This is a genomic window from Deefgea salmonis, assembly GCF_020531905.1.
GTDB lineage: Bacteria > Pseudomonadota > Gammaproteobacteria > Burkholderiales > Chitinibacteraceae > Deefgea > Deefgea salmonis.
Genome location: NZ_JAJAWG010000005.1, coordinates 113140 through 170810, shown reverse-complemented (window position 1 = coordinate 170810; position 57671 = coordinate 113140). Strand labels below are relative to the sequence as shown.

Sequence of the window (57671 nt, the reverse complement as noted above, 5' to 3'; positions counted from 1 at the left end):
TACCTAGCTCTTTGGCTACGTCTCGAACCACGCGTGGAAAACGCTGAAATACTTCACCCACTTGCGCCATTCGCATCGACAACACGCCGGCGCGAATTTGTTCGATCAAATTGCTCATGCTCAGGCTCCACTCTTGCAAAGCCATCGCGCCATTTTGACTGGCCAGCAAATTACCTGCCGCGCCAGAAATCACTAATTCACCGACCAAATTAATCAAGCTATCGAGTTTTTCAGCTTCCACCCGCAAAAAAGTGGCTTCACCGGCTTTCTCCGTTTTAACTTTTTTTGCACCACCGACCAAGGTGCTGGTTTCCAGTGCTAAATGAGCCACGACGGGTGAAACGACGGCCGCTATTTTTTCGCTCTCCAGCGGTGCTAGGCCCAATTCAACCCAAGCTGCATTAATTTTTTCCCAAATTTCACGGGAGATTTGTTCAGTTTGCTGCTGTAAAAAGTCGCGCGCCTCGGCCAACGGGGTAATCAAAATCAAGCTGTCTTCACGCACAAACTCAAACACATCATGTAAAGCCGCCGTAGTGCTATCACCTTCGAAACGCACGGCAAATTGCAGATAATTTTGCTCAGGGTCAAAATCAGAAACGTTTAACAGCGTATCGATTAATGGCAATACCCGTTCAATACGCCCTTGTCGCGCCAAAAAACGAAAAAAGCTCGCTAAATCCAAGCCATGCCTCAGTAAATCAGGGCTAAAACCCAAGTAAATCAACCAGCTCGTATTCGTCTTAACTTGCAACACTAGCGCGGCTTCGAGCTCCGGAACTTGAGTCATCGGTGTTGCTGGTGTTTTTTTAACTTGATACAGCTGCAAATCTGCCAACAAGGTGGCGCGATCGTCATCAGAAGGTATTATTTTTTCATTACTCATCGCATCGACCATGCTTTGCACATAGTCACGACAGCGCAGCATGACACTCACTAAGGCTTCATCGAGCTGGATGCTGCCATTGCGCAATAAATCGAGAACGTTTTCAACTTCGTGGGTAAATTTAACGATACCGTCCAACGCAAATAAACCTGCCGAACCTTTAATCGTATGCATCGTCCGAAATAGTGCATTCAGTAGCTCAGTGTTACCTTGGGCATTTTCAGCATCGAGCAAAATATGTTCCATTTGCTGCAACAACTCGTTGGCTTCATCAATAAATGCCTGTAGTCCTTCATCATCCATTAAGCATCTCCTGATTTGGCGCGAAAAGCACATCACTTAAACCCAGTAAGCTCACCAGCTCGACTAACGCTGCCGGCGGTTGCAAGAAGTGCAACGGCTGCTGTTGACGCTCAGCCTCTTGCTTGACCCACAGCAAGAGCTGCACAAAAGCACAATCGCACTCTTGAATCTGCGGTAAAGACAAAGACAAACCTTTGCTTTCATTCATGATCGATTTGAGTTGCAGATAAGTGTCGCGCACTTGGTAGATGGTTTGCTCGCCGTCCAAAATAAGTTCACTCATTGCTGATTCACCGTTTGGTTTTCATCGAAATCCATAGAAGTTGAACGCACGTTTTAAGGCAGGATCAGTTTTTGTACCGCTTCTAACATTTGTGCCGGTTGAAATGGCTTCACCACCCACGCTTTAACGCCAGCAGCACGACCTTCATTTTTAAGTGTTTCACCTGATTCGGTGGTTAACATAATCACCGGCGTAAAGCGATAATTTGCCAGCTGTTTGGCTGCTTTCACAAAGCTAATCCCATCCATATTCGGCATGTTAACGTCCGAAATAATGAGGTTATATTTACGGCCATCAAGCTTAGTGAGCGCATCACGGCCATCACAAGCATCCACCACCTCATAGCCGGCTTTTTTCAATGCCATACCCACGGTTTGTCGCATGCTCGATGAGTCATCAACAATTAAAATGGTCTTCGCCATGCGATACCCTTTGCCTGAACATGCGACTAACTTGGGAATTGATACACAGATATAAAATTAGCTTACTTTTTGCTTATCGCAAGCTGAATTAAAAATCGAAAGAACGCCAAAAATGGTCGACGTGAATAAAACGGAAGGGGTAATCAAAACAGAATGCGGCAGCAAGCCGCAAAGAGGGTAAACAACAAATAGACGCACTAGGGTCTGTTGACGTTGGGTTTTCCATCCTGCAGGCGCGATTTTCGCAGCGAATCAAGGCGTATCAGCGCTTCATCTTATGTCAGCGAACTACAGCGCTCAATCGCCGCCAAAAGCGCCTAGCCGAGGGGTTGGCGAATTTGGCGGGAATCAACTGCACGCATCCCGCCAGCTCGCTTTATGTCAGCCAGTGTTGAATCGGTAAAAAATCACTCAATAAGGCGGCTTCTGGCGAGTTCGCTTGCGGATGATAGTCATAACGCCAAGCGGCCAGCGGTGGCATCGACATTAAAATCGATTCGGTACGACCACCCGATTGCAAGCCAAATAAAGTACCGCGATCCCAAACCAGATTAAATTCAACATAGCGACCGCGGCGATACGCTTGCCAATCGCGTTCACGCTGGCCGTATTCCAAATCACGGCGGCGCGCCACAATTGGCGTATACGCTGGCAAAAAGGCATCCCCCACCGATTGCATCATCGCCAAGCTTTGCGCAAAGCCCAGCTCAGAAAAATCATCAAAGAAAATCCCACCAATACCACGCGCTTCTTGGCGATGTTTTAAATAAAAATACCGGTCACACCAGTCTTTAAAACGTGGATATAAATCGGAGCCAAACGCCGCTAACGCTTGATGACACGTTTGATGAAAATGCGACGCATCTTCGCGGTGGCCATAATACGGCGTTAAATCCATACCGCCGCCAAACCAAAACACTGGCGCAGCATCACTGCCCGCAGCCGGTTGCGCAACAAAAAAGCGCACATTCATATGCACTGTTGGAATATACGGATTGCGCGGATGGAGCACCAATGAAACGCCCATTGCTTCCCAAGCACAGCCGGCGAGTTCCGGCCGATGCGCGCTCGCTGATGGCGGTAAGGTCGCACCCAATACGTGCGAGAAATTCACCCCACCACGCTCAAACACCGCGCCATTTTCGATCACACGGCTAATGCCGCCGCCGCCTTCTGGACGCTGCCAACGATCGGTTTGAAAACAGCAGCCATCGATGTTTTCTAATGTCGCAACGATATTTTGCTGCAAAGTCAGTAGGTATTCTTTTACTGCGGTGATATTCATTGAGTCATTCCTTACTTGGATCGGCGTCATTTTTAGCCAAACGAGGCATAAAAAAATCCCCTTTTGCAACTGCGGCTAAAGGGGATTGGGCCATGAAAGGCAAGGTCGCAGCGATTTAATTCGCTACCACATTGCAATCAAAGCTGCTGCGTTGGAATCGCATTTTTGCTGTGCGTCATTTGATTATTGTTATCAACATAAATCAACGATGGCTTATGTTCGACCAATTCGTTTTCTTCATAATTGGCAAACGTCGCAATAATCAATAAATCACCGACTTGCGCATGGCGTGCTGCTGAGCCATTCACTGAAATAATCCCCGAGCCGCGTTGGCCTTTGATGGCATACGTCGAGAATCGTGCGCCATTATTGATATTCCAAATATCAATCGCTTCGTATTCGCGAATATTGGCGGCATCGAGTAAATTTTCATCGATCGCGCACGAACCTTCGTAATGCAGCTCGGCGTGCGTTGCTGTTACACGGTGCAGTTTGGATTTGAGCATATTGCGTTGCATGGTTTTCTCCCGCGCTGCAGGTCATACCGAAAGGATGGACCAAGTGCCCTAAACAGAGCGTTCACTTAAGCGCATTTCAAATAGGGCTCGATTATAAATTGCATTGGCGCAAATGCCCAATGCACAGCCAGAATAAATTAAACTTTAGCGCGATAGATCAAACAATCATCGAGCAAAAACTCGCCCTCGCCCACTTGCGCGTTCGGTGCGATGCGTTCAAAGTCAAAACGCTGGCCATCGAGTAATAGCCAAGCCGGAATCGCTTTTTCGTTAAAACGCCCTAGCGCTTCTTCTGAACGCACAATATCTCGCGCTTTCACTTGCTGAGCGCTCGCTTGCCGACGCGCGATTTCGGCCGCGTCTTCTATGGCATCGCGCACTTCAGGGCGTGACATCGCACCGCGATTGGGTATCGACTCGGCACTCAATTCGTTTTTTTGCACTGGCAAAGCGCGTAAATACAAATTAAATAGCACCCGTGGTAACACTACCCGTTTCACTTGCTTATCTGGGTTAATCACACAGGCCACGCCAAAGTTTTCGCTGCACTTTGGGCATTGTGCTGTCGCGGCAATCGCAATGTGGTTTTCCACCAAACGCGCAATGCCATTCATTTGTTTCGCGTCGAGCATCGTGCCGCAACGCACACAGGGCTTAGAGAATTGCTTTACTTGATTACCGTTGGCAAATTTCAACGGTAAAAAATCACTGAGCCGGCGGTTAGGCTGCATCATTATTCCTTGTGAGTAGGCGTTTAATTCTTAAACGCGGCCACGAAATTCACGTATTCCAAATCATCAACGCCGTGATCATTAACGGCGCTAAAGTCAATTTAACAGTATTAGTGCAAAAGCTTGATGGCAATAAATAGAAAGCCAAAAAAATATTCTTGTAAATCTGCCAGCGCACACGGTCGATTCAGTATGGCAAAACGATAGAGCGCGCCGAAAACTCGCTCTGTCGCTGGGCTTTACATTCTTGCGACACGCATCTCGACCGTTAAATCAAGATAATCAATATTGAGACGCTGCAAGGCGACGGTAGTTCCAGCCGGCAACTCAGGCAAGCCACCGACGCGCAACACCAAAGGCATGCCGTCAATGCGTACCAGATTTTCTTTAATCACTTGCGCGTTAAAGTCTTTTAGGTTTTCTTGCACCATGAAACGCAAGCACCAGTAGCGCTCCATCTTATCTTGGAATTCAGCATAAGCGGCATAAGCGGCGTCAAATGAGGAAATCGCGGTGAATAATTCCGCGTCATTTTTTTGGTAGCGCGGTTTTTCGCCGCGCAGCATGGCCACTAATTGCTGTTGATTAATGTAATCCACAGCGCGGCGTAGCGGCGAGCTCGACCACATATAGCATTCAACGCCAAGACCCGCATGCGCTGTGGCCTGTGTTGACAAGCGCACGCGGCCACCACCTTGCGAGCGATAAATACCGGCGATTTGCGCGTCGCGCAGCTCTTTGCCCCATTGGCTATTGACCAAAATCATCAGCTCGGCGACGAGTTTATCCATCGGCGCGCCGCGTTTACGTGGCACGATGCGTACTTTTTCGCTCTCAACACCATCCACCACGTCGCGGTCGATATAAAAGTTGTAATCCATCCGCGTTTGCTGCGGCTGATCGGCCTTACCGCGACGCCCTTCCAGCGCACCGGCAAAATGCCACAAGAAATTGAGTTCGTCTTTCCACGGATAATCTGGCCCGTCTTGACCGGCGGTGTCTTCGTTGAAATACGGCTCGATATCATGGTGGCGCAAGTTGGCCACCACCGGCACACGCTCGATCACTGAGCGGTAGCTCAAAATATCAAAGCCGAGCGACACTTCCAAATACATCGATACTGCTGGGCGCGCTGCACCTTCTTCGAGGGTAAACACATTCACCGCGTCATCGGGCAACATGGTGATTTTGTCGCCGGGGAAATACACCGTCGACAGGCGATCCAGTACCACTTGATCCAGCGCCGAGCCCGGCGCAATCCCCAGCACTGGCGCGGCAATATGGATGCCGACTTGCCAGTTACCATTTTTTAATTTCTGCAAACTGAACGCGTCGTCGATTTCGGTCGTCGTTGCGTCATCAATCGAGAACGCTTTTACGTCGGCAATCGGCAGATCCTCCGGCGCAGTCACCGGCTCAAATTCAGCAAAACCACGTCCCTTAGGGAAATGTTCGGCCAAAAAACCATCGAGGAAATATTGCGCGATATTCGGAATCGCACCGACTTTATCCAGTAAACGCAAAGTCGACGTTTGCGCGCTTTCAGCCGCTTGCGCCAAAGCTTTGTATTCCAAACCGTTTTTGTCTGGGCGATGTATTAGCTTGGCGAGCATGGGTTTAAAGGCTTCTGGCAAGATACCCACTAGTAATTCGGCCTGCCATACGGCCATTTGCTCCGCTTCGCGCTGTTTACGCTCGACACCAGCCAGTGCCGCTTTGAGGTTTTCTTCTGGCGCGGCTTTGTAATTGCCACGTCCTTTACGATAAAAATACATCGGCGCAGCGTGCAAGGCGATCGCCGCGGCAGCTTGCTGAATTAAGCTTGGATTTTTACCAAAATATTCAGCGGCAATCGCGGCAAAACTCAACTCGTCACCACCGCAACATTCCCACAATAAAGTCACATCAACGTCGGCAGCTTCGCTTTGCGCGGCTTTAAAAAAGTCATCCAAACCGACTTTATCGAACTTGAGCAAGACATTGGCGGCCTTGATTTTGCTGCGCTTACCGCGCGTATCTTCAACTTGCAAACTCGCCGGCTGCTCGTCTTGGATCGTTGCAACCTTAAAGCTGCCATCTTCTTCGTAAAATACGTTCATTTATATTCCAACTTTAAAATCTGACGCAAAGACGCAGAGGCGCAGAGAAAACCATTTGAATTGTTTTTCCTCTGCGCCTTTGCGTCTCTGCGTTGAAAGGTTTTGGACTAATCACTCAGTTGCGCCAGCAATTCGGCTTGGCGCTCGCTCATCAGGGCTTGCGTTAATTCAGTCAAATCACCGTCCATGATGTAATCGAGCTTGTATAAGGTCAGATTAATGCGGTGATCGGTCATCCGGCCTTGCGGATAATTGTAGGTGCGGATGCGCTCCGACCGGTCGCCCGAGCCGATCAGCGATTTGCGCTCAGCAGCTTCTTTGGCGTTGATTACTTGCATTTGCGCGTCTTTAATTCGCGCCGACAGCACCGCTAACGCCCGCGCTTTGTTTTTGTGCTGCGAGCGATCGTCTTGGCACTCAACAATAATGCCAGTCGGAATATGCACCACGCGCACGGCTGAGTCGGTTTTATTAATATGTTGACCACCGGCCCCACTGGCGCGGTAAGTATCAATGCGCAAATCGGCTGGATTGATGTTGATTTCTTCCATCTCATCGGCTTCGGCCATCACCGCCACGGTACACGCTGAGGTATGAATCCGCCCTTGCGTTTCCGTCGCTGGGACCCGCTGTACGCGGTGCGCGCCGGACTCAAAACGCAGTCGCGAATACGCGCCTTGCCCAACAATGCGCGCGATGACTTCTTTGTAACCACCAAGCTCAGATTCATTCACCGACATGATTTCAACTTGCCAGCGATTGCGCTCGGCGTAGCGGCTATACATGCGGAACAAATCCGCTGCAAACAACGCCGCCTCATCGCCACCCGTGCCAGCACGAATCTCGAGGAAAATATTGCGCTCATCGTTCGGGTCTTTGGGCAGTAGCGCGGTTTGCAAATCGTAGTCGAGCTGCTCAAGACGCACTTTGCCGTCTTTGATTTCCTCAAAGGCCAATTCAGCCATTTCCGGATCAGACAGCATCGCCTCAGCATCGGCCAAATTGGCATTGATGCGATTAAATTCGTGCCACAGCTCAACCACGGGGGTGATTTCGCTGTATTCACGGTTTAATTTGCGATATTGATCCATATCGCGCGTGGCTTCTTCAGACGCCAATAAGGCGCTCACTTCTTCTAAACGGTCGGCCAATTGCGATAATTTGGCTTGAATTGATGGTTTCATGCGGTTTCCATAAGGCGAGTTACCAGCAAGATTAAAATCTCGCAGAACTCAAACCACTGCTAAATATAAAGTTTACTCGGGTCGATTTAGGCAAGTTTTGAATAAACCCATTCGTTTTTTAAACGAAAGCGGCTGGCTCAGCGGTAAAGCGAGGTATCACGCCGACACAATCATCCCCATCCAGAACAGGAATGCGGCGCGTCCTCAAAGGATCAACCGCGAATCCATACCGCGCCTAAATACAATCAACACAAATCAACAGTTTGCTACCAAGGCCATACAAAACGAAGGTATATGAATATAACCCTTAAGCCTTAAAGGCCATATTCATATACTCCCCACTCCCCACTCCCCACTCCCCACTCCCAACTCCCAACTCCCAACTCCCCGCTTTTAATCAATATCTTGCAATCGATATAAACGACGCACTAAATTGACCAAGCTTTCTTGTTCATCAGCCGCAGCGCTATTGAGCGCAGCCAGCGGCGCGTGCAAAAATTTATTATTCATTTGCTGCGCCATTTGCTCAATCACGCTACTTGGGTCAGCACCAGCGGCCAAGCGTTTTTGCGCTTTGGCCACTTCAGTCCGGGTAATGCGCTCAGAATGATCGCGCAAATCACGAATCGTTGGCACCAAAGCGCGGCCAGCCAGCCAAGTCGTAAAGTCGCTCAAACGCTCGCTAATAATCGCTTCGGCACTTTCCACGGCCAAAGAGCGCGACTCGACGCCTTGCCGTACCACCTCGGCTAAATCATCCACGGTAAATAAATACACGTCGTTTAAATCCGCCACTTCGCTTTCTATATCGCGTGGCACGGCCAAATCGACCATAAAAATCGGCCGATGGCGGCGTGATTTTAAAGCGCGCTCCACCATGCCCTTGCCCACAATCGGCAACGACGCAGCAGTGGACGTCACCACCACGTCAAACTCGGCCATTCTGGCCGGCAAATCGGCCAACAACATCGCTTCGCCATTAAATTGCTGCGCTAGCGCTTGACCGCGCTCGAGCGTGCGATTGGCAATGGCGATTTTTTTGGGGTTTTGCGCAACAAAATGCGTGGCACACAGCGTAATCATTTCGCCGGCACCAATAAACAACACTTTGCAATCAGCAATCGAAGGAAAAATTCGCTCGGCCAAACGCACCGCAGCGGCGGCCATCGATACCGATGACGAACCAATTTGTGTCCGCGTGCGAACTTCTTTGGCTACGGAAAAAGCCCGCTGAAACACCCCATTGAGCAAGGTGCCCAAGGTGCCGGCATCACGCGCTGAGCGTTCGGCATCTTTAAACTGCCCAACAATTTGGGTTTCACCCACCACCATCGAGTCCAAACCGGAGACCACGCGATAAGCATGCCGCGCCGCAGCCTCACCTTCATAGATATACATATGGGAGGTAATGCTATCAACGCTTTGATTTCTGTTGTCTGCAAGCCAATACATCACTTGATCGATATCGCGAGCGTGGCAATACAGCTCGGTTCGATTACAGGTGGAGACAATCGCCGCTTCAAAAACGCCCTTGAGCGCAACCAAATCAGCCAGTGCCGATGGCAACTCATCGGGATTAAAGCTAAGCCGCTCCCGTACCGCAAGCGGTGCAGTTTGATAGTTAAGGCCGAGAACAAGCAGGTTCATGAAAAAATAGCGGGTTGCAAAACCCGCCATTTTACCCTGAATTCCCCCCAATCACGCCATACAAAAGGGGTAGAAGGCGATTAAAAATTCAGCAGACGTGCTGATTGGTAAAAAACAAAAGAAATCGTCCACGCCAAACCCAAAGACCACACCAGCGAAAACGCAGTAAATGCCGTCGATTTGGATTCTTTTTTCATCGCGGCAATCACTGAAACGCAAGGAATATACGTCAGCGTAAACAACATAAAGCTATATGCCGACACCGGATCAAGCGTGTGCGCGAGCTGTGTTGCCAGCGCCGTACCCTCATGCCCAGTAATCACCGATAAAGCGCCAAGCACGACTTCTTTGGCAACAAAACCAAAGATCAGCGCAATCGACAAGGTCGAATCAATGCCAATGGGCGACAATACCGGTTGGAAAAAATCCGACACCATCAAGGCATAACTGTGTTGTGGATTAGGGAAATTAGTCAGCAACCACACTAACACCACCCCAATAACGATCATGGTGCTGGCTAAACGCAAAAAGTCGCGCGCCTCACCCCAGCCCCGCCGCCAGATATGACTCATCAACGGCAAACGATAAGGCGGTAATTCCAGCGCAAACGGCTCATTGGATTGAAAGTGCGAGCGAAACAACACCGCAGTGCCCATCGCAATCAAAATACTGATGATATACAGCGACAACAACACCCATGGCGCATTGGCTGGACTAAACAAAGCGCCACTCAAAAACAAGAAAATCTGCAAGCGCGCCGAGCACAATGAAAAAGGAATGGTGAGCATCGTCAGTAAGCGCGCTTTATGGTCGCGAATCACTCGCGTACCCATAATCGCCGGCACATTGCAGCCAAAGCCCATCATTAGCATCACAAAGCCACGACCATCGAGCCCCATCCGACTCATAATGCCATCCATCATAAACGCGGCGCGGGCAAAATAACCTGAATCTTCAATCACTGACATTAAGCAGAAAAACAAGAAAATAATCGGCGCAAAAGTCAGTACCGTGGTGACGCCATCAAACAAGCCATTGACAATCAATCCTTGCCAAAAAGCTGGTAAAGCTTGGGTTGCGGGCAATAAGAACCCTTCTTTGAACCAAATTAATCCCGCTTCCATCGTGTCTTGCAACGGTGTACCGATGGCAAAAGTGAGTTGAAACAAACCGAACATCACGATGATAAACAGCGGCAATCCCAACCAAGGGTGCAACACAAAACGATCCACTTGTGCGGTGGTGTCCAGCGCTAGCGTCGGCGGCTGGTGGACTGCGGCTTGAAACAGACGTTTTTCTTGCGCATGCATGGCGCTGGCTGCAGGTACATTGGCTAAATCAAGCTGCACACTGGTGTGCGACATCAATTGATTTAATTGCTGCTTGGCTTCATTCAGGCCCGTACCCAATTTAGCGCTAATCAATTGCACTGCGCAGCCCAGCGCTTGGGCCAGCACATCGCAATCAATCGAAATACCAGCGCGTTTGGCTTCATCTTGCATATTGAGGCAAATTAGTAACGGCGCACCTAAGGCTTTGAGCTGCAGCGCTAAGGCCAACTGGCGATCGAGTTGCGTGGCATTGAGCACCAGCACAATGGCGTCGAGCTTGGCTTCAGCCAAAAAGCGCTGGGCGACATGCTCGTCCTCTGCGCCGCCGATTAAATCGTAAATCCCCGGCAAATCAAAAATTTGCACCATATTGGCGCCGAGCAAAATTCGGCTGGAAGCCAATTCCACCGTTAAGCCCGGCCAATTGGCCACGCGAGCAGTGCCGCCAGTCAGGCGATTAAATAACGTCGATTTTCCAGTATTGGGCATCCCAACCAGCGCCACCCGCTTCATGCTAAAACCTCAGTTTGATCCAGCACAGCAACACTTGACGCAATCGGCATCACTTGAATCCGCGCGGCATCGGCACGGCGCAGCATAAATTCAGTATTACCCACCCGCAAATGCAAAGGGCCACCGAGCCAGCCTCGGCGTATCACCGTGACTTCACTGTGCTCACGCAAACCCAGCGCCGACAATCGCGGTAGCAAATCAACATCAGTGCCAATCGTTTGTACCAAAGCACGTTGGTTTAAATCAAGCTGAGCTAAAGAACGCATAATCGCCAGTCCGCAATGAGAATGATTCATAATACCACACAGTATTGCTGATTCCTCGTTGATGCCGATCAACAAAGCTCGATTCAAAACCCGCTGGCAACAAAAAATAAAGCGCGATTAACCCTCGCTTTATCGCCAGAATCAATCACACCTTACGCAGCCATCGACGCGAATAAAACCGATTTATTTGAGTAACAAGCAACAATTTTATAGCGTAAAAAAAAGCGGCCAAGGCCGCTTTTTACTTTGTAGTGATCGCAATGCTTTATTTACGATTAATCGCTCGCCAAGCAATATCATTACGATATTGCGCGCCATCAAAATGAATCTCGGCCAAAATTTCATACGCGCGTTTTTGCGCCATTTTGTAGTTTTCACCAAATGCGGTAACACACAATACACGGCCGCCACTGGTGATTGGCTCACCCGCGGCATTGAGCGTAGTACCGGCATGGAACACATGACCGTCTTCTAAATCACTCGGCAAACCGGTAATCACGTCGCCTTTGCGCGGTGTTTCTGGGTAATTGGCCGCAGCCATTACCACGCCCAAAGCCACCCGACGATCCCATTCGCATTCAACTTGATCGAGCGTGCCGTTCACGCCATGCTCGCACAAAGTCACAAAGTCCGACTTCAGGCGCAGCATAATCGGCTGAGTTTCTGGGTCACCAAAGCGGCAGTTAAATTCCAGCGTTTTGAGCGAACCATCCGGGCTCACCATTAAACCGGCGTACAAAAACCCGGTGTATTCGATGCCGTCTTTGGCCATGCCTTGCACCGTTGGCAAAATCACCTCACGCATTGCGCGTGCGTTGATTTCTGGCGTGACCACTGGCGCGGGGCTATACGCACCCATGCCGCCGGTGTTCGGGCCTAAATCGCCGTCGAGTAAACGCTTGTGGTCTTGGCTGGAGGCCATCGCCAATACGTTTTTACCATCGACCATCACGATAAAGCTGGCTTCTTCGCCGGTGAGGAATTCTTCAATCACCACGCGGGCACCCGCGTCGCCAAATTGATTGTCAGACAACATCGCATCCACTGCCGCATGGGCTTCGAGCAAGTCCATCGCGACCACCACGCCTTTACCCGCCGCTAAGCCATCAGCCTTAATCACAATCGGCGCGCCTTTGGCGTCGATATAGGCATGCGCTGCCGCAGCATCGGCAAACGTTTGGTAATCGGCAGTCGGAATGCCATGGCGCTGCATAAAGGCTTTAGCAAAATCTTTAGATGATTCAAGCTGAGCGCCTGCCTGAGTTGGGCCAAAAATTTTGAGCCCAGCCAAACGAAACGCATCCACAATCCCTTGCGACAACGGCGCTTCGGGACCAACGACGGTCAGCTGGATGTTTTCCGCTTTAGCAAATTCAATCAATTCTGAAATAGCGGTGATTGCGACATTGGTGAGATTTTTTTCGAGTGCAGTCCCTGCATTGCCTGGCGCGACAAATACTTTAGTCGAGCGCTCAGATTGGGCTAATTTCCAAGCTAATGCATGTTCACGGCCACCTGAGCCAATGACGAGGATATTCATTTCTTTCTTACTCCAAGCGCTGATTAGTAATCAAAGCGGGAAAATATAAACAACACATTGCCATTATTGCTACTACCCGGAATATAAGTCGCATACAGATTAACTTTGTCATATTTCAGCGCAACTAAAGGCAAGGCAAAAGGCAGCGGGACATAACTGCCGATATCACTGCGCGAGAACAAACCCGCAGTCAAACCCGCCCCCGCTTTGAGTGGACCTAAGACATTCCAATACCACATATAGGCATAGCCGATATGGGTCTCAGGCTTGCTATGCGAATCAGAAAACATCATCGCATAAATCATTTCTTCATTATTATTGGGTAAGCTGCGATACAAGCTAAGACCGCCGCCATACGCCAATTCGTTATAGTTATCGATTTTATCTCGATCATAGGTGCTGCGATTATGCCAAGCGTAGCCAGACACCAACAAACCCGTTTCGCCCTCATCCCAGATGCTGCTGATATTGGCGCAAGCCTTATCAAACAGCCACCAGTTAGCACAATCGGCTGCCGATACATTGGCAGCGAACAATAGCCCGATACACATTGCCCATATTTTTTTAAATGTCATTATTTTGAATCATTCGAAGAGTTAAAAATGTTTTTCATCTTCCCGTGAGATGCGAGCTGAGTTCAACATGGATGCAAAACCAACTGGCAAGGCGTAATAACCGAAAATACGGCTCAACATCCAGATGCCAGCAAGCTTTGATCAATCGACTGATTCGCTTGTTATTATTTATATTTTTTATGGGTATTCTGGTCGCCCATTTAATGGCGACCAATTAACGACACCGCTACAGTGCATCAACAGCGCAGCGGCTTTGCTGATTAATGACGGAAATGACGAATGCCAGTCATCACCATTGCGATACCGTGTTCGTCGGCCGCCGCAATCACTTCTTCATCGCGCAAGCTACCGCCTGGTTGAATAATGGCTGACACACCGTTTTCGGCAATCACATCCACGCCATCACGGAACGGGAAGAAAGCATCTGACGCTGCGACTGAACCGCGTAATTCCAACCCAGCGTTGCGCGCTTTAATCGCGGCAATTTTAGTTGAATCCACACGGCTCATTTGGCCAGCGCCAACGCCCAGTGTTTGGCCGCCTTTGCAGAACACAATCGCGTTCGATTTAACAAACTTGGCCACATTCCACGCGAACAACAGATCTTTCAACTGTTCAGGCGTCGGTTGCAATTTGGTAACGACTTTCAAATCGCTCAGTAAAAGCGCGTGAACGTCTGGTGTTTGCACCAACAGACCGCCACCAACGCGTTTGATATCAAAACGGTTTTCACCGTTTTCAATCGCGATTTCCAATACACGTACATTTTGTTTTTTGGCGATCAAAGCCAATGCTTCTGCCGTGTAGGCTGGCGCAATCAATACTTCCAAAAATTGCGTCGAAACCGCTTCAATGGTATCGGCATCTACGGTTTTATTAAAAGCAATAATCCCGCCAAAGGCACTGGTGGTATCGGTCGCTAAGGCTAGGCGGTATGCGCTATAGCTGTCTTTACCCACGGCAACGCCGCAAGGATTGGCGTGTTTTACAATCACACAGGCTGGTTCGGCAAATTGCTTCACGCATTCCCACGCGGCATCCGAATCGGCGATATTGTTGTACGACAATTCTTTACCTTGGTACTGCTTGTAATTGGCCAAGCTGCCTGCTGCTGGATCCAAATCACGGTAAAACGCTGCTGATTGATGTGGATTTTCGCCGTAACGCATGTCTTGCACTTTTTCGAACTGCAAGTTTAAGCGCGTTGGGTAAATCGCTTTTTCACCGTCGGTAGTCAATGCCGTCAGGTAATTTGAAATCGCGCCGTCATACGCGGCAGTATGGCTAAAGGCTTTTTTCGCCAAGTTTTTGCGCGTTGCCAAAGCCAATGCGCCGCCGTTAGCTTGCATTTCTTCGATCAATAAATCGTAGTCCGCCGCATCAGTGACAATCGCCACGTGCGCGTGGTTTTTGGCGGCTGAGCGCACCATGGCTGGGCCACCGATGTCGATGTTTTCAATCGCGTCTTCATAGCTGCAATCGGGTTTGGCAATCGTAGCTTCAAACGGATACAGATTCACGCAGACTAAATCAATATTACCAATGCCATGCTCGCCCATCGTGGCCACATGCGCGTCTAAATCACGACGGCCTAAAATGCCACCGTGGATTTTTGGATGCAAAGTCTTCACGCGGCCATCGAGCATTTCAGGAAAGCCGGTGTAATCGGCAACTTCAATCACGGGTAGACCGTGATCGGCGAATAATTTAGCTGTGCCACCCGTCGAAAGAATCTCGACACCTTGCTGATGCAAGGCTTGGGCAAATGCTAAAACACCAGTTTTATCCGATACGCTGATCAAGGCACGGGTAATTTTGCTCATCATGCTTTCCTCTGTTTGAATTGAAACTAGACCCCACAGGGGTCGATTTATAACAAATCGTAGGCTTGTAATTTTTTACGCAGGGTATTGCGATTAATGCCAAGCATTTCTGAAGCGCGCGATTGATTACCCTCAACGCGCTGCAGCACATTCACCAAGAGCGGCTTTTCCATGCGAGCCAAAACCATTTCATACAATGCACTCGGCGGCTCACCATCAAGGTCATTAAAATACTGCGCGAGCGATTCATTAATTGCCGTTGCAATCAAGTCGGTGGGGGTAGTCATTCAATCTCCCGATTTTTCGGTGTTCGTTATTGTCTTCATCACACAGCTGTTACGCTATTCTGACTCGTTCGCTGTGTTGCGGTATTGCAATCGCTCGCCAAAATTGAGCAAGCTTTTTAAGTAGGTATCGACCGCTAGCGCTTGTCCAGCGGTGCTTTCCTCGGCATACATCGTTTGCCTAAATTCATTACTGCCATGTAAACCCTTGGTATACCAAGCAATATGCTTACGGGCGATGCGGCAACCGGAATACTCACCATAAAACGCATATAAATCGTCCAAATGCCCCAGCAATACGCCGTGAATTTCTAGCACTTCGGGCGGCGGTAAGGTTTCTCCCGTCGCCAAAAAATGCGCAATTTCACGGAATAACCAAGGTCGGCCTTGTGCCGCACGGCCAATCATAATCGCATCAGCCCCGGTTTCTTTGAGCACCAAAGCCGCTTTGGCTGGACTATCGATATCGCCATTGGCAATCACCGGAATCGAAATCGATTCTTTGACTGCGCGAATCAAGTCATACCTTGCCTGCCCGTGATACATGTCTTCCCGCGTGCGGCCATGAATCGCCAACGCAGCAATCCCAGCGTTCTCGGCCAGCTCGGCAACGCGCAAAATATTCTCCGCGCCATTGGCAAAACCCAAGCGGGTTTTTAACGTGACTGGCACGTCAACGGCATTAACCACCGCAGCCAAAATATCGCCAACCAATTGCTCGTTTTGCAATAAAGCCGAACCCGCCAGCTTATTGCAGACCTTTTTGACTGGGCAGCCCATATTGATATCGACAATTTGCGCGCCATTGGCGACTTGAAACCGCGCCGCTTCGGCCAACATTTTGGGATCTGAGCCGGCAATCTGCGCCGAAATTGGCGCCAGTTCACCGTCAAAATTAGCGCGCAGCAAAGATTTTTGACTTGAACGTAAAGCCACATCGCTAGTCATCATTTCGGAGACCGCATGCCCAGCGCCAAACTGCTTACACAATTGACGAAAAGGACGATCAGTCACTCCCGCCATGGGCGCAACGATCAGATTATTTTTTAACTGATACGGGCCAATCTGCATGGCATTCAAATCATCCAAGGGGAAGGCGCGGATTCTACATCGTGCCTAAAAAATAGGCAACAAAAAGCGGCGAAAAGCCGCTGTTTTTGGCGCTGATTGCCGATCTAATCCAGCTATACAGCAAGACTTAACGCTGCTCGCGCCTCAACCCGCCATTCTTGCATTGATGGCAAGGCTAGCACTGCATTCATGTATAAATCTAATGGCGCAGGAACAGAAATACCGTAAGTTACAAAGCGCGTCACCACCGGCGCAAAAAAAGCATCCACCCAAGAAAAATGCCCAAACAAAAATTCGCCATGCCCAGCAAACCGCGCGCGGCAATCATGCCAAATCGCCAATACCCGATCAATATCCGCCTGCAGCGCATCGTTCATCACCACCGAATGTCTCTGAGTCACATCCATAGGACACATCGTGCGTAAAGCCGAAAATCCAGCGTGCATTTCAGCGCAAACCGAGCGTGCATAAGCGCGCGCTACGATCTCTTGTGGCCATAATTTGGCCGCTGGATAACGTTCCGCCAAATATTCTGCAATCGCTAAGCTATCCCAAATATGCAGATCACCATCGATTAAAACCGGCACTTTGCCGCTAGGCGAGAACTGCAAGCGCGCCGCCAAGGCATTGGGCGCGTACAAATCATGTGCCACTTCGTCAAATTTAATTCCCGCAACTTTCATCCCCAGCCACGGCCGCAAAGACCATGAAGAGTAATTTTTATTCCCAATCACCAATTGCATACCTAACTCCATCCGCCATAAATAAAGCCCAAATGAAGTCAATCATTCAGGCTCTGCCCTCAATCACGCCAACACGTTCGCTTGTCACAAGCGACGCTCACTAAAGTCCTTAATCCCCGTCTTTCTAGTCGCGTTTTGTCCTACTGTACTCAATGCACGGTCTGCGGCGAGGATGCCTGGTCTAACGTCTTCTCATAACACTTTGCTACCCATACTTAAGTAAGATCGACCGATTTGCCCTCAACTGGAATTTTTATTTGAAAACACGTGCCCTGCCCAACCACCGAAGTACAACGAATCGAGCCACCTAATTTTTGCGTTACCAAATTAAAAACAATCGGCAAGCCTAAACCAATGCCGCCTTGATTGCGCTTGGTGGTATAAAACGGATCAAAAATTTTAAGCTGCTCAAGCTCTTGCATTCCCTTGCCATTATCTTGCACGCTAATTTGATAGTAATGCTCTATTTTCGCCACCACCACATCGATTTGGCCATTGGCGCCAGCATCAAAAGCATGAATCAACGCGTTTTTAAGTAACTGCCTTAACACTTTAATTAAAACGCCGGGATAGCACAGGCAAATCCATTGTTCATCGCAATGTACATAAATTGTAATTTGATTTTGATTATACTGATTACTCAACATCACCTCATCAACCATGTATTGAATATCTTCCTTTAAATCAATTGAAGAAAAAACATCCACATCCTGATCGACCGCTACTTCTTTAAAGTTATTAATAATACTCGCAATTCGATGTAGATTTTTGAGTGACAATTTAATACTTTGATCAAATTTTTCCAAGTAGTTTTCTAATGATTTCTTCTTCAATGACTGATCAGAAACCATTTTACTTAATTCATTATTTTCTTCTTCCATATAACTCGTCGCTGTAATGCAAATTCCAACCGGCGTATTAATTTCATGCGCCACGCCAACGACTAAAGCGCCTAAGGAAGCCATTTTTTCTGTTTCAATCAGATTTTTCTGCGCCTTGGCCATTAAATCAAAAGCATGCGTTAATTCTTGATTCTTTTCGATGATAATATTTGTTTGCTCGGTGACTTCATTTTGTAGGTCGCCAATAAATTGATCCGCAAATTGCGCTCTTACTCTAAAATTAAATAGAGAGCTAATCACCAAGCCAATAAAACTCAAAATAGCAAAGCTAATCATCAGGTTGTTTTTATTGACAGCATGAGCAACACTGGCGGCATTTCTAGCCTCTTGCAAATGATAAAACTCATTAACCCGCGACATAATCTGGCTTTTCGCCTGCAAATAAGCTTCGCCATAGAGCTGACTCACTGCCGCTGGCGTAACATAATTGCCATCCGTTTTGGGTTTATTTTGCGCCACCAATTTAAACACATTTTTTTCTAAATCAGCCAATTGATCCGAACTGGCTTGCGCGGCGTGCAACTGAAGTAATTCTTGCTCAGTAAAACCATTTTGATCAAATAATTGCCGCAAACTCACTGTTTGACCATCAGGAAAAGGCGGAACGCCTTGATGGGGCATTAATAAATCCCAATACACCCGATGATAATTTTCTGGTCTAGGACGAATGCCGTTTCGAATATCAAGAATTTGATTATAAAATTGCAAAAACTTGGTATTTCCGGTCGCCGCATAAGCACGGGCCATTAACGTTAATTGATCAGAGCTTAAACGCATTTGCTCAGCCAATAAATACGATTGATAGCGACGCTCTGTTGCCGCTTGCCGTTCAGCCAAAGTGACATAGCTAAGATAAACAAAAATAGCCGCCAAAACCGCACACAGCAGCGCCAATATCGCCGACCATTCTAGCTTTTTAAACTGTTGCTTTGTCTCTTGCCTCATCCTTTGACTCCAGCCAAACCATTATTTTGCCTGCATTGCGATGCTCAATATCCACTCGACCCAAAATCGCACCGTCGACAAACGCTGCGTAGCATCCGAGCCATCCCCATCAGTATCATGTATTTGCCAGCACTTTGCTGACTCATTTAAAAAGCAAATGTATATACATACAAAAGGAAACAGAAAGAAATAAAGCGCCGTTTCTGCACCTCACTGCGCCATACAATAAGCCTGTGCCCTCCCATCATCCATCTGGGTATTCATATCCAATACTGATTGCACATGCTTTGGCGGCATATACCCATTGATCGGCGAATGAAAATACAGGCGTAAAAAAACCGCCGATAATTTGGCGGTTGTTTTGCGATTTAGTCTGGCATCAATTCAGTTGCACGGTATAGCCGGCTTGATTGCTGGGATGATCTTTGTTTACAAACACGGCGCGGTCGTTTTTCACCATTAACACTTGGAAAAACGGTTTAAAACGCTCATCGCTAATGCCAAATGCCGCTTGAATCTTGGCAAACAAAGCTTGTTCTTCTGGCTCGGCTTCGCCGTCCGAGAATGCTGAATCGAGCAGATTCATCAAAATGCACATTTTTTGCGCGTCGGTTAATACCGGCGTCGCTTCGGCCAAGAAGGTATCAATCGAATTTTTTTGACGATACGCCAAAGCCCGATCGAGCAATTGACGATTTTGCGCGCCAACACCAATTGCACCACTGCTTGATTTTTCGCCGCCCAATACCGATAGCAAATGGCCGACTTCTTCATTATCCATCTCGCCATCGGCCGACATCATATACAGCAAGCCCGTCGCAAAAGCGAAATGTGGACTCATCGTCGTGCTAGTGTCGCTCTTGAACATATCAAACAAACCCATCTCAATTCCCCTTTTTATGAATCAATAAAATAGTACGGCTGATCTCAGCTCATTCAGACCTCACGCTCAGCAATGAGTTCCACACCGACAGCGATCTATTGAACAAAATTTATAGGGTATTTCAATGCAGCTTTTGAATTCTGTACGCTAGAAGCCAATACATCGATAAGCACAACAAGTGGCTTGCAGCCGCACATCAAAAAACCGCTCGAATTCAGTCGAGCGGTTGGAGCGTGGTCGGATGAAATCAGCGCAGCGCTAATCCATCTCATTGGCAGCATTAAGCTTCTGGCGGCTCTTGAATATGCACGGTGCGCGTTGGGAACGCAATTTGGGCGTGGTGCTGCTCAATAATGGCGGCAATTTGCAATAACACATCTTGTTTCACCGCATGAAAACGCACCCAATCGGTGGTTTTGGTGAAGGCATACAACATAATATCCAGCGATGAGGCGGCAAATTGATTGAAATTGACGATGGTAGTTTGCGTCGAATCAATCTCGGGATGCGCATCTAACATCAGCTTAATCTGGTTCACGATGCTATGCACTTGGGCAATATCGTCATAACGCAGACCGATGGTTTCGCGAATCCGGCGATGCGTCATACGCGAAGGATTTTCGACCACGATGGTGGTAAAGATCGCATTGGGCACATAAATCGGGTTTTTATTAAACCCGCGAATCCGCGTATGCCGCCAAGAAATTTTTTCTACCGTGCCTTCAATCTGCTTATCCGGCGAACGAATCCATTCACCGACGCTAAACGGTCGATCCAAATAAATCGTCAAGCCACCAAAAAAATTGGCCAGTAAATCTTTGGCGGCAAAACCCACTGCCAAACCGCCAATCCCACCCGCCGCGAGCACGCCTGAGACACTAAAACCGAGTGTCTGCAAAATGCTCAGCGCGGTGGCAATCACGACGATTAAGCGACCCAGTTTAGATAAAGCATCGACCGTCGTGGAGTCGACACTTTCGCCGCGCTCATAGCGATCACTCAAAAAGCTTTTGCTGGTCAACGCGATGAGGCGAAATAAGAACCAAGCCAAGCACAGCGTCACCCCGACACTGCGTAATGGCGACGTTAAGCCGACGAGATTGACATGCAAATACTGTGGAATCAGCGTCAAAATATAGCTAATCCCCAGCACCCAAACCAAGCTGCGCAAAGCCGGACGAGCAGCATGCACCAGCACATCATCCCAGCGGGTATTGGATTTGTGCGCCAGCCGCGTCACCAGACGCAGCAAATAAGCCAGCAAGGCATTCACCGCAACAATCACCAAAATGGCCAACAGCACACTATGGATTTCAGGCGTTTCAAACAACAGCGTATCAAGTTGCGTAAACCAAGAGTCCACCGGCAGATTTCCTTATTCAATCAAAATTAAATCGCGCCAAGCTGGCATGCTCAGCGGCAAAAGTGCGTACTGTGGCATCGCACACCCGCAATGTCTGCGCCAAATTACCGCGCTCTCGCCTCGTCAATATAAATGATGATTGCCCAACGCCCACGGATTCCCACCCAAAACCACGGCCAACACCACCAGAATCAATCGGGCGGTTTTTGTATAGCTGCGTAGGGCGTCAATGAGCAAAGCGAATTGCGCCGAGCACCCGTCGAGCAACCACAACACACCATTCAATTCACCCATTGCTCGATTGGCATGCAGATCGGTCAATTTACGCAAAAGCCGGTGCAATTCGCTAACGCTCATTGCCCCCTACGATTACATCGATTCGGATCGATTGCGGCTTACGAGTGACTCGATTGCGTCACCAAGACGTGAAAGGTCGAATATGGCCAGTCTTGCACATTAGCAACCAAGCCATGTTTAACCGGATTGAAATGAATGTAATCCATGTGATTCTGAAAATCCCGCTCATCTCGGATCAAATGCTCCCAAAAGCGCCGCTGCCAAATACCACGCTCACCACGACGCACGCGAGCGGGATTTCGCCATTCATCAGTGGGTAGGTTGCGAGAAAAATAGGCTTTAATTAATCGCCAGCGCAATGAAAAATCTGTATCGCCGGCGGGTAATTCAAGAATGCAGTGCAGATGATCAGGCAACACCACCCACGCATGAATTCGAAATGGATGTCTCTGCCGCTTATAGGCCACCGCCTCACGCAGTAAATCGATGTGTTGCACCAATAAAAAATTGTTGTGGCGTTCCAGCAAGGTCACAGTAAAAAACCATGTCCCACCCGGTAGCCATGCGCGGTGATAATTAGGCATGCACGCAGTATCGCCACCCAATTCGTAAAAGCAATCCCAAACGTAGGGCGTCAATGAGCAAAGCGAATTGCGCCGAGCCAACGTGGAGCAGTCGCCTTGCACGGTTCAATTCACCCATTGTGCAATTTGCATACAGATCCGTGCAATTGACGCAAAAGCCGGTGCAATTCGCTAACACTCATTGCCCCCTACAATTGCATCGATTCGGATCGATTGTGGCTTACGAGTTAAAGATCATTGCGACTTACAAACCATCCGTAAAAGTAACGCCAAACCGTAGGGCGTCAATGAGCAAAGCGAATTGCGCCGAGCACCCATCGAGCAACCACAACACACCATTCAATTCACCCATTGCGCGATTGGCATGCAGATCCGTGCAATTGACGCAAAAGCCGGTGCAATTCGCTAACGCTCATTGCCCCCTACGATTGCATCGATTCGGATCGATTGCGGCTTACGAGTTAAAGATCATTGCGACTTACAAACCATCAGTAAAAGTAACGCCAAACAGTAGGGCGACAATGAGCAAAGCGAATTGCGCCGAACAACCGTGGAGCAGCCACAACACACGATTCAATTCACCCGTTGTGCAATTTGCATACAGATCCGTGCAATTGACGCAAAAGCCGGTGCAATTCGCTAATGCTCATTGCCCCCTACAATTGCATCGATTCGGATCGATTGTGGCTTACGAGTTAAAGATCATTGCGACTTATAAACCATCAGTAAAAGTAACGCCAAACCGTAGGGCGTCAATGAGCAAAGCGAATTGCGCCGAGCCAACGTGGAGCAGTCGCCTTGCACGGTTCAATTCACCCGTTGTGCAATTTGCATACAGATCCGTGCAATTGACGCAAAAGCCGGTGCAATTCGCTAATGCTCATTGCCCCCTACAATTGCATCGATTCGGATCGATTGCGGCTTACGAGTTACAGGGCTACGATTGTATCGGATTCGGAATAATTATCGCTTACAAATTACAATTAAATTAGACTTAGCTAGATAAGAAATTACTTACAAATTAATCATAGATTAACTTAACGGCATTGCAGCCTACAAGACTGATGTGTGACAATCCAGCAGAGTATTTACGCACCAGAATACGGCTCAAATCACCAGCTGTATTAGATATGAATTAATGTGCCACTTACGCGTGCAAAGCGGCTCTCACCCAAGGCCAAATAAATGACTTCTAAAACAAAACGCCATCGAATACATGCCACAACAATTAGCTCATTAATCATCTGCATCACCATATTGACACTTTCTGGATGCGCAGCACGTGCATATACAAAAAGTTCAGGTGATCTCCAGGCTTCAAGTCAGCACAATGAACCCGTCTGTTTTTTAATAGCTCCAATACCAAGCAGTATCCCTCACACAATTATTGGCGAAATAAAAGGAAGCAAGCGATGGTACGGAAGCTTCTCAGAAGTGCTAAAGGTTATGGCAAATGAAGCACGTCGAGTCGGTGCAGATGCTGTTATGGATTTAGAAACAAAAACTGATATGAATGCGATTGCTTGGGCCCGCCCTACAGGCAAAGGCATTGCTATCAAAATAACTGACCGATCAACTTTCGATTGTGGCAAATTAAACGGGACACTACGATAACCCGTACACTGCAACAAGTAAATTAAACTAGCGAAGCGTTATCCGACAAAATTAAATGAATAAGTCGGATAACGCCTTCAACTCATCCGACCTACAAATTACGATACCTACCCCACCTTCTTCTTCAACATCTCCAACGCCATCGCTGGATTGGCCTTGCCGCCGGAGCCTTTCATGACTTGCCCGACCAGTGCATTGAGCGCCTTCTCTTTACCGCTGCGATATTCTTCAATCGCTTTCGGATTGGCCGCCAACACGGTATCGACAATCGCTTCAATCGCACCGGTGTCGGATTCTTGTTTCAGGCCGTCGCGCTCGATGATGATGTCGGCGGTGTCGCCCGATTCCCACATCTTCTTCAACACGTCTTTGGCGGTTTTATTGTTGATGGTGTTGTCCGAAATACGAGCAATCAACGCGCCCAAAGCGGCTGCGGAAATTGGGCATTCAGCAATGGTTTTCTCTTCGCGGTTCAGCGTGGCCGAGATGTCGCCCATGATCCAGTTGGCAGCGAGCTTGGCATCCGCACCGGCAGCCACGGTCGCTTCAAAGTAAGACGCCAGTATCTTGCTGGAGGTCAACATCCGCGCGTCGTAGGCGGATATACCGTACTTCTCGATAAAGCGCGCTTGCATTGCTACTGGTAATTCTGGCAATTCACTTTGCACCCGAGCGATCCATTCCTCACTAATCACCAGTGGTGGCAAATCTGGATCAGGGAAGTAGCGGTAATCGTGCGCGTCTTCTTTGCTGCGCATCATGCGCGTTTCGCCCTTATCGGGATCGAACAGCACCGTGCCTTGCACCACGCGGCCACCGTCTTCGATGGTTTCGATTTGCCAGCGGATTTCGTAATCAATCGCTTGCTGCAAGAATTTGAACGAGTTCAGATTCTTAATTTCGCGGCGCGTGCCAAGCTCAACTTGGCCAGCTGGGCGCACCGACACGTTAGCGTCCACACGGAATGAGCCTTCCGACATATTGCCGTCGCAAATGCCGATCCACGTCACCAACTCGTACAATGCTTTGGCGTAAGCCACAGCTTCGGCACTGGAGCGCATTTCTGGTTCAGAGACGATTTCGAGCAAGGGTGTACCAGCGCGATTTAAGTCGATGCCGGTCATGCCTTGGTAGTCTTCGTGCAGCGATTTGCCGGCATCTTCTTCTAAATGGGCACGAGTGAGGTTGATTTTGCGCTCTTCGTCACCGACTTGAATGGTGATCACGCCGCCTTCAACAATCGGCAAGTCCATTTGGCTAATTTGATAGCCTTTTGGCAAATCAGGGTAAAAGTAGTTTTTACGATCAAACACGGAACGGCGCTTCACGTTCGCGCCGATGGCGAGACCAAACTGAATCGCGCGCTCAACGGCGGCGCGGTTCATCACTGGCAAAGCGCCCGGCAAGGCGATATCGACCACCGCCGTTTGCGTATTCGGCGCAGCGCCAAACGCCGTGCTGGCCGGTGAGAAAATTTTCGATTTTGTGGTGAGCTGAGTGTGAACCTCTAGCCCGATGACGACTTCCCATTTCATGGTTTATTCCTCAATGCCCGTGTCGTCGTACAAATCAGTCAACGACACAGAAAAATCAATACTGGCTAGCTGAATTATTTCACTGCCGCTATAGCCGTGAAAAACCCAATCTCCATTGTCAGCACGGTGAAATACATGCACATTCCGCGATTCAGAATCGACGAGTACATATTCTTGCAAATCGGCGAGCTGGCGATAAATATCAAATTTTCGCCCTTGGTCATAAGCCGCCGTTGACGGAGACAATACTTCAACCACAATCCGCGCCGACGGCAAAGAAAGCATTGCCGCCTCTACTTGTCCGCAATGCACCGATACATCGGGGTAAAAACAACAATTAGCCACATCAACGCGTAAACGCATATCACTATTAGAGGCGCGGCATCCAGAGCCTTTTAAATGTGACTTGAGTAGAAATTGAAAGTTACTCGCCAACGTGCTGTGAGCATAGCTACCGCCACTCATCGCATAAACTAGTCCGTCATAATATTCATGTCGTTCCTGCCGTAATTGTTCTTCCGCCAAATATTGCTCAGGCGAAACAAAATCACTTTGCGTCAATGCCATTGCGACCTCCGTTTAAAGTTGCGGTGCCTTGGTATGCCAGTCAGTCACTTGCTGGTATTGATGCGCCATGCCGAGCATGCGGCTTTCACCGGCGTAGTTGCCGATGATTTGCATGCCAACCGGACGGCCGTTGCTGCCAAAGCCAACGGGGACGCTCATGGCAGGCAAACCGGCCAAGTTAACGCCCAGCGTGTAAATGTCTTCGAGGTACATCGCCACTGGATCGGCGGTTTTTTCGCCTAAGTTCCACGCGGTGCTTGGCGAAACAGGGCTAAACAACACGTCGCATTCTTTAAATACCGCTTGGAAATCGTTGGCGATCATGCGGCGGATTTTTTGCGCTTGCAGGTAGTAAGCGTCGTAATAACCGTGGCTCAAAACATACGCGCCGGTCAGAATGCGGCGTTTGACTTCATCGCCAAAACCCTCGGCGCGAGTTTTTTCGTACATTTCGTTCAAGCCCGAGTACTCGCTAGCGCGGTGACCATAACGCACGCCGTCAAAACGGCTTAGATTGGTCGAGGCTTCGGCTGGCGCGATGACGTAATACGCTGGAATCGCCATTTTGGTGTTCGGCAAGCTCACGTCAACAATGATGGCACCGAGTTTTTTGAATTCGGCCACTGCAGTGTCAATCGCGGCACGCACGTCGTCAGCCAAACCATCTGCGAAGTATTCGCGTGGCAGGCCGATTTTAAGCCCAGCTAACGATTGGTTTAAATCGCGAGTGTAGTCCTCGCTCGCTTGTTGCAAGCTGGTTGAATCACGCTCGTCAAAGCCAGTCATTACATTGAGCAAAATCGCGCAATCTTCAGCTGTTTGCGCCATTGCGCCGCCTTGATCGAGCGAGCTGGCGTAAGCGATCATGCCAAAACGACTCACCGTACCGTAGGTCGGTTTAATCCCCGTGATGCCGCAAAATGCCGCAGGCTGTCTGATCGAGCCCCCGGTATCGGTGCCCGTGGCCATTGGCACTAAACGTGCTGCCACTGCCGCTGCCGAACCGCCTGACGAGCCGCCAGGTACTGCGGTTAAATCCCAAGGATTTTTAACTGCGCCATAAAAGCTGTTTTCATTGGACGAGCCCATCGCAAACTCATCCATATTGGTGCGACCGAGCGTCACCAAACCGGCGGCATCGCAGCGCTCAACCACATTGCTCGAATACGGCGCAATAAAGTTGTCGAGCATTTTGCTACCACACGATGTTTTCCAACCTTCAGCGCAGAAAATATCTTTGTGTGCAAAAGGAACCCCAAGCAAGGGGCGCGTGTCGCCCGCAGCACGCGCCGCATCAGCAGCAGCGGCTTGCGCCAGCGTTTTTTCACGGTCAACGGTAATAAAGGCATTGAGGTGCTGATGCGCCGCGATGCGATCTAAATACTGCGTTGCCAACGCGACAGCGGTGGTTTCACCGCTAGCGAGTTGGTCAATGATTTGTTTGATGGTTAGCATATTTGTGCGTAGGGCATAGGGCGTAGGGCGTCAAAGCAGCAGGTTTTACTCCCCACTCCCAACTCCCTACTCCCCGACCCTAATTCCTTATTCAATGACTTTCGGAACCAGATAAAGGCCGTTTTCAACCGCAGGGGCAATCGCCTGAAACGCTTCGCGGCGATTAGTCGCTGTCGCCACATCGTCACGCAAGCGCAGTAGCATGTCTTGTGGGTGTGGCATGGGCTCAATGCCGGTGGTGTCGATGCTGCGCATTTCTTCAATCAAACTAAATAGTTGATTGAGTTGTTTATGACTCTCAATCACTTCATTTTCGGTCACGGCAATCCGTGCCAGACGCGCAATGCGCTGTACATCGTCTATAGATAGCGACATATTGGTATTTCCCTGTAGATACGTCCTAAATAGCGGCGCAGTCGTGTTGATCAACACAACAACTTTAATCGTAACGTGGCTCATATTTACCGCGTTTTTTCATCCTGAAACCACGGTATCACTTTGCTGACCAAGTACTGCGTACTTTAATCGTGACGTGGTCGTATTTACCGCGTTAAAGCTACTTAAACAACAACGCAATAGGGTATCATATCGGGTTTGTTTCTCCCACCTACGGCGAAGGCTCGCGGTAGCATTTACAGTGGACGCGAAATTAAAAATAAATGCGGAGCTTGATTCCTTGCAATACAGCATAATACGAGCATTCGCCCAATTTACAGTGGGCTGAACTGAAGTTTGGCTTGCCATCACACAACATCATTGCGGGATTATTAATGTTTGGACTTCTCTCTGGCTACTTTGCCAACGACATCGCCATCGACTTGGGTACAGCTAACACCTTGATTTATATGCAAGGTAAAGGGATTGTATTGGACGAACCGTCGGTCGTCGCCATTCAACAAGAAGGCGGCCCTTCAGGCAAGAAAACCATTTTATCGGTCGGTACAGAAGCCAAAAAAATGCTTGGCCGCACACCCGGCAATATCAATGCTGTGCGCCCAATGAAAGACGGCGTAATTGCTGACTTCACCATCACCGAACAAATGCTCAAGCAGTTCATTAAAAAAGTGAACCCAAGCCGCATGTTTAGCTCGCCACCGCGCATCGTGATTTGCGTTCCTTGCGGCTCGACGCAAGTTGAGCGCCGTGCGATTCGTGAATCGGCTTTAGGCGCTGGTGCGCGCAAAGTCGAATTGATCGAAGAACCAATGGCCGCAGCGATTGGCGCAGGCTTGCCGGTTGAAGAAGCCACTGGCTCAATGGTGGTCGATATCGGCGGTGGTACAACCGAAGTCGGCGTGATTTCACTGGGCGGTATCGTTTACGCTTCTAGCGTGCGTGTGGGCGGCGATAAATTTGATGAGTCAATCATCAACTACATCCGTCGTAACTACGGCATGTTGATCGGTGAAACCACCGCCGAAGAAATCAAAAAACGCATCGGTTCGGCCTTCCCGGGCGCCGAAGTGCGTGAGATGGAAGTGAAAGGTCGCAATTTGGCCGAAGGCATTCCACGCTCGTTCACGATTTCGAGCAATGAAATTCTCGAAGCGTTGACTGACCCACTCAATCAAATCGTTTCGGCAGTCAAACAAGCGCTCGAACAAACGCCACCAGAACTCGGTGCTGATATTGCCGAAAAAGGCATGGTACTGACTGGCGGTGGCGCATTATTGCGTGATTTGGATCGCTTACTGATGGAAGAAACCGGCCTACCGGTGATTGTGGCCGAAGACCCACTCACTTGCGTGGTACGCGGTTCAGGTAAAGCGCTTGAAAAGCTCGATAAAGGCGGCATCGGCATTTTTGCTAATGACTGATTAGATTGGCGGTAAGGTAAAGCAAATAGGGCTTGGCGTATGCCAAGCCTTTGCTGGTTTAGGCATTCGTATCGGCTTTTACACCTTCGCCATCCTCACACCTTCACTACTTCGCAGATCCAATGCAAGCTAATCAACCCGCCTTTTTTAAACAAGGCCCGAAACCGCTGACGCGTGTTTTGATTTTTTCTGCACTCTCGCTGGCGCTGATTTTCGGCGACGCCAACTATCAATGGTTGGGTCACGCTCGCGATAAGCTGTCTTTGGCGCTTTACCCCTTGCAATGGCTGGCCACCACGCCAATCAATGCGGTGATTGAAGGTGGTGATTTTCTGCAGCAACAAGCCCAATTGGTCAGCGAAAACAAAGCGCTCAATAACGATAAGCTCGCCGCCAAAGGCATGGCGATGCGCTTACAAGCTTTAGAAATTGAAAACGCCAATTTACGCTCACTGAGTATTGCCAGCGAAAGCACCCCGCGCCGCTCGCAGCTCACCAAAATTCTCTACAATAGCCGCGATCCTTTTGCGGCGAAATTAGTCCTTGATAAAGGCCAGCAAAATCAAATTAGTGCCGGGCAAATCGTGCTCGACGCCAGCGGCGTCGTTGGGCAAATTGTTCGCGTGCAACCCCTCACCAGTGAAGTGCGGCTGTTATCGGATCGCAATCATATGGTGCCGGTGATCGTGGCGCGCAATCAATTGCGCACAGTGGTGTATGGCACCGGTCGCCATGCGCCGCTTGAAGTCCGCAATATGGCGCAAAATGTTGACGTGCAAGTGGGCGACCAATTGCTCACTTCAGGCATTGATAGTATTTACCCTGCCGGCTTACCAGTCGCGCGAGTGACCCGAGTTGAGCGCACCACCGGCAATGCCTTTGCGCGCATTTATAGCGAACCTTTGGCCAAGATTGACCAACATCGTTATTTCTTAATTTTGGATGCGCCCGCTGCGCCACCGCCTTACCCAACAGAAGCTTCTGCGCCGAAGGCCAAGACTAAATAATGTGTATTTTTATTCCTTTAGCGCGATCAGCGCGCACGGCCGGAGCTTGAGCCATGCCAATTAGCCGCCAATTACTACGCCCTGCTGGCGTGGGCTTTATTTTCTTTTCTTTTGTCGTGGCGATTTTAATTAATTTACTGCCGTGGCAAGCCACAGCGATGAATTTTTCACCTGATTTTGTTGCCTTATTAATTATTTATTGGGCCCTCAATCAACCGCGCCGAGTCGGTGTGGCCTGCGCTTTCTTTTTGGGCGTGCTAATGGATGTCGCCAACGGCAATATTCTGGGGCAACACGCACTGGCGTATTCCATCATTGCTTATTTGGCCTTGGTGCGGCAGCGGCAATTGGCGATTTTTCCCTTTTGGCAGCAGGCTTTAATCGCCTGTGCACTGTTGCTACTTTCGCAGGCCATTATGGTGTGTATTCGCAGCATCATGGGCGAGCCTTTTGTCGGTTGGGGCTATTTTGCTGGCAGTTTATTTGCCGCCTTTTTATGGCCACCTTTTTCAAATTTGATGCTGATATACCAACGCAAAGACGCGCCCAACGAATTATGAGTTTGCATGATTGCTCTCATTTTTGGCCGGCACAGTCTGTCTGTTATTTTTTCGCTATTTCGCCAATAATCGGTCGTGGTTGTTTGGCAAGCCGCAATGGTATTTGCCATGAGTAAGAATGTTGTTTTAAATCCCAAAGGCGAGCGTTTTGCTTTTCAAATCCGCTTGATTGTCGCCGTGCTGTTTATTTTTGCCATGTTCGGCATCTTGTTTGCGCGATTTTTTTGGTTGCAAGTGGTTGAGCACGACCGCTACCTGACGTTAGCCGAACAAAATCGCATTTCTTTAGTCCCCATACCGCCCTCACGCGGCATTATTCGTGATCGCAATGGCGTGATTCTGGCGCATAATTTTTCGGCGTATACGCTAGAAATCACTCCGTCCAAAGTCGCCAATTTAGATGAAACCATTGCCAGCTTAAAAGGCATTGTCGACATTACGCCACGCGATCGTCGGCGCTTTAAAAAGCTGCAAGACGAAACCAAAGATTTTGAAACCTTGCCGATTCGCACGCGCTTAAGCGACGAAGAGGTGGCGCGCTTTGCCGCGCAAAGCTATTTATTTCCCGGCGTTGAGCTCAAAGCACGTTTATTTCGCCAATATCCCTTGGGTGAGGTGGGCAGCCATTTAATCGGCTATATCGGCCGCATTAATGACCGCGACATTAAAGACCTCAAAGAAGATGAGGTGTATGCCAATTATCGCGGCACCGATTACATCGGTAAGCTCGGCGTAGAAAGCAGCTATGAAAAACAATTGCATGGCCAAACCGGTTTTGAACAAGTTGAAATCGACTCTGGTGGCCGTGCCGTGCGCACCCTCAAACGTACCGCACCGCAGTCGGGCAAAGACTTAACTTTGTCGATTGATATTAAGCTGCAAGAAATGATCGAAAAACAATTTGGTGATCGCCGTGGTTCATTAGTGGCGATTGATCCGCAAACCGGCGGCATTTTGGCGCTGGTGTCCAAACCAGGCTTTGACCCCAATTTATTTGTCGATGGCATTGATCCGGTGAGCTGGAATGAACTCAATACGTCGATTGATAAGCCCTTACTCAATCGCGCCATTCGCGGCGAATATCCGCCCGGATCAACCTACAAGCCATTTATGGCCATGGCGGCGCTTGAACAAAACCTGCCATTAGTGCATCAAACGATTTCTGACCCCGGTTATTTTGTTTACGGCGGACATCGTTTTAACGACTCGAAAAAAGGCGGTTATGGCTCGATGAGTTTTGATCGCTCGATTGCGCTATCGAGTGATACTTACTTTTACCAACTGGCCGTACAAATGGGCATCGACAATATCGCCAAATTTATGTCGACCTTAGATTTTGGCCGCCCAACTGGGGTTGATTTACCCGGCGAGCGTCCGGGTATTTTGCCGAGCCCTGAGTGGAAAAAATCCCGTTTTAAGAATCCAGCACAGCAAAAATGGTACTCCGGCGAAACCGTCTCCATCGGCATTGGCCAAGGTTATAACGCCTTTACCCCCATGCAAATGGCGCATGCCACCGCCACATTGGCCAATCGCGGCTTAGCGTTTCGTCCGCACGTTGTTGCCACATTAACCGATCCACGCAGCGGCGAAAAAACCTTGGTTGAACCCAAGCCACTCAAAGCCATGGACTGGAAACCCGAAAATATCGAACGCGTCATCCGTGGTATGGAAGGCGTGATGACCATTGGTACTGGGGCCAATGTGTTTCGCGGCGCGCAATATGTTTCGGCCGGCAAAACCGGTACGGCACAGGTGTATAGCTTAAAAGGCGCTAAATATAACGCGCATTCAGTCAAAGAACGTTTACGCGATCACTCGTGGTTTATTGCTTTTGCCCCATCCAACAAACCGACGATTGCGCTCGCCGTGATTGTTGAAAATGGGGGTTTTGGCGCACAAGCCGCCGCGCCGATTGCGCGCAAAGTGCTCGATTATTACCTCACGGGCAAGATGCCTGAAGATCCACCGAGCAAGCCGGCATCGGCTGCAACCGCCATCGTCGAGGAAATTACCGGTGATTAGCTATATCTGGGATCGTATCAAGCGCCCAATTGATCCTGCGCTATTTATTTTAATTTTGTTGGTGTTTGCCGTTTCGGCGGGGGTGCTGTATTCCGCCTCTAATCGCGACTTAGAGCGCGTCACCGATAAAGTTGTTTTTATGGGTATCTCGCTCGGTATCTTGTGGTTTGTTGCCAATATTCAGCAAAGAACCTTAATGCAGCTGGCATTACCCGCCTATGTTGGCGGCGTGATTTTGCTGATTTTGGTCGAGTTTTTTGGGATTACCAGCCATGGTGCAACCCGCTGGCTCAATATTGGGGTTACCCGGATTCAGCCATCAGAAATCATGCGGATTGCCTTGCCGCTGATGGTAGCGTGGTATTTCAATCATTTTCAGGCCAGTTTGGGCAAGCGACACTTTGTCGCTGGCGCATTCATTATTATCGTTCCGGTACTGTTAATTATGAAGCAGCCTGATTTGGGCACCAGTTTGCTGGTGGCCTCATCGGGCTTTTATATCTTATTTTTTGCCGGTTTACCTTGGGCCGTTTTGGCGGTAATGGGCGCTGGCATTGCCGTTGTCGCCTATACCGTCACGCATTGGGATTTATGCATTAATATTTTGCACGAATACCAATGTCGCCGGATTGCCACCATGCTCAACCCAATGGAAGACCCACTGGGCGCGGGCTACCACATTATTCAAGGCACGATTGCCATTGGCTCGGGCGGCCTATTTGGCAAAGGCTGGCTGGCCGGCACACAAACACATTTAGATTTTATTCCCGAGCGCACCACCGACTTTATTTTCGCCGTTTATGGTGAAGAATTTGGCTTGTTGGGCAATGGTCTGTTATTGCTGCTGTATTTGGCGGTTATTTTCCGCGGCCTGATGATTGCCAATAGTGCGTCAACCTTGTTTGGTCGCCTATTGGCGGGCGCAATTTCAATGAATTTCTTTACTTATGCGCTGGTGAATATGGGCATGGTCACGGGCCTATTACCGGTGGTTGGCGTGCCTTTACCGTTGATTTCCTACGGCGGTACATCGATGGTATCCATTCTGGCCGGTTTTGGTATTTTAATGAGCATCCAGCGCGATCGCCCACTGATGAAGGCTTGATATGAAACTCAGCAATTCGGCCACGCTGGTGTGCGCCAGTGTATTTCTCGCAGCTTGTAGCAGCACGCCCCACAAGCCGCCCCCGGTACAACCCGCGCCGCCAACGACAACAACGATCACCGGCACGCCATCGCCTTATAGCTGCAGCTATAAGGCCAGCTCGGGCAACGGTGCTTTTTATAAAGACGATGGCCCAATGGCGGATTTTCCGGCCAATCTGGATCAAATACTCGAGCCAATCCCACGCTGGGAAACCCCGCATAAATGGGCTAATCGCCCATATACCGTGTTAGGACTGTCGTTCACGCCACACAGCCAAATTGATGGCTACAAAGAGCAAGGCATTGCCAGTTGGTATGGGCGTAAATTTCACGGGCAAAAAACCAGCATCGGCGAAACCTACGATATGTTTCAAATGACCGCCGCGCATCCAACGCTATCAATCCCCAGCTACGCCCGTGTGACCAATGTTAAAAATGGCCGCAGTGTAATTGTTCGGGTGAATGATCGTGGGCCATTTCATAAAGGCCGAGTGATGGATTTGTCTTTCTTGGCCGCTTGCCGTTTGGGCTACGCCAATAATGGCAGCGCCGAAGTCATTGTCGAAAGCCTGATGCCAAGCGACGCGCCGAGCGACATCATTGCCAACGCCAACGTCGCCGTTCACAGCACACCGGCACCGGTTAGTAATCAGCCACGGCCCATCCCCGTCGCCGAAAGCAACGGCAAAGTGTTTGTGCAACTAGGGGCGTTTTCGACGCAAAGCAATGCCGAAAGCTTTAAAGCGCACGTTGCCAGAGAGCTCGATCAAGACAGCGATAAACTCAGTATCCACAGCAGCAGCAACCTTTTCCGCGTTCGACTCGGCCCTTTTGCCAGCCGCAGCGAAGCGATGAATACCATTAGCCGAGTAACCGGTGAGAAAAACATTCAAGCGGTGATTAGCCAATAAACGTTCGAAGAGGATGGATCTGCAACCCATAGTTGCAGATTTTAAGTGCCTGCGGCACGATTGTTTACAGTCGCAGTCCGCGACGGGGACCCTCTTTTCTTTGTCTCGCCAAAGAAAAGAGGGGAAAAGAAAGGCGACCCGAGCGCGCCCAGCTCCGCTGTGCCCTCGATCGATCGTGAGCCAAACGATAAATCTGTTTGTCTCCCTCCTCACTCGGTGCGCTTGGACGGGTTTTTAAGCCCCAGACCAACGAGCGCGGCACGGCATCAATCGGTTTGAACAACTGAAAAATAATACCGGTATATCGCTGCATATATTTATTATCAACGCCTGCAGCGATATACTACTTAAGTCCGGGATGGTTTTTTTGCGGTTGATCTAGCCAATATCCTTGTACCTGATCCACCCCGAACTCGAGCAACATATTAAAAATCGTTTCGCTTTCGACAAATTCAGCAATCGTCGTTTTACCCATATCATGCGCAATGCTCACCATGCCGCGAACAAAAATCTGGCTGTCTCTATCATTGGGCAAATCGCGAATAAACAAGCCGTCAATTTTTAACACGTCGGCTTTGAGCTGCTTCAAATACGCAAACGACGCAAATCCTACGCCAAAGTCATCCAAACACACCACGCAACCGGTCGAGCGCAGCGCGTCGATAAAGCGCTGCGCATCGGATAAATCCGATACCGCTGACGTTTCGGTTAATTCAACCAATAAGCGCTTTGGATCCACCGCGTATTGCGTAAGTAAGCTGGCGATATACAGCGGTAATTCGGGCTCATCAAATGATCTCCCTGACACATTCACCGCAATCGACGGGCAATCTGGGTATTGGGCTAATAATCGAATCACTTCTTTAATCACCCAGCGATCCAAATCGATGATTTTGCCGGTTTTTTCCGCATGGCCAATAAAATTGCCCGGCATAATACAACCGCCTGCTACGTCGGGATCTTTCATGCGTACCAAGGCTTCTAAATGCGCCAGTTGCCGATTGTGGGTGTAATAAATACCTTGGTAATGCAGCTCAAAACCATCGTTTTCTAAGGCATCGACAATGCGCTCTTTCCACGATAATCGGCTTAACTCATTGCGTGAGTGATCGGCGTCTGGGCGATAAATTCGCCACGTATTTTTACCTGCCGCCTTGGCTTGATACATTGCCGTATCGGCGTGCGCCACCAATTGATCGGCAGAGTTAGCGTGCAATGGATAAATCGCGACGCCAACCGACGCCGAAGGGCGCATTAAATGATTGCCAGCGGAAAATTGAATTTGCATCACGGTTTGCACAATCCGATCGGCCAATTTGCTGACTTCAAACTCGTCGCAAGACGGTAGCAAAACAGCAAATTCATCGCCGCCCAAACGCGCAAACACTTCATGCCGGCGCACTTGCTTATTGACTTCGCGCGCAATATTTTTAAGCAACTCATCGCCAACGGTATGGCCAAAGCTATCGTTAACCAGTTTAAATTCGTCTAAATCAAAAAACACCAAGGCCATTTGATGATCGCGTCGATTCGCTTCGCTGACCATGCGTTCTAATTCTTGCTGAAAGCGATGGCGGTTAAATAGACCGGTTAATGCGTCACGCTCGGCCAAGTTCACCATCCGCTCAGCGATTAAGCGCTGTTGAGTGACATCTTCATACACCCACATGCGGCCATTGGTGACGCCTTGTGGATCGGTGACGCGGTAGCAGTTTTGCACAATCACACGGCGATCATTGAGGGTGATTTCACCAAAATCAACCCGATCTTCTAGCGAGGTGTGTTCTTCTAAATAACAAGACAGCACATCACTGAGCGCTGGTCGATTATCCGCCAGCTGCAAAATTTGCCCAATCGGACGGCCGATCATCACTTGTGACGATGACAGCCCCCAAACCTCACAAAAAGCGGGGTTAAAAAACACAATCCGATTGTCATTATCCACAAACAATACGCCAAAGCGCATCGCGGCCAATAAAGCCAACATGCGCGCACGCTCCGATTCGGCGTGCTGCAAATAGCTTTTACCCAAAGATTGAATCTGACGTAATTCAATCACTGATTTGCGCAGCGCCAAACGCTCATCTTTGATTTCGGTATTGTCGCGCAGGCTGATTCTGAGTCCTAAATAGCGTTGCTCTACATCGAACATCGGCTGCCAACTCACTGAAACCCAAAATAAACTGCCATCGCGCCGCATCGCGCGAAACTCATAATCTTGCTCAGTTGATTTATGATTGACCGCCTGCAAAAAAGTGTCTTCAACGCGTAAGCGTTCTTCTGGCGTGGCAATGGTTAACGGAAAACCGGGCAATAACAAACATTCACTGACTGAGTAACCGGTAATGCGAACGACCATCGCATTGGCCCACACCAATTGCCCTGCCGGATTGATCCACAACTCGGCGCTGTTGCTGGCGTCGGCAATCGCTTGATATTGCGCTTCACTGTCTTTTAAAGCGATGACATGCGTTTTAATTGCGCGGGCCATATCATTAAAACGCTGCGAAATTTTGGCCATTTCATCCGAACCATGCGCAGCCAAGACCGGTTCAAAATAGCCTGTTGCCGCCGTTTCTGTTGCTTGGATTAAACGATATAAATGCCGAGAAATCCACAAACCCACCAGCAGCATTAACCCCATAAAACCGATAAAACCGAGCACAACAATCAGGCTATTTTGCCAAATTAAAGCTTGAAAACTCCGATAAATACTGGCATTGCTTAGCCCAAAGCTCAGCGTTCCCAATTGCACCCCGTTCACCAGAAAAGGCGTTCGAGCATGCTGTACGGTTGGGCGATCCCACAATGAATAAGAATTATTCTGACGAGTTGTCGGTAGTTTTTCGGCGATATCCCAACCACGGGCGGCAATCATTTGCTGCTGCTCATCGAGCAACACCAAATAATCGATTTCGTCGGCCAACTGAAGATGATTCAGCACCTCGGCCGCTTTAACCCGATCGCCTTCAATCATCGAGGGTAAAAAAACCGCATTCAATAAACTAGATAGTGCCTGTATATGCGCAGCCTCTTGCTGCTGAGCCATCTCAGACCAGATACGGTGGGTATTACATAATAATGCGAGCAATAATAGCGCTTGCACCACGATGCAGGCCAAAATAAAACGAGAGCGCAAAGAAAGGGAAGATAAAGACATGCTAAAGCTTACTATCCCTCAAAATGCAATATAAGTAAAAACGCATATTAGCGAACAAAACGCGACACAATCCACCCTCTGCCACGTCAATTAACGCTGCAACACCTTAATAAACACCTTCGATCGCCGTTGATAGTTGTACAGTTCTTTTTTCTCCATCGGCAAATCTTCCACCGACGCTTGCTTAAATCCACGCTCGACAAACCAATGGCTGGTGCGGGTGGTTAAAGCAAATAGCTTTTCAATACCCAAGCCGCGGGCTTGTTGCTCAACGTGGCGCAATAAATCCGCACCGCGATCTTCATCACGATAATCCGGATGAATCACGAGGCAAGCCAACTCGGCCATTTTGCTATTCGGGAAAGGGTGAATCGCGACAATACCGATGGTTTTGCCATCATGCTCGAGCACCGAATAGCGATGCACTTCGCGCTCAAGTAATTCACGGCCGCGTTTCACCAGCACCCCTTGATCTTCCAGCGGCTCGATCAGCGCCAGCATTCGACCGATATCGTCAATCGTGGCTTGGCGCAAGGTTTCCAGTGGCTCACGCGAAATCATCGTGCCAATGCCATCGTGGGTAAACAATTCCATCAACAAACTGCCGTCGACATTATTGCTAATCAAATGCGCCCGCTGCACGCCATTGCGCACCGAGCGAATCGCACACGGTAGATACAAAGACACATCATCGTTGGCATCCGGGTGCTCGGCCAAAAAGTGTTCGGCCGCCAAAGCGGTCAATTCAGTTTGTAATTCACCGGCATCATTCATTACCCCATCTTGGCCAAATAAAAACAGCAATTTATCGGCTTTTAAAGCAATCGCCGTCGAGGTCGCCACGTCTTCTAAAGTCAGATTAAAAATCTCGCCAGTTGGCGAATAGCCGATGGTGGAAATCAGCACCAACTCGCCATCGTCCATACGGTAATTAATCGCCGTGGTATCGACTTTACGCACTTCACCGGTGTATTGCAGATCCACGCCATCACGCACACCCATCGGTTGGGCGGTAATAAAATTACCCGCCGAAACCCGAATATCGGCGTTGGCCATCGGCGAATTAGGTAGCCCCATCGAGAGCCAAGATTCGATTTCTACCCGTACATGGCCTGCCGCTTGAATCACGCATTCCAGTGATGGCTGATCGGTCACCCGAATACCGTTTAAATAACGCCCTTCCAAACCGCGCTCGGCCAGTCGCGCCTCAATTTGCGGGCGCGCCCCGTGCACCACAATTAAACGTACCCCAAGGCTAGTGAGCAAATTAATGTCATGCGTGAGCGTGGCAAACTTGCCATCACGAACCACTTCACCCCCTAAGGCAATCACAAAGGTGCGACCACGAAAGGCGTGGATATACGGCGCAGCTTGACGGAACCACTGAACAAAATCTTGCATCAACTCAACCTTTTAAAATCAGGGAGTGGGGAATAGGGAGTAAAGTCAAAAACATCCAACTCACCCGCCCTTAATCCCCATTCCCTACTCCCTATTCCCCGCTTTTAATAAGCACCACGTCCACTGACCACGGTTTTAATCGTTTTGCAGACAATCGCAATGTCGTACCACAAATTCCAATTTTTGACATACCACGCATCGAGCGCCACGCGCTCGGCGTAAGTGGTGTCGTTGCGGCCAGAAACCTGCCACAAGCCAGTTAAACCCGGCCGTGCTTCCAGATAAAAATCGACTTTATCGCCATAGCGCTCAAGTTCAGCGTCGATAATCGGCCGCGGGCCAACCAACGACATCTCGCCACAAATCACATTCCACAATTGCGGAATTTCATCGAGGCTGGTTTTGCGTAAAAAAGCGCCAATTTTAGTAATTCGTGGATCATTTTTAAGCTTGAAATCCGTGTCCCATTCGGCGCGCGCTTGCGGATCAGTCGCTAATAAATGGTCCAATACTTCTTGCGAATTGTGCACCATGGTGCGGAATTTCCAGCACTTAAATGGCACACCATTCATCCCCACCCGCACATGACCAAAGAAAATCGCCCCTGGCCCGCCTTCGCATTTAATTCGCCACATCACATACAGCAATAAAGGGCTGAGTAATAAGATGCCACACACCGCGCCAAACAAATCAAAAGCGCGTTTTAACATAATCAGCGGCTTAACCAATAGATTATTGCGCACGCGCAGCAGCAAGACTTCATGACTGAAAAAATGATGCGGCACCACGCCAAATAAAGGCAAACCGGCAATTGGCGGAATAATATGCAGGTCTTTATACCGCAGCGACAGTTGCTCGATTTGCGTTTCTAGCTGGCGCAATTCGTCTTCATTCACCGCAATCACCACATGCGGGCGGCCATTGCTGCTGAGCCAAGCCAACAGCGCTTCGCGCTCTAAACGCACCACCGGTAAACGCGCGCCATTAATGTGTAATTCATCTGGCGCATCTTGATCGACCGACAAAAACGCCTGCACTTCAAAGCCCAACTGACGCTCGCTATACATCGCCCGATACGCCTCAACCGCATTGGCGCCGGCACCAATAATCACCGTCGGCAATTGCCAAATTCGTTTTTTTAATAAGCAATCGCGCATTAAGCTGCGAAAATACGGCAGCAACACCAGCGCTACGCCCCAAGATACCGGCCACAAAAACCGCGACACGGTAAATTTACCCAGCAACACCAACATGCCATTGAGCAAGGCCGCCAACAATAAGGCGCGCAATACTTCGAGCAATTCATCCCAAAAAGGCAAACGCAAACTGTAATGCCCACGCCACCAAAAGCTGGCAATGGTCATAAAGGCCAAGCCTAAAAAAGCCAAACCTTGTTGCTGCCCTTCCCAAGCCCACCACAGACCAAAACTGGCCGAAATGCGGTCATAGCGAAAAATCCACAACAGCAGCATCGCCACGCCAAATGACAGCGCCAAGGCCATAAAATCTGCTAGCGCCAACCAAGGTTTGGCGCGCTCAGCTTGTAAATGTTTTTCTTGAATCATTGCGTCTCTTTGGGCGCCTTATCTGCCGTTGGCGCAAAGCCATACGCGGCATATAAGCTCGCCATCATCGGTGTTAAAGAATAAAACGCCAGCGCAAAAGCCTGCGCTTGCTGCCCCAATTGTCGGCGTAATGCCGGATCGGCGCTCAAAGCCTGTAAATGCGCGACAAACTCGTCAGGCGTATGCGCCAAATAGCCGTTTTCGCCATTTTTAACTAAATCACGATTGCCAACGACATCGGTCGCCACCACCGGTAAACCGGCCGCCATCGCTTCAATCACCGCCACTGGCAAACCTTCCCAGCGGCTGGTTTGAATATAAATATCCAGCGTTGCCAATTGCGCCAAAGCCGCAGTCCGATCACACCAGCCCGACACGGCAACGCCGGCGGCGCGCAGTGCCGCTTCGCCGCTGGCTTCGCCACCGCCCACCCAAACAAACTCCAGCTCGCTGCTGGCCATTTTGCTCGCCACTTCGGCAAAAAACTCTGGATTACGCGCCAAACAAACTCGGCCCACCGTGCCAATGCGTAGACGGCGGGGAGTGGGGAGTGGGGAGTCGGGAGTGAGCGCGTTCGCTGGCGGTATTTTGCTTAAATCGACCGCGTTATTTACCACCACCACATTGCCGGATAAATGCTGGCGAATTGCTTCGCCCTCCGACTTTGAACAGGCAATAAAGGTCACCGGCACCCCGGCGAGTAATTTTTCAATCGTTAAGAAGATCCCGTTTTTCAAACGGCCTTCCGCGCGCTGCAAAAATGACAAACCATGCGGCGAAAAAAACCAACGCGGCCCATCAGAGCGCAAAGCCCAGGCCAAACTCACCAAACGCCCTAGCGCCCCAGCCTTACTGGAGTGCAAATGCACCACATCCGGCGCAATCGAAGCAATCCATTTAAATAAAGCGCGACCAGTACGAAAATCGTTTACCGGATGAATCGCTCGCTGCATCGGCAAATGAATACAATTGACCGCGGGCACAAATAAATCCCGCCATCCTGCTGGCGTTTCCTCGCGCACCGAATGAATCACCGTCACTTGATGCCCGTCTTGCGACTGAGCGTTGGCGATGGCCGACACCATCGACAACGTCCCTGCGCCAAATGATTCAACCACGTGGATAATTTTACTCATCAAATCAATTCCATCAGATACTCGTAGGAGCGGGCTTGCCCGCGAAAGCACATTTACAGCCAACACACATCCCAAAATGAGAAATTAGACAAATTCTTAACTAAACCTGCACGAATAGGATTTGCCACTATGTATCTTGCTACGGCCTTCACATCTTCATCAGCACGAATTGCATGATCGTAATAAGCTTTTTGCCAAATTTGTCGCCCAGTTTGCTGGTTCATTTTATTCAGCTCAATGGCCGTTGTTGACTTTAGTCGCCTTAACAACGAATCGAGACCACCTTCCTTTAATATTAACAACCAATGAAAATGATCCGGCATCACCACAAACGCCAAGGTTTGACTCAAACCCATATCATCACAAGATCGAAATCCATTGACCACACAACGAGCCTCATACAAGCCAGACAATAGCGCCTGTCTTTGATGACATACCGCAGTAATCACATATGCACAATCTGCGATAGCAACGCGTCCCTTGCGCAAATTTACCGCGTGCGCCCTTTCAGGCATGGTCTTCGCGGGCAAGCCCGCTCCTACGTTTGAATTTGGCTTTGATTTTAAACGCCAACGCATATGGCATTGCCAACAAAGCCAGCGTGCGGGCCATGCCTGCCATCGCTGCAGCACTGCCATCGAAGTATTTGCGCTGTAATTTCAACCGAGATTTAAGCTGCGTGTTGCGCTTGCCCAGCGAAATACCATTTGGGTCGAGTTCATATTTGATCAACACATCGGGTAAATTAGCCACTTGGTGCTGCCGCGCCAACGCCCAAAACAGCGCGTAATCTTCCGCCGCCGGAAAGTCCAGAGGATACATCCCTAGCGTATCGACCGCTGATAATTTGTAGATCACGCTTGGATGGATATACGCCGAGTTTTTTTTCATAAACTGGAGAATCTCAGCGTGCTCAGTGGGATGGCGCAATACAAATTGTTCAAGGCCATTTTGATCGACAAAGCTCGCTGCGCCACCGAGTAACACCACCTCGGAGTGTTGCGCTAGGAACGCCATTTGCTGAGCGATACGGGTCGATACATTCTCATCGCCGCAATCGAGCCGCGCAATCCATGTGTAGTCACGCGATTTGGCCCATTGCAAACCGGCGTTCAGTGCCCCTTCGATGCCTTTGTTTTGCGCCAAATTGAGTACGCGTAACGTACCGCAACCGTGGTACGCGGCATTCGCGGCCGCCATCTCTATCGGCGCCCGCGTGCTGCCATCATCCACCACCAACACATCACACGGCTCATCCGCGCCAATACTGGCCAATGATTTCAGTAAGCCATCAGGATTGTTGTAATGGGGGATCAGTAATAAAACCGAATGCTTTAATTCCACGTGCCAACTCCAAGCAGTCGTTTAATTTTTCGGGTGAATGACAACGGTAGAGCAAACGATGCTGCCGCTTTGGCGATATTGAGCATCGATTGCGGCCGCCAATCAAAATAGCGGGCGAGGATTTTGATCCGCATCGCTTGCTGCTGGCGGCGGCGGCTCATCGAAATACCGCTGTCGTTGTATTCAGAGCGCGTCAGCACTTCGGGCAAATTGGCGGTTGGGTAACGGGCAACAAAGGCCCAGAAATACGCAAAATCTTCCGCCGCCTTGCAATCGATGGGATAGAGGCCGATTTCCTTCACGCCAGCAGTGCGAAACATCACGCTCGGATGCGTAAAAGCATTGTCTTTATGCATCTGCCGCACAATTTGTGCGTGCGTTTGCGGTTGATGCAGCGTAAAGCGATCGCCCGAGGCATCAAAGAATGTCACCGCGCTGCCGAGTAAATACACCTCGGGGTATTGGTCTAGAAAGGCCATCTGCCGCGCGATGCGGTCCGATACACACAGGTCATCGCAATCGAGCCGCGCAACAAATTCATAGCCCGCCGCCAAAATCGCTTCTAGCCCCGTATTGAGTGCGTATTCAATGCCGCAATTGTGCGGCAAATAATAAAATTTCAGCTCACCTTTGGCGCGCCACGCGGCGCGGCATAAGGCTTCGTCGATGGTCGCACGCGTGCTGCCGTCGTCAACAATCACCGCGTCAACGCACTCATCCGCGCCGACCGAGGCCAAGGACGCCGCCAAACCTTGCGGATTATTAAAATGGGGGATCAAGAGTGCGGCGCGGTTCATGGCAGGCTTTAGGCGGTGAATGCGCTATTTTAACGGTTTTCCCCCGCAAAATCGCGCATTCTGGCGTAACAAGATGTCGCAAATGCCAACCCATTCTGTATGAACGGTCAGCAAAGCCGCTTAAACGTCGTGATGTTCGCTAAGCAGCGCCTGCCAACGATCGATTAACACCTCCTGCGAATAGCATTTTGCGCGTTGCTTGAGCCATTCACTTAACTCGGCTGCGTGCGTTTGCTGCGTAATGATTAAGTCGGCCAGTGCTTCGCCGCTGGCTTGACCAACGACAAATTCATCACGCCGTTCGGCAAACAGCTCATACACCCCACCGGCATTGGTGCTCGCCAACAACACGCCCATCGGCATGGCCTCCAACACCACCAAGGGGCAGCCTTCAAAGCCCGACGTGAGCAATAACACATCGGCGTTCGCCAGATAATCGCTGACATGGTCTTGCCGTCCAACCAAGGTAATTTGCCCACTCAAACGCCGCTCGGCAGCGACGGCGAGTAGCCAAGTCTGCAGCGGGCCATCGCCAACAACCGTTAGATGCGCGGCGACGTTTTTGGCATTGAGCGCCGCCAGCGTATCCAGCCACAGGTGCGGCTGCTTTTCGGTCGCGATCCGGCCAATAAACACCAAGCGCAATGGCGCAGGGTCAGCGCGTGGCACGGCGCTAGGTAGTGCTTGCGCGGCATCGACAAAATTGGGCAATACTTGCCAACTTGGTTTCGCTGTACAACCCAACCAGCGCGCCATTGAATCTTTGGCGTGATTGGAAACAAAGACCAATTCGTCCAGCTGCCGATACACAAATTGGCATGCACCGCGATGCACGGGGTTCATTTTGGCAAACTGATCAAGCTCAAAAAACGGCCCATGCACCCAAGCCATCACCCGTTTATTTAAACCCAGCGTTGCTGCATAGGTCATATACAGCGGCAGTAAAAATGTCCCGGCAATCACCACATCGTGCTCACGCGCCACGCGGCGCGCGGCGCGCCAACCGGCCAGCCAGGTCCATGGTTTGAGTGGCTGCCACACACTAGCCAGATCAACGACTTGCACCCGCTGAATGCGCGACGTCCATAAATTGCGATTGCCACCCAGCAGCACCAGCGTCACCGTGAAACCGCGTGCTGCTAACGCTTCACCGACCAAGACCGCACAGCGCTCAACGCCACCCAAACCCAAATCACGTAAGAAAATGGCGATTTTCATGCTTGCACTCGTTTGATGATTTGCCACACACGATCACTGATCAGCATACGAAATATTTGTTTATGCCATTTTTTCGCTTCTGACTGGGGTATGGGTAGCTTAGCCTTGATAGAAAAAGCGTCAAAGCACATACCCAGACTCACGCCTTGCGTGCGCTGCAATGCATCTAACCAAGCCTCGGCCAGCGCCGGTTGGCTCGCTGCAGAGAACTGCGCGATTTGCAATAACATCGCAAACACGCTGCGGCATTCGCTCACCGTCAACACGCGAGCCGGTTCTAGCAGCTCAGCCCATTCGGTCGCTACGGCTTGCAAGGGCAAAGGTAGCGCTTGCCTGGCGTAATCGAGACGAATTTTCTGCGCGGTGGCGCGAAGTTGCTGTTTTTTGGCCTGCGTAATCTGTCCGGCGTGACAGCGATAATCGAGCAGCACGGCAGGCACGCCAGTAAACAGCGCGCCTTGCAAAGCCAAACGGCACCATAGCGCATAGTCTTCGGCGTGAATCGCACTGGCGTCGTAACCGGCGCCTTTGACTAAACTGGCGCGCATCATCACCGTGGGATGGGCGAGGGTAGAATTAAACAGTAAGCCAGTTTTAATGCTGGCATCGGTACTTTGCGTTTGCCATTCTCCCGAGCGATCGCCAATAAAGCGCACCCAAGTGCCGCAAACATCGGCGCCGGTTTCTGCCAAGCGCGCCAACTGCATTGCCAATCGCTGTGGCCAGCAAATATCATCGGCGTCGATGCGTGCCAGCCATTGCCCTTGCGCCAAAGCAATCGCTTCATTGAGCGTGGCAATCAAACCGCGATTTTCGCGGCTGATCACCTTAAAACGCGAATCATTGGCCGCAGCTTGCTGCAATAAAGCCCAAGTGCCATCTGTTGAGCCATCATCAATCGCAATACATTCCCATTGGGTATGAGTTTGAGCGGCAATTGAATCAAGGGTTTGCTGCAGATACGCCTCGGAATTAAAACAAGGCAAAAGAAAAGAAACCAAACTCATCAATGATTTGTCCCTATTGCTGCCGCTTGGCGAAAAATCGGTCGCGCGCGCCACCAAAAAGCCAGCACGATAAACAATTCCACACACAGCACACTTTGCGCCGCACGCACGCCGCCGTGCGCCGAACCGGGCACCCACCAGCACATCAAGATCACATTCAGTATCCCAGCGACCACCAACACGCGGCTGAAATAACCTTCATGGCCAAACACCAGCAACGTTTGCTGCCCATACACCAAAGACAAAGCACCGAGCAAAATCACTGGGGCAAACCACAGCATTACCGTTTGTGAATCGCTTAACGCCAAAAAAGCCTTAGATAAAGAAAAATCCGCGCCAAACCACGCCACGCTGATCGGCGTCAGTAGCGGCAAAAACAGCGCCAACATCAAAGCCATGCTTAAACCCACTGCGCCTTGAATCAAAAACGCTTTGCGAATTAAACGCACGGCTGCGGGCTGATCGGTGGCCGCCAATTGGGCAATCCGGGGATAAGTCGCTTGCACCAAAGGGCCGATTAAACCTTGGGCGATATACACCAGCTTACTGGCCGCTGCAAACAAGCCCACTTGCACTGGAGTCGAAAACAAACCCAGCAATACCGTGGTTGATGTGGTGTAAAGACTGGTTGAAATCGCCGAGAGGAAAAACGGCCAGCTGGCTCTAAGCGCGGTTTTCAGCTCGGAATAATGAATCCGCACCCACGCAGGTTTGGCCACACCCCAACCAGTAAACCACCAAACCACACCGGCCAAAATTTGCGGTGTCGCTTGTAAAATCACCGCCAACACGATGTCATTGGGGCCGCTGACCCACAGCAATAAAAAGCCCAAAGTCAGCGCACGCGCCACCACCATTAAGCCCGAAGCGAGCTGCAGCTTTTCAAAGCCTTGGAAATACCAAATAGGGAACAATACCGAGCTGAGAATATATAGCTGGCTCCACAAGAAAACCTCAGCGTGCGCTTGCCAGCTGCCCAAAGTAAAGGTCAGCAGCAATAAAATCAGGCTCGACACCAGCATTAGCCCGAGCTTAGCCCAAGTAACGCGCCAAAAAATCCGCGCCGCGGCCTTCGGGTCATCACGCACTTGCGCCACATCGCGCACGGCGGATAAATTAAAACCAAAATCGGTCAGCAAAACGCCGTACTGAATCGCCGCAAAGGCGTAATTCATTACGCCAAAGCCTTCGGTGCCTAATTGCACCAATAAAAACGGGAAGGTAACAAAAGACACCACATAATTAAGGCCCTGTACCAAGTACAAGGCCATAATATTAGAACGCAAACGCGTATCAAACACTCACTACCCCTTCGCCGCTATCGCGCTCAAACGCAATCAATGTCCGCATTTTACGCTAGCCATAAAAAAACGCTGTAACACCATGTTTACAGCGTTTTAACTGCGCAAATAATCCAACCCTAAAACAAAGTCATATCATCGCTATCACTGCCATTACCGACTTTAAAATACGCCGTATCGCCGCGTAAAGCTTCGGCCACTTGCTTGATATTATTACTGGTGAGCAACACCGATTGCGCCGCCGTTGAATGATCTTGACTCGAATGCGAGATTTTTTCGACTGAATCGGCAATATCGTCGGTATTGCGGCTAATTTCTTCTAAAGCATCGTGAATTTGCGCCATGTCTTTACTGGCGGTAATCGAGGCAGTTAAAACCTGCTGCATTTCCGATTGCGCTACGCCAATCAAACTTACACCAGAACCAACGCGATCGACGCTTTGCTGGATGGTTTTCATCATTTCATCGGTCATTTTGCCAATACCGGCAATCATCTCGCCAATCGAGCGCGCCGAACCGGTAGTGCGATCAGCCAGTTTACGCACTTCATCGGCCACCACCGCAAACCCGCGCCCGGCTTCACCGGCACGCGCCGCCTCAATCGCCGCATTTAACGCCAATAAATTAGTTTGATCGGCGACTTCGCGAATCGTGGTGACAATTAAATTAATTTCACTCATTTGCACATGCAGCTGGCCAATATGTTGTGCCGACATCGTGACGCTTTGCTCGACGCTTAATACCTCATGCGTCACCTCTTGCAATACTCGCGTGGTTTTCATCGCCGCCTCGCCGGTTGCGGCGACTTGGCCAAACGCCTCAGTCGCTTGTTTGGCCATACTGGCCATGGTGCTGGCGAGTTCTTCAACATTACCGGCAATTTGCTTGGCATTTTGGCTTTGCGCCTCGCTCGAGCGTGATAGATGCTGGGCTTGCTCGCTTAATTGCTCGGCACTGCTAAGTAACACCGTCGTTTGCCCGTTCAAGCTAGAAATCACATCCGTCCAACGCCCGCGCATTCGCGATAAAGTCGCCAGTAAGCTGGTTTGATCACCAGCTTTAACTGGGACAACATAGGTTAAATCACCCTGCTCTAAATACCGTGCCGCCTCATTACCTACCGAGGGTTCTCCACCCAAAGCTTTCATAATAAAGCGATACAGGTATATACCCCCAAGGCTTATAATCACAACCAAGAGCAAACTGGTGCTTAAACCCAGCCAAAAAATAGCTGCGATTTTGGCGTCAACCGTCTTAACCGTTGCAGTTTGCACAGCGCTTACTTTGAGCTGCAATTGATCAATCAGCGCTTGCGCCGCTTCCGATTGCGCATCAAAGCCGGTTTGCGGCGCTTTCATCAAGCCATTACCCGCTGCTCGGTCTTGCCCATAAGCGGCGACCATTTGCAGCCCTGTTGCATACAAGCGCTGCGCTTGTTGCTGCAGTAAATCGCCCTGAATTGACATGTCTGGGGCCAATTGACGCATTTGGGCAATGTTTTTTTCGGCGCTGACGAGTGATTTTTTAGCATCATCAATACCGTCATTTTCTTGAGTTGCCGAGGCGTCGGTAATAAATTGCTGAATTTGCACCACATCATATTTTACTTGCACCAAATGCTCGACCAAGCGATCAATGACCCGATGCTCGTACTGCCGTAAAGCTTGTAATTGATTTAAAAAAACAAACAGCAACACGATTTGCAAGAGCGCGGTGCTGATGACAATGGCAATGAACGTGATCAATAAAGGCTTAATATTTTTCATCGACCTTCCCGTTAAACAGCACATCAAAACGATGCTTGTCTTATTCAAGCACTACCAAGCTGAAATACATATGACATTACTATAATTATTTTCTGACATTGATTACCGAGCCGGGCTTAACCCCAGCTGGCACAGATGCAATCTGCCCATCTAACCACTGCACTTTACCGCGCGGGCCGATCAATTCGCCGTTAAAACGGCGCAGTTGACGCGCCGCTGGCATCGATGCGACCGGCGCACTCGATTGCAACTGTTGCCGCTGTTCTGGCGTATAAAATAAGCGTCCCCATTCAGCCTGTACCGGGATTGCCCAGCAAACCAGTAATAAAAATCGAAGGTATTTCATCGCAACTCCGCTGGGCTTGGCTGAAGCGTTAACCACAGATACTCACAGTTCAGCACAATGCCACTGGGCTGGGCCAAGCGCATTTCGCAGCGCGCCGGTGCAATCAAGCCCGGCTGCTGCTCAAGCCACAGCGAAAAACTCGACAGCGCGTCTTCATCGCGCAATCGCAATTCAATATTGAGCGGACTGGCAAAAGTTTGTAAGTTCGCGATCGGCGCGGCCGCGAGCCAAGGCTGTGGCGCGTGTAATTGATACTGTAATTGCTGTTGTGGATGCTGTTGTCGATACCGCGCCAATGCCTGCAAATGCTCAGCTTGCTGCTCAGTACCGATTATTTGCTGGGCCAGCAGACGATTAAATGGCGCTTGATATTGCGCAATAGTTTGCCACGCCTGCTGGCGTTGCTGCACTTGCTGACGCCGCTGATCTAAAGTCTGCTGCAAGCGATCTTGCTGGTATTGGCTCCAATACCAATACCGCTGAGCGCCCCAGAGCAATACCCCAGCTACCAGCAGCGCAGCAAACAAGCAGCATACGGCCAAGCGCAGCGATTTTTCCAACGGCCAGAGCACCCGCTTCATTGCGCCTCCGGCGGCGGATTGGCCAAGGTCAATTGCAAGACAAAATCCATCGGCCAAGGCGCAGCAGATTCAGCAGCGTCATCCGCGCTGGCGCTCGTGCGCGCTTCAGTTGGGCTGGGCATCAGCGCCACTTTGGCATTGGGCCAGCGCTGCAATTGGGCGAGTAATTGCTCAATTTGCTGCCACGCTTGCTGCTCCGTCGCCAAAGGGCTGGCGCGCAAAGTCACTTTGATCTGCTGCGCACGCAGCGGCAACGTTGGGTCCGTGCTGGCGAGCAAGCCCGCCGTGCCGGTTTGCCACTGAAAATTAATTAATTGCAGCTGCGAAAACGGCGTCAACACCTGACTAAAACGCTGTGCGGCCTCTGTTGCACTCGGCCAATTGGCAAGGTCTCGCTGATACAGCTGTACCGCAGCTTGCATATGCACAGGATCAATGCGCTGACTCAAGGGCTGCAGCGCGGCCAATTGCTGGGTTTCATGCTCAATTTGCTGCTGTAAACTCGGCCATTGCGCTTGTATTTTTTGACCTTGCCATAGCGCCAAACCCAGCAGTATTGCCGCCAAAGCCACAATGGCAAAGGCGCAGAACTTAATACGTCTTGCCAACTGCCTTGAGCGCGCTAAACGCAGCACCGCAGGTGGCGCATATTGGTTCGGCACATTGAGCTGCAATAAAGCCGCCAGCAGCACATCCAGCCAACTTAAACCGCCGCTGGGTAATTGCAGTTTTTGCTGCAAAAAAGCCAAATCCACTTGCAAATCGAGCGTTAACTCGTCACCGCCAACGTCGCTATTGGCGGCAATTTGCCGTAACGCTTGGCTCATGCTGACGTCAAACAAGGCCCAAACGGGCAATACTTCGTCACGCGCCAAGACGCGCATTGTCGTTAAATACTGCCGAGCGCGATGCGCCTGTTCAATAATGCCCTGCGCTTGCGCCAATAAATTCGGCGTTACATCCAGATGACCCAAACGAGAGAACTGCAAGGTGCTGTCGACAAAATAGCTTTGCCGCAACGTCTCGGGTGTTGAACGCGACATAATTAATAAATGCGGACGATCCAAGCGTAATTTTTTTAATAGGTTTTCTGTCAACAGCGCCACGGAATACACGCCGGCAATCGCGCAGTTTGCCGTCAGTAAAGTGCTGATTAAAGCATCGAGCGGCGCTTCATTTAATAAAGCCGATAGCTGCAGTTGATCTTGCTGACCCGCTTGTTGCAAGACCCGCCCATAGCGATACGTCGTACCGCGATAGCGTTGCTCTAATTTACGCGCAATCAAGCGCTGCTGATCTTGACGCGTCAAATGCGGAATGACTTCTTGCTGAAAATCTTCCTCGCCCAAATCAGTCAACACATAAAATAAACCGTGCTGCTGCGCCAGCGAAAATTGCGCCAAGCTCGCCCGGCCTGCGGCGTCATGATTAAAATGCGCTAAGGGCCGAACGCCTTGGTTTGAAGCGCACAGCGCGGCGGTGTGGGTTGGCGTTAAAAGTAACACAATGCGTTTCATCGGATTTGACTCAAGGAATCAAAAATCGGCAACAAGATCGCCGACATCATCCATGCCAGCAGCAAGCCTAAAATCACCGTTAGCATCGGCTCGAGCAGCGTTTGCGCTTGCGCGACGGCCAATTTAATATCGCGCTGATAAAAATACGCCACATTATTTAAGGCTTGATCGAGCTGCCCCGTGGTTTCGCCAATATGCAGCATGCGCAGCACCAGCGGCGGGAAAAACCGCCGCTGAGCAAAGCTAGCGGCGAGCCCTTGCCCCTCGCTCATCGATTGTGTAATCCGCTTTAATGCCTCAGCCATCACCCGATGGCCCACCACGCCTTGGCAAATTCGCAGGCAATCCAAAATTGGAATTCCCGCGCGATACAGCAATGCAAAACAACTCGCAAACCGCGCCAAAATGATTTTTTGTTGAATCGGCCCCAGCACCGGTATTTGCAATTGCCAAGCCGCAAACCGATCGGCCCAAAGCGAGTCATGGCGCAGCAACCATACCAATCCGCCATACACCGCAGCGGCAATCAACAGCAGCAGCCACCAAAAATGCTGCAAAAAATCCGCCAGCGCCAATAGTAGCTGCGTATGCCAAGGAATTTTTTGCTGCATCGCTTGCAAAAATCCGAGTAATTGCGGGACTAAATACAGTAATAAAAACACCCCTACCGCCAAAATCAAACCAGCGACAAAGATCGGGTACAGCATGATTTTCTGACTGTGTTCGAGCAATTCATCTTGCCACTGAATCGACGCGCTTAAGCCGTTTAATACCGTCACCAATTGCCCGCTCACTTCGCCAGCGTGAATCAATTGCACAAACACCGCATCAAACACCAAAGGATGCGCCGCCAAGGCTTGCGACAATAAACGACCCCCTTCAATATCTTCGATCAGAGTCGCGAGCACTTCACGAAATCGAGGCTGATCTAGGCTATCGCGTAAATCAATTAAACCGGTCAGCAAGGGCACACCCGCGCCGAGTAGTTGCTCAAGATGAAAAGTAAACAGCATTAAATCACGACGACTAATCCGATCTCGCCGCCAAGGTCGGCGGCGGGCGGCGCGGGTTTTCGCGTCGATCAGCGTTAAGCCCAGACGCGACAAACGCGCTTCAATCTCGGCCAAATTGGCCGCATCCATCGCGCCACGCTCGATATGCCCTTGCTCATTCGCAGCACGATATTCAAACTGCATCAGCGTAAGCGCTCGCTCAAGTCCACCACTCGGCTAATTTCGTCCAGCGTCGACAGCCCTTCGCGAACGCGGCGGCAAGCATCATCGGCCAAACTGGTAAAGCCCTTACTGATGGCCAACTGGCGAATTTCTTTTAGCGTGGCGCGGCGAGCGATCAGCTCGTCTAAATCGGCGTCGAGTTTTAAAATCTCACTCACCGTACTGCGGCCTCGATAACCTTGCTGTGCACACGCCGCACAACCGACGGCCCGATAAAGCTGCATATCAGGGGTATCAATCTGCAATAACCGCCGTTCATCGTCATCGGGGCTATACCCCTCACGACAAGCCATACACAGCGTACGAACTAGCCGCTGCGCAATAATCGCCAGCATATTGCCCGAAAGAATATCGGGCAGCACGCCAATATCCAGTAAGCGCGGTAAAGCGCCAATGGCTGAATTACTGTGCAAGGTTGAATACACCAAATGCCCGGTCATCGCCGCCTGAAACGCCATTTCGGCGGTCTCATGATCGCGAATTTCACCCACTAAGATCACGTCGGGGTCTTGCCGCATCATCGAGCGAATGCCGTTGGCAAAATCCATTTTGGACGCGTCGCTAATCGACGTTTGCCGAATCAGCGGCAAGGGATATTCAACCGGATCTTCCAGCGTCATGATATTGAGCGCGACTGAATTGATGTGATTCAAAATCGAATACAAGGTGGTGGTTTTGCCCGATCCGGTGGGGCCGGTGAGTAAAATCATTCCGGCTGGCCGGCGGATCATTTGCTGTAAGAGGGCTAAATTGGCGGCACTTAAACCCAGCTCCAGCAAGCTGAGCAAGCCTTGCTGACGATCTAAAATCCGCAGCACCAGATTTTCGCCCCAACGGGTTGGCTGGGCCGAAACCCGAAAATCAATGGCTCGCCCAGCCAAAGTCAGCGAAATTCGTCCATCTTGCGCGGCGCGTGTTTCGGCAATATTCATTTGCGCCAGCACTTTTAGCCGCACCACCATCGCCGGCCAATAGGTTTTGTGCAGCGCCCGAATTTGCCGCAAGACGCCGTCAATTCGATAGCGAATTCGGACAAAAGACGACTCCGGCTCAAAATGAATATCCGACGCGCCGCAGCGCACAGCGTCGGCCAATAAAGCGTCCATTAAGCGCACCACCGGTTGCGAGTATTCAAATTGCGTGTGATTTAAGCTGCTGTAATCAATTTCACCGGTTTCGATTTCGCGCAAAATACCGTCAATCGACAACTCAAAACCATAATATTGATCAATGGCGCGGATTAAATCGGATTCGGCGGCCAACACCACTTCGATCTCAAATTGGCCTTGCGTATGTAACCGCAGCTGATCAATTTGTAATAAATGATTGGGATTGGCCATGGCGACAGTCAGTTTGGTTTGCGCTGGATTTAAGCCGATCGGCAAAATCAATAAGCGCTTGGCCATCACCTTCGGGAGCAAAGCAATCGCTCGCGCATCGCAAATCACCCGATTTAAATCAATACTGACTTGACCTAGATTTTCAGACAGTGCTTCGCGCAAAACGTGGTCGGATAAAAACCCCAAATCCACCAAAATCTTACCCAACAACAATCCTGATTGCCGCTGCTCAAGTAAAGCGATGCGCAGTTGATCATCAGAAATCAAGCCTTTATCGATTAATTGTTCGCCCAAGCGCCGTTTAGTGCTGTGCGGCATGTTGCGCCTCACTCGACAAGGGCTGCGCGCTTAATGCCGCAATCCGTTGCTGCACCGCCGAACGATCAAACGCCCCGACCCCTTGTAAGGCTTGTCGATAGTATTGCAGCGCCAATGTGGGCTGCTGCAAATGATCCAAACTCACCGCTAAATTAAATGCCGCCGTAGCGCTAGGGTATTGGCTATAGACGATAAAAAACTGCGCCTGCGCTTGGCTCCAGCGCTGCTCGCTGGCATAAAATTGCGCCAAAATCTGTGGGTCGGCTTGGCCGCTTTGTTCCAATTGCAAAATATCTTGCTCAGTCACCGCTTGCGGCAAAGCCAACAACGCCTGTTTGGCAGCGGCATCGTCAGGGTGCTGCTGCAAAATATGGCGATACAAGCTGTGCGCGCGCGTTGCATCACCGCGAATTTGCGCGATAGCCGCCAAACCCAAAGCGGCATCGCGCTGTCGCGGGTTTTGCTGCATGGCTTGCTGGTAATACTGCTCGGCCTGGGTAAATTCCCCCCGTTGGTAGGCTTGCCATGCTTGCTGTAATGGATCCATCGTGTTCACCGGCATCCGTTCAATCTGCATGACGCGGCGCGGCGACCCGATTGCCCGAACTGGCTGCACGCGGGCGTTAAATTGTGTTTGAGACGCTGAACGAGTAAGACCAATCGCTGCTGCTGGCGATTTAACTGGAGGGGTATTGGCATCCATGGCTTTGCTTGATGATGCTGCATCCATATACCCAGCTAATTGAGTGTCCAATGGCAATGCCGCCATCGTGACGACGGAGGCACTGGGGATCGCTTGACTAGAGACCGATTCACTCAAGGCGGATTCACGGGGCAGCGATGCGCTCGCCATCATCGGTGTTGCTGAGATTTGATACGGCAAAAACACCACCGCCAGCGCCAAGCCAAACAAGATGCCGCCACCGACAATCAGCCACGGCAAGCTTGTCGCCAGCGCACGCTTAATTTGGCTGACACGGTCTTTTTCCGCCGAATTGATCATCGTAGCGACCTGATTGAGCGCGCTTGAATCCGTCGCCGCCTTCGGTGATGCACGGTGCGCGGCATCCCAATGCGGCACTGCGGCCTCGTCCTGTCGCTCGGAGACGGCCTCGTCCTTGGCGTAATCTAAACTTGGCAAACTCATTGCGACTGCCCCGTCCAAGGGATCAGTCCACTGTGAAATGCGGATAATTCTTGCGCTGATTTTGGCTCAAAAAAATCGGCGCTTGGCAAAATACGCTGATCAACGCCTTGATCTTTAATCATGATCGGCCGCAAAAACACCACCAATTCGATTTTGCTGACTTTGTCGTCACGATAACTAAACGCATCCCCAATCCACGGCAAACGCGACAAACCCGGCACGCCTTGGCGTAAATTGACTTGTTTGTCTTGAATTAAGCCACCCAACACCGCGATTTGGCCGCTGGCAATTTTGAGCGTCGAATCAAACTCACGCACCTGTAATTCCGGCACCAAGCTTTTTAAGGCCATCTTGGTGGTCGATGCAATAATCGCCACCGCTGGATCTTCGACATAGCCGCTAACATTGGTAATGGTCGGCCGCACATTCATCGAAATCGCCCCCGACTCAGCAATCTGCGGCGTCACTTGCATCACCAAGCCCACTGGCACGGTATGCAGCACGCTCTCATACGCCGCTGGCGTAATAACGCCATTGGTGTCGGATGTGGCGGGCGTGACGGTCATGGTGAAATAAACCAGTTCTTCTACCACTTTCATCACCGCCGGCTGATTATTCAGCGCGGTAATTTTAGGGCTAGAGAGCACCCGGGTTTTGCCAAATTGCTCGAGTAATTTCACCGTGGCATTAAAGTTATTACTCTTGTAAGCCAATAAACTCACCGGCGCAGTCGCCAGATTATTGGCCAATACGCTTTGGCCAAAACTCCAGCCCGCACCTGAAGCGATTTGCGCCCAATCAATGCCGGCCTGATATTGGTCACTGAGCACCACTTCAACAATCGTGGCTTCAATCAAGACTTGCCGCTGCGCTGAGGCTTGAATTTTGGCCAGATATTCGGCGACTTTTTGCTGTGATTTTTGCGTTGCCCGAATGCTAATGGTGCCGGTTTCAGGATGAATGACTACCAAATTGGACACTGCCGCAACGGATGAAGCCGCCTGCACGGTTTGCTGCTGGATGGCGAGGGTTTCGGCTTGGATTTTATCGATTTGCGCCAGCGTTTTTTCTAGCTTGGCGCTGTGCTCGATGGCGGCAGTTTGCGCCTGAGCAGGGAGCACCGCTTGCTGGGCGGCGTATTGACTGAGTTTGCTTACTGCACCAGTTGGCGTTGGCTCAATTTTAATGTCGAGAATTTCTTTTAAATTACTTTCTAAGCGCTGCCAAAAGAGATTTTTCGACTCGCTATCAATCGCCGAAAACGAGGTACTACCGGTGCTATTGCTGGCGTTGCTGGCGTCTGAAACCGATTTCACTGAATTTAAAATATTTAAACTCGAGCGCATACTCCGCTGCAAATTAAAGTAATCGAGCTGA

51 protein-coding genes (2 of these 51 only partly in view) are annotated in these 57671 nt (G+C 50.2%); 7 read left to right on the top strand and 44 right to left on the bottom strand.

Translation table 11 applies throughout. From position 1 onward, the window contains the following. The 22 genes from LG219_RS09985 to LG219_RS09880 all read right to left on the bottom strand — a co-directional run. A protein-coding gene (locus LG219_RS09985; protein WP_226764340.1) for a chemotaxis protein CheA crosses the window boundary here: on the bottom strand, nucleotides 1-1189 show its 5' portion. The gene continues 965 nt to the left of window position 1, outside the view; the window shows 1189 of its 2154 coding nt (coding positions 1-1189); its start codon is at nucleotides 1187-1189; its stop codon lies beyond the left edge, outside the window. Beyond that, nucleotides 1182-1472 carry an STAS domain-containing protein gene (locus tag LG219_RS09980; protein WP_226764339.1) on the bottom strand — a complete coding sequence of 97 codons (291 nt, stop codon included), beginning with the start codon at nucleotides 1470-1472 and terminating at the stop codon, nucleotides 1182-1184. Before LG219_RS09980 ends, LG219_RS09985 begins: the two co-directional genes overlap by 8 nt. 53 nt (nucleotides 1473-1525) lie before the next feature. Then, nucleotides 1526-1894: a response regulator gene (locus LG219_RS09975; RefSeq protein ID WP_226764338.1), complete on the bottom strand. Its 369-nt coding sequence runs from the start codon at nucleotides 1892-1894 to the stop codon at nucleotides 1526-1528. Between the two features lie 376 nt (nucleotides 1895-2270). Beyond that, entirely contained in the window at nucleotides 2271-3179 is a 909-nt protein-coding gene (gene hemF / locus LG219_RS09970; RefSeq protein ID WP_226764337.1) for an oxygen-dependent coproporphyrinogen oxidase, read from the bottom strand. A 137-nt stretch (nucleotides 3180-3316) separates the two neighbouring features. Beyond that, complete coding sequence (gene panD, locus LG219_RS09965; protein WP_226764336.1) at nucleotides 3317-3697, bottom strand: aspartate 1-decarboxylase; 381 nt, start codon at nucleotides 3695-3697, stop codon at nucleotides 3317-3319. 137 nt (nucleotides 3698-3834) lie between these two features. After that, on the bottom strand, nucleotides 3835-4431 hold the full coding sequence (locus tag LG219_RS09960) for a hypothetical protein (RefSeq protein WP_226764335.1): 597 nt from the start codon (nucleotides 4429-4431) through the stop codon (nucleotides 3835-3837). Nucleotides 4432-4667: 236 nt separating this feature from the next. Then, on the bottom strand, nucleotides 4668-6527 hold the full coding sequence (locus LG219_RS09955; protein WP_226764334.1) for a ribonuclease catalytic domain-containing protein: 1860 nt from the start codon (nucleotides 6525-6527) through the stop codon (nucleotides 4668-4670). A gap of 107 nt (nucleotides 6528-6634) precedes the next feature. After that, nucleotides 6635-7711 carry a peptide chain release factor 1 gene (gene prfA / locus LG219_RS09950; RefSeq protein WP_226764333.1) on the bottom strand — a complete coding sequence of 359 codons (1077 nt, stop codon included), beginning with the start codon at nucleotides 7709-7711 and terminating at the stop codon, nucleotides 6635-6637. 393 nt (nucleotides 7712-8104) lie between these two features. Further along, complete coding sequence (gene hemA / locus LG219_RS09945) at nucleotides 8105-9358, bottom strand: glutamyl-tRNA reductase (RefSeq protein ID WP_226764332.1); 1254 nt, start codon at nucleotides 9356-9358, stop codon at nucleotides 8105-8107. Between the two features lie 80 nt (nucleotides 9359-9438). Next, on the bottom strand, nucleotides 9439-11202 hold the full coding sequence (gene feoB, locus LG219_RS09940; RefSeq protein WP_226764331.1) for a ferrous iron transport protein B: 1764 nt from the start codon (nucleotides 11200-11202) through the stop codon (nucleotides 9439-9441). Next, on the bottom strand, nucleotides 11199-11498 hold the full coding sequence (locus LG219_RS09935) for a FeoA family protein (protein ID WP_226764330.1): 300 nt from the start codon (nucleotides 11496-11498) through the stop codon (nucleotides 11199-11201). Before LG219_RS09935 ends, feoB begins: the two co-directional genes overlap by 4 nt. A 235-nt stretch (nucleotides 11499-11733) precedes the next feature. Continuing rightward, complete coding sequence (purD, locus tag LG219_RS09930) at nucleotides 11734-13008, bottom strand: phosphoribosylamine--glycine ligase (RefSeq protein ID WP_226764329.1); 1275 nt, start codon at nucleotides 13006-13008, stop codon at nucleotides 11734-11736. A 23-nt stretch (nucleotides 13009-13031) separates the two neighbouring features. Beyond that, nucleotides 13032-13583 carry a lipid IV(A) palmitoyltransferase PagP gene (gene pagP / locus LG219_RS09925; RefSeq protein WP_226764328.1) on the bottom strand — a complete coding sequence of 184 codons (552 nt, stop codon included), beginning with the start codon at nucleotides 13581-13583 and terminating at the stop codon, nucleotides 13032-13034. Between the two features lie 260 nt (nucleotides 13584-13843). Continuing rightward, nucleotides 13844-15406, bottom strand: coding sequence for a bifunctional phosphoribosylaminoimidazolecarboxamide formyltransferase/IMP cyclohydrolase (gene purH, locus LG219_RS09920; protein WP_226764327.1), 1563 nt, complete (start codon nucleotides 15404-15406; stop codon nucleotides 13844-13846). Nucleotides 15407-15453: 47 nt separating this feature from the next. Beyond that, complete coding sequence (locus LG219_RS09915; RefSeq protein ID WP_173532493.1) at nucleotides 15454-15693, bottom strand: helix-turn-helix domain-containing protein; 240 nt, start codon at nucleotides 15691-15693, stop codon at nucleotides 15454-15456. Nucleotides 15694-15747: 54 nt separating this feature from the next. Beyond that, complete coding sequence (gene dusB / locus LG219_RS09910) at nucleotides 15748-16761, bottom strand: tRNA dihydrouridine synthase DusB (RefSeq protein WP_226764326.1); 1014 nt, start codon at nucleotides 16759-16761, stop codon at nucleotides 15748-15750. Between the two features lie 113 nt (nucleotides 16762-16874). After that, nucleotides 16875-17504: a glutathione S-transferase family protein gene (locus LG219_RS09905; RefSeq protein WP_226764325.1), complete on the bottom strand. Its 630-nt coding sequence runs from the start codon at nucleotides 17502-17504 to the stop codon at nucleotides 16875-16877. A 215-nt stretch (nucleotides 17505-17719) separates the two neighbouring features. Further along, complete coding sequence (locus LG219_RS09900; protein WP_226764324.1) at nucleotides 17720-19351, bottom strand: sensor histidine kinase; 1632 nt, start codon at nucleotides 19349-19351, stop codon at nucleotides 17720-17722. A gap of 379 nt (nucleotides 19352-19730) precedes the next feature. After that, nucleotides 19731-20234, bottom strand: a complete 504-nt coding sequence (locus LG219_RS09895; protein WP_226764323.1) for a tellurite resistance TerB family protein — start codon at nucleotides 20232-20234, stop codon at nucleotides 19731-19733. 280 nt (nucleotides 20235-20514) lie between these two features. Continuing rightward, complete coding sequence (locus LG219_RS15290; RefSeq protein ID WP_226764322.1) at nucleotides 20515-21597, bottom strand: mechanosensitive ion channel family protein; 1083 nt, start codon at nucleotides 21595-21597, stop codon at nucleotides 20515-20517. 123 nt (nucleotides 21598-21720) lie between these two features. Then, nucleotides 21721-21954, bottom strand: coding sequence for a hypothetical protein (locus LG219_RS09885; protein ID WP_226764321.1), 234 nt, complete (start codon nucleotides 21952-21954; stop codon nucleotides 21721-21723). 38 nt (nucleotides 21955-21992) lie between these two features. After that, nucleotides 21993-22478, bottom strand: coding sequence for an REP-associated tyrosine transposase (locus LG219_RS09880; protein WP_226764320.1), 486 nt, complete (start codon nucleotides 22476-22478; stop codon nucleotides 21993-21995). Nucleotides 22479-23663: 1185 nt separating this feature from the next. On the opposite strand from LG219_RS09880, the gene LG219_RS09875 reads away from it, so the two are divergent. Then, nucleotides 23664-24092 (top strand): hypothetical protein, encoded by a 429-nt coding sequence (locus tag LG219_RS09875; protein WP_226764319.1) that lies wholly within the window; start codon nucleotides 23664-23666, stop codon nucleotides 24090-24092. 107 nt (nucleotides 24093-24199) lie between these two features. Here the strand turns inward: LG219_RS09875 and gatB are convergent, their stop codons facing one another. The 4 genes from gatB to gatC form a co-directional block, all read right to left on the bottom strand. Continuing rightward, nucleotides 24200-25627 carry an Asp-tRNA(Asn)/Glu-tRNA(Gln) amidotransferase subunit GatB gene (gatB, locus tag LG219_RS09870; RefSeq protein WP_226764318.1) on the bottom strand — a complete coding sequence of 476 codons (1428 nt, stop codon included), beginning with the start codon at nucleotides 25625-25627 and terminating at the stop codon, nucleotides 24200-24202. A 3-nt stretch (nucleotides 25628-25630) separates the two neighbouring features. Next, entirely contained in the window at nucleotides 25631-26194 is a 564-nt protein-coding gene (locus LG219_RS09865; RefSeq protein WP_226764317.1) for a Uma2 family endonuclease, read from the bottom strand. A 12-nt stretch (nucleotides 26195-26206) separates the two neighbouring features. After that, entirely contained in the window at nucleotides 26207-27649 is a 1443-nt protein-coding gene (gatA, locus tag LG219_RS09860) for an Asp-tRNA(Asn)/Glu-tRNA(Gln) amidotransferase subunit GatA (RefSeq protein WP_226764316.1), read from the bottom strand. Between the two features lie 87 nt (nucleotides 27650-27736). Next, nucleotides 27737-28024, bottom strand: a complete 288-nt coding sequence (gatC, locus tag LG219_RS09855; RefSeq protein ID WP_226764315.1) for an Asp-tRNA(Asn)/Glu-tRNA(Gln) amidotransferase subunit GatC — start codon at nucleotides 28022-28024, stop codon at nucleotides 27737-27739. 395 nt (nucleotides 28025-28419) lie between these two features. Between gatC and LG219_RS09850 the strand changes: the two genes are divergently transcribed. From LG219_RS09850 to LG219_RS15430, 6 genes are all read left to right on the top strand, one after another. Further along, entirely contained in the window at nucleotides 28420-29466 is a 1047-nt protein-coding gene (locus tag LG219_RS09850; protein WP_173532505.1) for a rod shape-determining protein, read from the top strand. 122 nt (nucleotides 29467-29588) lie between these two features. Continuing rightward, nucleotides 29589-30473, top strand: coding sequence for a rod shape-determining protein MreC (gene mreC, locus LG219_RS09845; RefSeq protein WP_226764314.1), 885 nt, complete (start codon nucleotides 29589-29591; stop codon nucleotides 30471-30473). Between the two features lie 53 nt (nucleotides 30474-30526). Further along, nucleotides 30527-31033, top strand: a complete 507-nt coding sequence (mreD, locus tag LG219_RS09840) for a rod shape-determining protein MreD (RefSeq protein WP_226764313.1) — start codon at nucleotides 30527-30529, stop codon at nucleotides 31031-31033. A 108-nt stretch (nucleotides 31034-31141) separates the two neighbouring features. Next, nucleotides 31142-33058, top strand: coding sequence for a penicillin-binding protein 2 (gene mrdA / locus LG219_RS09835; protein ID WP_226764312.1), 1917 nt, complete (start codon nucleotides 31142-31144; stop codon nucleotides 33056-33058). Further along, complete coding sequence (gene rodA, locus LG219_RS09830; RefSeq protein ID WP_226764311.1) at nucleotides 33051-34163, top strand: rod shape-determining protein RodA; 1113 nt, start codon at nucleotides 33051-33053, stop codon at nucleotides 34161-34163. Before mrdA ends, rodA begins: the two co-directional genes overlap by 8 nt. Nucleotide 34164: 1 nt before the next feature. Beyond that, nucleotides 34165-35115, top strand: coding sequence for a septal ring lytic transglycosylase RlpA family protein (locus tag LG219_RS15430; protein WP_284691675.1), 951 nt, complete (start codon nucleotides 34165-34167; stop codon nucleotides 35113-35115). A 343-nt stretch (nucleotides 35116-35458) separates the two neighbouring features. On the opposite strand, the gene LG219_RS09815 is transcribed toward LG219_RS15430, so the two are convergent. The 18 genes from LG219_RS09815 to LG219_RS09730 form a co-directional block, all read right to left on the bottom strand. After that, entirely contained in the window at nucleotides 35459-38275 is a 2817-nt protein-coding gene (locus LG219_RS09815) for an EAL domain-containing protein (protein ID WP_226764310.1), read from the bottom strand. A 90-nt stretch (nucleotides 38276-38365) separates the two neighbouring features. After that, a complete protein-coding gene (gene argA, locus LG219_RS09810) occupies nucleotides 38366-39676 on the bottom strand; it encodes an amino-acid N-acetyltransferase (protein WP_226764309.1) in 1311 nt (436 codons plus the stop codon). A gap of 104 nt (nucleotides 39677-39780) precedes the next feature. Beyond that, nucleotides 39781-41241, bottom strand: a complete 1461-nt coding sequence (gene wbaP / locus LG219_RS09805) for an undecaprenyl-phosphate galactose phosphotransferase WbaP (RefSeq protein ID WP_226764308.1) — start codon at nucleotides 41239-41241, stop codon at nucleotides 39781-39783. Next, nucleotides 41238-42377, bottom strand: coding sequence for a glycosyltransferase (locus LG219_RS09800; RefSeq protein WP_226764307.1), 1140 nt, complete (start codon nucleotides 42375-42377; stop codon nucleotides 41238-41240). Before LG219_RS09800 ends, wbaP begins: the two co-directional genes overlap by 4 nt. A 53-nt stretch (nucleotides 42378-42430) precedes the next feature. Further along, entirely contained in the window at nucleotides 42431-42907 is a 477-nt protein-coding gene (locus tag LG219_RS09795) for an REP-associated tyrosine transposase (protein ID WP_226764306.1), read from the bottom strand. Then, the gene (locus LG219_RS09790; protein WP_226764305.1) at nucleotides 42885-43721 is read right to left on the bottom strand and encodes a glycosyltransferase; all 837 of its coding nucleotides are present in this window, start codon (nucleotides 43719-43721) and stop codon (nucleotides 42885-42887) included. Before LG219_RS09790 ends, LG219_RS09795 begins: the two co-directional genes overlap by 23 nt. Further along, nucleotides 43712-44518: a glycosyltransferase gene (locus LG219_RS09785; protein WP_226764304.1), complete on the bottom strand. Its 807-nt coding sequence runs from the start codon at nucleotides 44516-44518 to the stop codon at nucleotides 43712-43714. The genes LG219_RS09790 and LG219_RS09785 overlap by 10 nt, the downstream gene beginning before the upstream one ends. 120 nt (nucleotides 44519-44638) lie before the next feature. Further along, entirely contained in the window at nucleotides 44639-45736 is a 1098-nt protein-coding gene (locus LG219_RS09780; protein ID WP_226764303.1) for a glycosyltransferase, read from the bottom strand. Beyond that, nucleotides 45733-46743 carry a glycosyltransferase family 2 protein gene (locus LG219_RS09775; protein ID WP_226764302.1) on the bottom strand — a complete coding sequence of 337 codons (1011 nt, stop codon included), beginning with the start codon at nucleotides 46741-46743 and terminating at the stop codon, nucleotides 45733-45735. Before LG219_RS09775 ends, LG219_RS09780 begins: the two co-directional genes overlap by 4 nt. After that, a complete protein-coding gene (locus LG219_RS09770) occupies nucleotides 46743-48044 on the bottom strand; it encodes an oligosaccharide flippase family protein (RefSeq protein WP_226764301.1) in 1302 nt (433 codons plus the stop codon). The genes LG219_RS09775 and LG219_RS09770 overlap by 1 nt, the downstream gene beginning before the upstream one ends. 119 nt (nucleotides 48045-48163) lie before the next feature. Beyond that, a complete protein-coding gene (locus tag LG219_RS09765) occupies nucleotides 48164-49810 on the bottom strand; it encodes a methyl-accepting chemotaxis protein (RefSeq protein ID WP_226764300.1) in 1647 nt (548 codons plus the stop codon). A gap of 85 nt (nucleotides 49811-49895) precedes the next feature. Further along, complete coding sequence (locus tag LG219_RS09760; protein ID WP_226764299.1) at nucleotides 49896-50156, bottom strand: hypothetical protein; 261 nt, start codon at nucleotides 50154-50156, stop codon at nucleotides 49896-49898. Continuing rightward, entirely contained in the window at nucleotides 50153-50737 is a 585-nt protein-coding gene (locus tag LG219_RS09755) for a hypothetical protein (protein WP_226764298.1), read from the bottom strand. Before LG219_RS09755 ends, LG219_RS09760 begins: the two co-directional genes overlap by 4 nt. Beyond that, a complete protein-coding gene (locus LG219_RS09750) occupies nucleotides 50734-52254 on the bottom strand; it encodes a hypothetical protein (RefSeq protein ID WP_226764297.1) in 1521 nt (506 codons plus the stop codon). Before LG219_RS09750 ends, LG219_RS09755 begins: the two co-directional genes overlap by 4 nt. Further along, on the bottom strand, nucleotides 52251-53450 hold the full coding sequence (locus tag LG219_RS09745) for a type II secretion system F family protein (RefSeq protein ID WP_226764296.1): 1200 nt from the start codon (nucleotides 53448-53450) through the stop codon (nucleotides 52251-52253). Before LG219_RS09745 ends, LG219_RS09750 begins: the two co-directional genes overlap by 4 nt. Beyond that, complete coding sequence (locus LG219_RS09740) at nucleotides 53450-55147, bottom strand: GspE/PulE family protein (RefSeq protein ID WP_226764295.1); 1698 nt, start codon at nucleotides 55145-55147, stop codon at nucleotides 53450-53452. The genes LG219_RS09745 and LG219_RS09740 overlap by 1 nt, the downstream gene beginning before the upstream one ends. Beyond that, complete coding sequence (locus tag LG219_RS09735; RefSeq protein ID WP_226764294.1) at nucleotides 55131-56294, bottom strand: tetratricopeptide repeat protein; 1164 nt, start codon at nucleotides 56292-56294, stop codon at nucleotides 55131-55133. The genes LG219_RS09740 and LG219_RS09735 overlap by 17 nt, the downstream gene beginning before the upstream one ends. Further along, on the bottom strand, nucleotides 56291-57671 hold the 3' portion of the coding sequence (locus tag LG219_RS09730; RefSeq protein ID WP_226764293.1) for a pilus (MSHA type) biogenesis protein MshL. The gene runs 428 nt beyond the window's last position; 1381 of the gene's 1809 nt are visible here — the last part of the coding sequence; its start codon lies off the right edge, out of view — the gene reads right to left on this strand; its stop codon occupies nucleotides 56291-56293. Before LG219_RS09730 ends, LG219_RS09735 begins: the two co-directional genes overlap by 4 nt.

Coding starts and splice junctions, on each gene's coding strand:
- LG219_RS09900 (WP_226764324.1), bottom strand. CDS start 19,351: ATGAGGCAAGAGACAAAGCAACAGTTTAAAAAGCTAGAATGGTCGGCG.
- hemA (WP_226764332.1), bottom strand. CDS start 9,358: ATGAACCTGCTTGTTCTCGGCCTTAACTATCAAACTGCACCGCTTGCG.
- LG219_RS09865 (WP_226764317.1), bottom strand. CDS start 26,194: ATGGCATTGACGCAAAGTGATTTTGTTTCGCCTGAGCAATATTTGGCG.
- LG219_RS09735 (WP_226764294.1), bottom strand. CDS start 56,294: ATGAGTTTGCCAAGTTTAGATTACGCCAAGGACGAGGCCGTCTCCGAG.
- wbaP (WP_226764308.1), bottom strand. CDS start 41,241: ATGATTCAAGAAAAACATTTACAAGCTGAGCGCGCCAAACCTTGGTTG.
- hemF (WP_226764337.1), bottom strand. CDS start 3,179: ATGAATATCACCGCAGTAAAAGAATACCTACTGACTTTGCAGCAAAAT.
- feoB (WP_226764331.1), bottom strand. CDS start 11,202: ATGAAGCGGGTGGCGCTGGTTGGGATGCCCAATACTGGAAAATCGACG.
- LG219_RS09740 (WP_226764295.1), bottom strand. CDS start 55,147: ATGCCGCACAGCACTAAACGGCGCTTGGGCGAACAATTAATCGATAAA.
- argA (WP_226764309.1), bottom strand. CDS start 39,676: ATGCAAGATTTTGTTCAGTGGTTCCGTCAAGCTGCGCCGTATATCCAC.
- prfA (WP_226764333.1), bottom strand. CDS start 7,711: ATGAAACCATCAATTCAAGCCAAATTATCGCAATTGGCCGACCGTTTA.
- purH (WP_226764327.1), bottom strand. CDS start 15,406: ATGAGCAAAATTACCCGTGCCTTGATCAGCGTATCGGATAAAACTGGT.
- mreD (WP_226764313.1), top strand. CDS start 30,527: ATGCCAATTAGCCGCCAATTACTACGCCCTGCTGGCGTGGGCTTTATT.
- dusB (WP_226764326.1), bottom strand. CDS start 16,761: ATGCAGATTGGCCCGTATCAGTTAAAAAATAATCTGATCGTTGCGCCC.
- LG219_RS09760 (WP_226764299.1), bottom strand. CDS start 50,156: ATGAAATACCTTCGATTTTTATTACTGGTTTGCTGGGCAATCCCGGTA.
- LG219_RS15430 (WP_284691675.1), top strand. CDS start 34,165: ATGAAACTCAGCAATTCGGCCACGCTGGTGTGCGCCAGTGTATTTCTC.
- LG219_RS09975 (WP_226764338.1), bottom strand. CDS start 1,894: ATGGCGAAGACCATTTTAATTGTTGATGACTCATCGAGCATGCGACAA.
- purD (WP_226764329.1), bottom strand. CDS start 13,008: ATGAATATCCTCGTCATTGGCTCAGGTGGCCGTGAACATGCATTAGCT.
- LG219_RS09850 (WP_173532505.1), top strand. CDS start 28,420: ATGTTTGGACTTCTCTCTGGCTACTTTGCCAACGACATCGCCATCGAC.
- pagP (WP_226764328.1), bottom strand. CDS start 13,583: ATGACATTTAAAAAAATATGGGCAATGTGTATCGGGCTATTGTTCGCT.
- LG219_RS09915 (WP_173532493.1), bottom strand. CDS start 15,693: ATGACTACCCCCACCGACTTGATTGCAACGGCAATTAATGAATCGCTC.
- LG219_RS09755 (WP_226764298.1), bottom strand. CDS start 50,737: ATGAAGCGGGTGCTCTGGCCGTTGGAAAAATCGCTGCGCTTGGCCGTA.
- LG219_RS09905 (WP_226764325.1), bottom strand. CDS start 17,504: ATGCAATTGGTGATTGGGAATAAAAATTACTCTTCATGGTCTTTGCGG.
- LG219_RS09815 (WP_226764310.1), bottom strand. CDS start 38,275: ATGTCTTTATCTTCCCTTTCTTTGCGCTCTCGTTTTATTTTGGCCTGC.
- LG219_RS09895 (WP_226764323.1), bottom strand. CDS start 20,234: ATGGGTTTGTTTGATATGTTCAAGAGCGACACTAGCACGACGATGAGT.
- gatB (WP_226764318.1), bottom strand. CDS start 25,627: ATGAAATGGGAAGTCGTCATCGGGCTAGAGGTTCACACTCAGCTCACC.
- panD (WP_226764336.1), bottom strand. CDS start 3,697: ATGCAACGCAATATGCTCAAATCCAAACTGCACCGTGTAACAGCAACG.
- LG219_RS09765 (WP_226764300.1), bottom strand. CDS start 49,810: ATGAAAAATATTAAGCCTTTATTGATCACGTTCATTGCCATTGTCATC.
- LG219_RS09745 (WP_226764296.1), bottom strand. CDS start 53,450: ATGCAGTTTGAATATCGTGCTGCGAATGAGCAAGGGCATATCGAGCGT.
- gatC (WP_226764315.1), bottom strand. CDS start 28,024: ATGTCGCTATCTATAGACGATGTACAGCGCATTGCGCGTCTGGCACGG.
- gatA (WP_226764316.1), bottom strand. CDS start 27,649: ATGCTAACCATCAAACAAATCATTGACCAACTCGCTAGCGGTGAAACC.
- LG219_RS09875 (WP_226764319.1), top strand. CDS start 23,664: ATGACTTCTAAAACAAAACGCCATCGAATACATGCCACAACAATTAGC.
- LG219_RS09955 (WP_226764334.1), bottom strand. CDS start 6,527: ATGAACGTATTTTACGAAGAAGATGGCAGCTTTAAGGTTGCAACGATC.
- mreC (WP_226764314.1), top strand. CDS start 29,589: ATGCAAGCTAATCAACCCGCCTTTTTTAAACAAGGCCCGAAACCGCTG.
- LG219_RS09785 (WP_226764304.1), bottom strand. CDS start 44,518: ATGAACCGCGCCGCACTCTTGATCCCCCATTTTAATAATCCGCAAGGT.
- LG219_RS09960 (WP_226764335.1), bottom strand. CDS start 4,431: ATGATGCAGCCTAACCGCCGGCTCAGTGATTTTTTACCGTTGAAATTT.
- LG219_RS09980 (WP_226764339.1), bottom strand. CDS start 1,472: ATGAGTGAACTTATTTTGGACGGCGAGCAAACCATCTACCAAGTGCGC.
- LG219_RS09780 (WP_226764303.1), bottom strand. CDS start 45,736: ATGAAAATCGCCATTTTCTTACGTGATTTGGGTTTGGGTGGCGTTGAG.
- LG219_RS09935 (WP_226764330.1), bottom strand. CDS start 11,498: ATGAATCATTCTCATTGCGGACTGGCGATTATGCGTTCTTTAGCTCAG.
- LG219_RS09800 (WP_226764307.1), bottom strand. CDS start 42,377: ATGAGTAAAATTATCCACGTGGTTGAATCATTTGGCGCAGGGACGTTG.
- LG219_RS09750 (WP_226764297.1), bottom strand. CDS start 52,254: ATGAAACGCATTGTGTTACTTTTAACGCCAACCCACACCGCCGCGCTG.
- mrdA (WP_226764312.1), top strand. CDS start 31,142: ATGAGTAAGAATGTTGTTTTAAATCCCAAAGGCGAGCGTTTTGCTTTT.
- LG219_RS09880 (WP_226764320.1), bottom strand. CDS start 22,478: ATGCCTAATTATCACCGCGCATGGCTACCGGGTGGGACATGGTTTTTT.
- LG219_RS09775 (WP_226764302.1), bottom strand. CDS start 46,743: ATGAGTTTGGTTTCTTTTCTTTTGCCTTGTTTTAATTCCGAGGCGTAT.
- LG219_RS09885 (WP_226764321.1), bottom strand. CDS start 21,954: ATGAGCGTTAGCGAATTGCACCGGCTTTTGCGTAAATTGACCGATCTG.